We start from the raw sequence: 56319 nt of genomic DNA, 5'->3' as shown, positions 1-56319 counted from the left end.
TTCGAAAAATTCGCCACATCGCTCAGCGCGTCGACGGTCAGCTCTTCGTCGAGATGCTTGTCGATGTAATCCAGGACGCGGTTGATGCGTCGCGCATAGTCGGGTCGCTTTCGTCCTGTCCTGTTCTCCATTTTTGCATCGTATCGAGCGAGAGGACCGACTTCCTGACTGAAATTGCTCATTGAGCCGCTGAGCGCGCAATGACAAACCGTCCGCCCTCGCGCTATAGGAAGGCATGAGCCCCAAACCCCTTCGCCTTGGCGTCAATGTCGATCATGTCGCGACCGTCCGCAACGCGCGCGGCGGCCCGCGGCCGGACCCCGTTCGCGCCGCGTTGCTCGCGATCGAAGCGGGCGCCGACGGGATCACCGCGCATCTGCGCGAGGATCGCCGCCACATCACCGACGCCGATATGGCGCGCCTCAAGGCCGCGATCTCGAAACCCTTGAATTTCGAAATGGCGGCGACGGACCAGATGCTCGACGTCGCGCTCGCGACGGCGCCGCACGCCGTCTGCCTCGTGCCGGAAAAGCGCACCGAGCGCACGACCGAAGGCGGCCTCGACGTGGTCGGCGGGCATGATTACTTCATCCCCTTCGTCGACGAACTGAGCCGCGCCGGCGTTCGCGTCTCCCTCTTCATCGAGCCGAGCCTGGAAGCGATCGACGCCGCCGTCTCCATCAAGGCGCCGGTCGTCGAACTGCATACGGGCGCCTGGTGCCATGCGGTGGAAGTAGGCGACCATGACCGCGCCGAGCGCGAATTCGCCCGCGTCGTCGAGGCCGCCGCTTACGGCGCCGAGCGCGGCCTCGAAATCCACGCCGGCCACGGCCTCGACTATGACACGGCGCGCCGGGTCTCGGCGCTGCCCCAGATCGTCGAGCTCAACATCGGCCATTTCCTGATCGGCGAAGCGATTTTCGTCGGCCTCGAGGAGGCGATCTCCCGCATGCGCCGGGCGATGGAGGAGGGGCGGGCGCAGGCCCCATGATTCTCGGCTTCGGCAATGATCTCTGCGACATCCGGCGCATCGAGCGGACGCTGGAGCGCTATGGAGAGCGCTTCGTCCTGCGCCTCTTCACCGAGGTCGAGCGCGCGAAGTCGGACGGGCGGGCCGGCCGCGCCGCCTCTTACGCCAAGCGTTTCGCCGCCAAGGAGGCCTGCGCCAAGGCGCTGGGCACGGGGATTCGCGCCGGCGTCTTCTGGAAGGACATGGGCGTCGTCAATCTCGCCTCGGGGCGCCCGACCATGGCGCTGACCGGCGGGGCGGCCGCGCGCCTCGCCCAAATGACGCCGCCCGGCATGCGCGCGGTCATCCATTTGACGCTAACCGACGAATATCCTCTGGCCCAGGCGCAGGTTCTCATCGAGGCTTTGGCGTGGTAAGCGGAGCTGTGGGGCGGGCCAGAGGCCGCCCGACGCATGAGGAGTGAGCCGGCTTGAGCAGGAACGTCCCGGTGGCCGAAAAAAAAGGCGAAGAAGGCGGTTTTCTCGAAACGATCAAGGTGATCCTGCAGGCGCTGGCGATCGCCCTCGTCATTCGCACCCTGCTGTTCCAGCCCTTCAACATTCCTTCCGGCTCGATGATCCCGACGCTGCTCATCGGCGATTATGTCTTCGTCTCGAAATACGCTTACGGCTACTCAAATTACTCCATGCCCTTCGGCCCCGATATTTTCTCCGGCCGCATCCTCGCCTCGCCGCCTCAGCGCGGCGACGTGGTGGTCTTCAAGCTGCCGCGCGACAATGAGACCGACTATATCAAGCGCGTCATCGGCCTGCCGGGCGACCGCATTCAGGTGATCGACGGGCGCCTTTACATCAATGGCGTCATCGTGCCGCGCGAGCCGATCGAAAAGGCGCAGACCGAAGCGCGCGACGGCCGCGAGATCGCGGTCGCGACCTACAAGGAGACGCTGCCTTCCGACGGCGATCATCCGGGCGTCGAGCATACGATCATCGAGCTCGAGGGCGATCACGGCATCAACGACAGCACCGAGCTCTTCGTCGTGCCGCGCGATCATTATTTCATGATGGGCGACAATCGCGACAATTCGACCGATTCCCGCATCGGGCCGGAGCTCGGCGGCGTCGGCTATGTGCCCTTCGTCAATCTCGTCGGCCGCGCCGAGATCATCTTCTTCTCCGTCAAGAAGGACGAGTCGGCGCTCGCCTTCTGGCGCTGGCCTTGGTCGGTGCGTTGGGACCGGCTGTTTCGGCCCGTGCATTGACCTCTCGCGCAGCCTGAGATGACGCGCGGCCGGGAGGAGGGGCTCGGGGCGCTGCAAAAGCGCGTCGGGCACGGCTTCGCCGATCTTGCCTTGCTGCGTCAGGCGCTGACCCATGTGAGCGCCGCGCCGGCGCGCCGCGACTCATATGAAAGGCTCGAGTTCCTCGGCGACCGCGTGCTTGGCCTCGCCGTCGCTCATATGCTCTGCGAGGCTTTCCCCGACGAGAGCGAAGGGGAATTGTCCCGCCGCCTGGCGGCGCTGGTGCGCAAGGAAACCTGCGCGGAAGTCGCCGAGGAATGGGGCGTCGGTCCCCATATGCGGCTCGGCGAGGGCGAGGCGCAGACGGGCGGGCGCCAGAAGCGCGCGCTGCTGGGCGATATTTGCGAGGCGATCATCGGCGCGGTCTTCCTCGACGGCGGTGCGGTCGCCGCCGAGGAAGTCGTGCGGGGCGCCTTTCGCGCCCGCATGGCGGCGTCGGGGGGCGCGGATCTACGCGACGCCAAGACGCGGCTGCAGGAATGGGCGCAGGCGCGCGGCCTCGCGGCGCCGCGCTATCTAGTAATGGGGCGCAGCGGGCCGGATCATGCGCCCTCTTTCGAGGTCGCGGTCGAGGTCAAGGGGTTTGAGCCGGCGCCGGGCGCCGGGGCCTCGAAGCGCAGCGCCGAACAAGCCGCGGCGGCGGCGTTTCTGGCGCGGGAAGCGAAGGATCGGATATGAGCGAAGCGGCGCAATCTTTGCCGGAACAGACGCGCTGCGGCTTCGCGGCGCTTGTCGGCGCGCCCAACGCCGGCAAATCGACGCTGCTCAATCAGCTCGTCGGCGCGAAAGTCTCGATCGTCTCGCGCAAGGCGCAGACGACGCGCGCGCTCGTGCGCGGCATCGCCATCGAAGGCGCGGCGCAGATCATCCTCGTCGACACGCCCGGCATTTTCAAGCCGAAGCGCCGGCTCGATCGCGCCATGGTGGCGAGCGCGCTCTCGGGCGCTTCGGACGCCGACGTCATTGCGCTCCTCGTCGACGCGCGCAAGGGAATCGACGAAGAAGTCGAGGCCATCCTCGAGCGTCTTAAAGAGGCGAAGGCGCCAAAGCTTCTCGTCCTCAACAAGATCGACCTCATTGCGCGCGAAAGGCTGCTCGCGCTCGCGCAGACGCTCAACGCACGCGAGACCTTCGACGAGACCTTTATGATCTCGGCGCTCAACGGCGACGGCGTCGCCGATCTGCGCCAGGCCTTGGCGAAGCGCATGAAGCCTTCGCCCTGGCTCTATCCCGAAGATCAGCTTTCCGACGCGCCGTTGCGGCTCCTCGCCGCCGAGATCACCCGCGAGAAAATCTACGAGCGGCTGCACGACGAACTGCCCTATCAATCGACGGTCGAGACCGATTCCTGGACTAATCAGAAGGACGGCTCGGCGCGCATCGAACAGACGATCTTTGTCGCGCGCGACAGCCAGAAGAAGATCGTGATCGGCGAGGGCGGGCGCACCATCAAGGCCATCGGCCAAGCGGCGCGGCGCGACATCGCCGAGGCGGCGGAGCAGCCCGTCCATCTCTTCCTTTTCGTGAAAGTGCGCGAAAACTGGGCGGACGACCCGGAGCGCTATCGCGAAATGCGGCTGGAGTTTCCAAAAGGCGAGTAGTATCACGCGGAAAAGCGCGGGCTCTGCGCCGATTCTCCTCGATTGCTCTCGCCCGGCCCGCCGGAAGAGGGGCGCTTCACATGTCGAAGAACAAGAAACGCTTCACCGCCTATCGCTATCTCACCGGCCCGGACGACGCCGCCTTCTGCCATCGCGTCACCGAGGCTTTGAGCCGCGGCTGGACGCTCTATGGCTCGCCGACCCTGACCTTCGACACGACGGCCGGCCGCGTCATCTGCGGACAGGCGTTGACCAAGGAGGTCGAGGACGCCGAGTATAGCGCCGATGTGAAGCTCGCGGATTTATAGGGAGGCGGACCCAAGCGACGCATGGACTGGCGGGACGACGGCCTTGTCATCGGCGCGCGCCGGCATGGCGAAACATCCGTCATTCTGGAGCTGATGACGCGCGCCCACGGCCGCCACCTCGGCCTCGTGCGCGGCGGCCGCTCGCGGACGCTGCGTCCCATTCTGCAGCCCGGCAACCTCGTCGTCGCCCATTGGCGCGCGCGGCTCGAAGACCATCTCGGCGCTTATACGGTGGAGCCGCTCGCGGCGCGCGCGGCGCATTTTCTCGATCGCGCCGCGGCGCTTCACGGCGTCGGCGCGCTATGCGCGCTGCTGCGCCTGCTGCCCGAGCGCGATCCGCATGAGGAATTATATGAAATGGCCGACGCCGTCGTCGCGCGGCTCGGCGACCCGGGGGCCGCCGCGCCGCTGATGGCGCGATTCGAGCTGGCGCTTCTCGGCGCGCTCGGCTTCGGCCTTGATCTCGACTGCTGCGCCCTCACCGGCGCGCGCGACGACCTCGCCTATGTTTCGCCGAAGTCGGGCCGCGCGGTGAGCCGCGCCGCCGGCGCGCCCTGGCGCGAGAAGCTGCTGCCCTATCCGAATTTCCTTCAGGATGACGCGCTCGCGCCGCCTTGCGCCGACATTGTCGCCGCCTTCCGGCTCACGGGATATTTTCTGACGCGCGACGTCTTCGCGCCGCGCGGCGTCCCCTTGCCTGCCGCGCGCGACCTCTATATCGGCGCCTTTTCCCGCGCTGCTTGAAAGATTGAAGCGCTTTCCGTCGAAGCGGACGCCAGTTCGGCGTAGAAAACGCGTCAATTCAATGAGCTAAAGCATGTTCATGAACAGGCTTTAGCGAAGCTCTTCGCAAACGAATCGCGATTCGTGGCTGGTGACGCCGTAGCCCGGGTCGATATCCACAAGAACCTCGCGGCAGACCGCCTGCATGTCGGATTCGCCAGCGCCCTGCGCCTGCGGCGCCCGGTCTTTCACGGCGGGAGACGGGCCCGAGGCCGCGACTTTCGGTCCTTCCAGAGCCTGCGAGACGCCCGTGAGAAACAGCGCGGCGAGGAGAAGCGGAAGCAGTTTTTTCATGGACGCTATATCTCGGAAGCTCATGGAAAACCAAGGAAAAATCCCGGGAGGGCCCCTGCGCGAAGCTTTCCCCAAGGCGAAAGCGCGGCGGCGGCGCGGGTCTATCTGCCATAGTTTTTTGTAAAAAACTACCGGCGTCGGCTTTTTGCGCGCTTTCCCAGATTGGAAGGCTTCGCGACGCGCTTGCGCGCGCCACGCGCCGGCCATAGGACGAGTCGGGGCGTAACAGAATCAGGTCGGGCGAATGGCGCAAAAAGCGGGCGGTCCCTCGGGCGGAAAAGGCAAGGGCGCGAGCGTCGAGAGCATCGTCGCGCCGGTCGATCTGCGCGAGGCGCTCGAAGAACGCTATCTGCGCTATGCGCTCTCGACCATCACCGGCCGCGCGCTCCCCGACGCGCGCGACGGGCTCAAGCCCGTGCATCGGCGCATCCTTTACGGCATGCATATTCTGCGGCTCGATCCGGGCGCGCCCTTCAAGAAATGCGCGAAAATCGTTGGCGACGTGATGGGCTCCTTCCATCCGCACGGCGACCAGGCGATCTATGACGCGCTGGTGCGCCTCGCGCAGGATTTTTCCTCGCGCTATCCGCTCGTCGACGGGCAGGGCAATTTCGGCAATGTCGACGGCGATTCGGCCGCCGCCTATCGCTACACCGAAGCGCGCATGACGGCGGTCGCGCGGCTGCTGCTCGAGGGCATCGACGAAGACGCGATCGACTTCATCCCCAATTATTCCGGCGAAGAGAAGGAGCCCGTGGTGCTGCCCTCGGCGCTCCCCAATCTTCTCGCCAATGGCGCGCAGGGGATCGCGGTCGGCATGGCGACGTCGATCCCGCCGCACAATCTCGCCGAGCTGTGCGACGCCGCGCTCTATCTCATCTCGCATCGCAAGGCCACCGCCGAGCAATTGCTGACCTTCGTGCAGGGGCCGGATTTTCCGACGGGCGGCATTGTCGTCGACAAGCGCGAGGAGATCGTCGAGACCTATCGCACCGGGCGCGGCTCCTTTCGCCTGCGCGCGCGCTGGATCAAGGAGGAGCTGCCGCGCGGCGGCTGGGTCGCCGTCGTCACCGAAATTCCCTATGGCGTGCAGAAGTCGCGGCTCATCGAAAAGCTCGCGGAACTAATCTCCGAGCGCAAATTGCCGCTCGTCGCCGACGTGCGCGACGAATCGGCGGAGGACGTGCGCATCGTCTTCGAGCCGCGTGCGCGCACCGTCGATCCGGCGCTGATGATGGAGACGCTCTTCAAGCTCTCCGAACTCGAAACGCGCTTCACGATGAACATGAATGTGCTCGTCGATGGCGTGACGCCGCGCGTCGTCTCGCTCGACGAGGCGCTGCGGCAATGGCTCGACCATCGCCGCACCGTGCTGCTGCGCCGCTCGCGCCATCGCCTCGCTGCGATCCTGCGGCGCATCGAGCAATTGGAAGGCATGGTCGTCGTCTTCCTCAATCTCGACGAGGTGATCCGCATCATCCGCGAGGAGGACGACGCCAAGGCGGAGCTGAAAAAAGCCTTCAAGCTCACCGATCTGCAGGTCGACTATATTCTCGACACGCGGCTGCGCGCCCTGCGCAAGCTCGAAGAAATGGAGCTCAAGAAGGAGCTCAAGGAGCTTTCCGCCGAGCGCAAGGACATCGACGCGCTGCTCGCCGACGAAGCGCAGCAATGGAAGACCATCGCCGCGCAGGTGCGGGAACTGAAAAAAACTTACGGTCTCCAGACGCCGATCGGCAAAAGGCGCACGACATTCGAGGACGCGCCGGAGGCGGTCAATCTCGATCTCGCCGAGGCGATGATCGAACGCGAGCCGGTGACCGTCGTCGTCTCGCAGAAGGGCTGGATTCGCGCGCTCAAGGGCCATGTGCAGGACCTCTCGACGCTGCAGTTCAAGGGCGACGATGAACTCGGCGCCTCCTTCTTCGCGCAGACGACCTCAAAGGTGCTGGCGCTCGCCTCGAACGGCAAGGCCTATACGTTAGAGGCCGCGAAGCTTCCCGGCGGGCGCGGGCATGGCGAGCCGATCCGGCTCTTCGCCGATATCGACGAAGGCGCCGATGTCGTCGCCGTTCTCCCGCATGTCGCGGAGGCGTCATTGCTGCTCGTCGCGGGCGACGGGCGCGGTTTCGTCGTCGGCCAGGACGATCTTCTGTCGGCGACACGCAAGGGACGCGCCGCGCTCAATGTCGATCCGCCGGCGCGGTTGAAGATCGTCACGGAAGCGCAAGGCGATCATGTCGCCATCATCGGCGAGAACAGGAAACTCCTGGTGTTTCCGCTAAGCGAAGCGCCGCGCATGGCGCGCGGCAAGGGCGTGCGCATGCAGCGCTATCGCGAGGGCGGCGTCTCCGACGCGAAGGTTTTCGCATTGAAGGACGGGTTGACCTGGACGGACAGTTCCGGCCGTGTCTTCACGGTGGAAAGGACCGAGCTAAAAGACTGGATCGGCCATCGCGCTGAAGCGGGACGACTGCCGCCCAGGGGATTTCCGAGAAACAACAGATTTGGGTGAGAGATCGTTTGCTGGCCACAAGTTCATGGAAATGTGATCTATTTTAAAACTGGGCTGGTGGGAACACATGGATCAGTTCTATCGTCGCGCAATTCGGAACATTGTTCGCCATGGCGACACCGATATATTTCCGTTTCCCATAGAAAATCATGTGTTGCATGACAAGCTTGATGACGCAGTTGCGATCCTTGCAGCGCTCGACGCCGATGTTCCACGAAGTTTAGCGGAGCAGCCACCGGCAAACATTGGAGCGCTTGCACCCGTAGGCTACACGGGATTTCGGTGGGCGGTCCAAATCGATCCTCTTTGGAACGCACTTTATCTAAGCTGGGTGTTGTCAATCGCCGATAAAATTGAAGCTGCGCGAAATAGTGTGGATCCCGATAGGGTATATTCTTATAGATACCGCTGGGACGACACCACTGAAACTTGCTTCAATCGTGATATAAATTGGCGACATTTTATTGAGAAAGCACTTCAAAAAGCGGCTGAAAAAGCGTTTGTAGTGAGTTGTGATATATCCGAGTTCTATCTCAGGATAAATCATCATCGTATCGAAAACGCCATCCTTCATCTCCCAGAGAGTGGATATGTCTATCCGCGGATCAAAGCCTTCTTGTCAAACCTATCAAACACTTATTCTTTCGGCATTCCAATTGGAGGCCCTGCCTCTCGGCTCATTTCAGAGTTGGTTCTTACTCAGATTGACGGCTTGTTGCTGGCAAACGAAATTGATTTCGTCCGCTACGCGGACGACTATTTCCTATTTACAGAAACCCCTGACAAGAGTTTTCAGGCGCTGGTAATTTTGACAAGGCTTCTGATCGACAACCAAGGTCTACAGCTTCAGAAATCCAAGACGCGCATCATGACTTCTGCGGAGTTTTTTGCCAGTAACCCGCTGGTTCATGATGATGATGATATTGGGGCGCCTTTAGGAGCAGCGCGGCAGGCCCTTATGTCGATCAATATGCATTTCGATCCATACTCGGCGACAGCCGACGAGGACTACGAGCTACTGAGGGCAGAACTTGAAAAATATCCAGTGATGGAAATCATCCGCGCCGAGCTCAAGAAGTCTCGCGTGGATATAACTTTGGCGCGTAGGTTGATTTCTCTGACAAGCTATTTAGATGGTTCGTTACTGGACGACGCCATAAAGACTTTGATTGAGAATGAAGACATTTTGTATCCCGTTTACCATAACGTTCTCATATGCGCGAAGGAGGTGTTTGACCGTCTTTCTGAGCCAACCCAGCTCGCAATTAGCACACGAGTGCGCGGCCTAATTGTCGACCAATCAAGGGTAATGGTTTTGGACCTCATGCTGCAATATGCGATTCGCTTACTTTCGTTGCGGAAGGATGAAGAGACTCGCTACCTATTTTATAAAATTTTTCGATCTGAGCGGAATGAAGCGGTCAAGCGCGACATCATATTATGTCTCGCCAAGTGGGACGACTGGCATTGGCTCTCGGACCTTCAAAAGCGCTTCCGCACTTTGTCCCCTGTTGAGCGGAGGGCATTTCTAATTGCCAGCTTTGGTTTGGAAGATGAGGGGGAACATTGGCGCCGAAACATACGACGTGAATTTTCCGAGTCCGAAAAGCTAGTCAAAGGCTGGGCAGAACAGAAATTTTCGCAGCCTGGCTGGCAGATACCGCTGTGATCTCCGAAACGCGCTTCGCAAAACGGTATAATTCCTTGTGGCGGACTTTGACTCCAACAATGGAGCTATTCGTTCGCAAAGCGAACCTACGCTTATCCAATCGCAACTTCCCTGAGCTTCAAACGAGATCACTGCCCGGGTCAAGAGCGGACATTAATCGCATTTCCTTTCAGCTTTTGGCGAACGGCATTTCGAGTGGAGCAGGCCCTGCCAAATGCACTGAGTATCTTCGTTCAATGGAAGGCGTAGCTAAAGCAGCGGCTTCAATTGATAGCGCATCCATAAGAGAAGACGACTATAGGGAAATTTCAGACTTAAGTTTGCGGATGCACCAGCAGTTGTTCATTTTACAAAAATCACCCGTATTTCTTGATCCTAGTTATCCGGGTTGCGGCATCATTAATACATGTCATGGAGACGCGATTACCCAAGACCTGAAGTTAATTGAACTCAAGGATGGGGACCGGCCCTTTCGGGCGTACGAGTTTCGCCAGTTAGTAATTTATGCCGCTCTTCATATGAACAGCACTGGGACAGTCCCTTCCGCACTAGAAGTGATAAATTCTAGGCGCGGAACAAGCGTAACACTTTCCATGGAGGCATTTGCTAGGGAGGTCGCGGGCCAACCTGCGTACGACCTATTGGAAGAGGTGATTCGGATCATTTCCGAACTCACACTATCTGGTTAGTGCCACCGATATGTATGGTGGTTCGGCGCCCCTCAATCCGTCTTCGAAAAATCCGGAATCTTGAATCCAAGCTTGCCCTGGCGCCACAGCGCAAAGGTTGCGGCGCCGACCACGACGGCGAAAACCGCGAAGGCGATATAGAGATAGAGTTCCTCGTCGGTGACGAGGCCGACCGAAAAGGGATGGCGGCCCACAAAACTCTTGGCGCCGTCGTCGCTCGTCAGCTTCGCATAGAGCACATAGGCGCCGGGCTCTCTAAAATTCTGGTCGAAATTCACCATGCCGTTGCGAAATTTCTGAATGGGCAGGCGGCCGACGACATCGGCCTCTGGATCGGCGTCGCCATTCGGCCCCTTGCCGCGCAGAATGCGAATGTCCCAATTCATGTCGCGCAATTCATTGTCCGATGCGTCGAGCACGATGACGCTCGGGCCGATATCGGGCAGCGCGACGCATTCGCGGTCGATGTTTTTCTTCGGCTGCATGGCGACGAATTTCATCGTCTTTTCGCCAAGCGCGATCGGGCATTCGGGATCGTAATAATGCCAGCCGGCCGCTTGCGCCGCGCGCGGCGCGAAGAGAACGTCGGCCGCAAGAAGAACCCCCGCGGCCAGGAGAGGCGCGGTCTCAAACAGGAATTTGCGCATGTTACAGCCCCGAATCGAGCACGGCGAGAACCTGATCCATCGTCGTCGCCGGTTCGGCGCAGCCATTGTCGCCGACGATGCGGGCCGGCACGCCGGCGACCGTCTTGTTGGGCGGCACGGAGTCGAGCACGACCGAGCCGGCCGCGATCAAGGCGCAGGAGCCGATCTCTATATTGCCGAGAATTTTCGCGCCGGCGCCGATCAAGACGCCGCGCCTGACCTTCGGATGGCGGTCGCCCCGGGCCTTGCCGGTGCCCCCTAACGTCACGCCATGCAGCATCGACACCTGGTCTTCGACGACGCTCGTCGCGCCGACGACGACGCCGGTCGCATGGTCGATGAAGAGGCCCTTGCCGATGACGGCGGCGGGATGGATGTCGACCTGGAAAATCTGCGAGGAGAGGCTTTGCAGCGTCAGCGCGAAATCGCTGCGGCCGCTCTTCCACAGCCAATGCGCCAGCCGATAGGTCTGCAGCGCATGGAAGCCCTTGAAATAGAGGGCGGGCTCGATGAGCCGGGTGCAGGCGGGGTCGCGCTCCAGAACCGCCAGCAGATCGGCGCGGAAGGCGTCGACCGCCGCCGGCTCGCGCGCGAGCATTTGGTCGAAGGCCTGGCGAATGGCGGCGTAGGGCGCCTCCGGCCGGTCGAGCCGCTGGGCAACCCGATGGGCGACGACGCCGGCGACGCCGGTCTGGGCGAGGATCGCGGGATAGAGAAAGCCGCCGAGCTCCGGCTCGCGGCGCAGCGTCTCCTCGGCCTCGGCGCGCAGCCGGGCGAAAAATGGGTCGCTTTGCGCGAAATCGATGATTTTCGCGCCCTGTTCGCGCGTCTCGGCGCCCATCCGCCTCTCCTCTCGCATCAACGTCACAGCGGGTCGCGCGGGATCATAGCACGCCGCATGCCACCGGCTTAGGGCCGCGTATCGAGAAATTCCAGGGCCGCCTGTTTGAAGAGGCGATCGCCCACGGCGCGATTATGGTCGCGGCCGGGGATATCCACGACGCGCACGTCGCGAAACAGCGCGCCGAGCGGATGCGGATCGCCGGCGACATCGTCGCGCGTGCCGACGCAGATCAGCGTCGGGGCGCCGATCGTCGCGAGCAGGGCGGGGTCGATGGCTTTGCGCGCCCCGCGCACGCAGGCCGCGAGCGCGTTGAGATCGCTGCGCGTGGCTTCGGCGAAGCCGCGGAAAATCTTGAGCATGGAATCGTCGACATCCTCGATGCGCTCGGCCTCCATGGCTTCGGCGAGGCCGCCCGGCAGGCCTGAGCTTGCGATGAGATTTTCGCCGATGCCGCCAAGGATGAGCGAGCGGACGCGCTCGGGCGCAGCGATCGCCAGAACCGTGGCGATGCGCCCGCCGAGCGAATAGCCCATGATGTCGGCGCGGGGGATGGAGAGATGATCGAGCAGATGCACGACGTCTCCCGCCATCAGATCGAGACTGAAGAGCGCGGGATCGTAAAGCTTGGCGGACTGGCCATGGCCGCGATTGTCGAAGACGATCACCCGGCGGCCGTCCTCGGTCAGCGTCTTGACCCATTGCGTAAACAGCCAGTTCACGGCGTGGGTCGAGGCGAAGCCATGGACGAGCACGATAGGCTCGCCGCGATCTTGCGCTAAAGGCTCGAAATCCACATAGGCTATCTCGACGCCATCCGAGAGGAACGTTTCCATTACAAATCCTGTTTAGGTCCTTTTATCTAAATACTTGTGCGATGGGCGCAAGGCCGGGCGGGGCCGAAAGTAAGCGCTCTTGCTATTCGCGGCGCTTGCCGCTAAACGAGCGGGCGCGCCGCACTACGCCCGTCTCGAGCGCGGGGATTTGGCCGGCGCATGCGCCCGTAGCTCAGCTGGATAGAGCACCAGACTACGAATCTGGGGGTCAGAGGTTCGAATCCTTTCGGGCGCGCCACTTCGGTATAAAACTGCGAACGCCAACAGTCGCCGATTCTACGCTCGCAGCGGCGGCAAGTGTCCGTAGCAGTTCGGTTTTCGAGCCCATGATGCGAATTTCGCTCGGGTCGACGACTTCGACGCGTTGCGCTAGCGCACGCAAGTGGTCCCGCCGATAGGTTCCATCTTCGTTCCGTAGCTTGCGGCGAGCGGCGAGCGCGAACCGCCGCAAACTGTCCGACGTGATCGCGGGCCCGAGTCGCTCCACCGCTGAAGCCGCGCGCTCCGCGTCAGTCTGCGCCTGGTCGCGCACCGCGGTGAGTTCTGCAATGCGATCTTTCAACGACGGGTCGGCCATGTCGACTACGCCGTTCTCAATCGCTTCGTAAAGACGCTTCAACTTCGCTTCCGCTTCGGCGGCGCGCTTGCGCAGCTCTGCGATGTGTCCGCGACGGCGTTCATTCCATTCCTCACGCCGTTCAAGCAATTGATCCATCATTGTCGTCAAACGCGCCGGATCGAGCAGCCGCCACTCCAGATGATCGACGACGGCGCGGTCGAGCTTGTCCATCGGCACGGTCAGACCGCGACAACCACGCTCGCCCTGCCGCGCTTTCGTCGAGCAGGTGTAATAGCGATACATGCCGCCTGCGCTGCCCTTGCCGGTCCGCAGGGTCATCGCGCCGCCGCAGGACGCGCAGAAGCAGATTCCAGTTAGCAGGGTTGGACCGCTTACAGCGCGGGGCGGCATCCATTGTGGGCTACGCGCCTTCAGCGCCGCCTGGACCGCGTGATACTCCGCCTCGGTGATGATCGGTGGCACAGCCATGACCGCGTGTTCGGCGTCAGGCTTCGCCACGCGGGTCTTGTGGTCGCGCGTGTTGAACCGATGCTCGCCGATATAGGTCGTGCGCGTTAGGATCTGATGCACCGAGGCGATGCCCCAGCGGCCGCCGTCACGGGTGCGGATGTCGCGCTCGTTGAGATAGGTGGTGATCGACTTGATTCCCATCGGGCCGCTGTCGCCGTCACCATTGAGTGCCAGCTTGTAGATCAGGCGCACCGTGTCAGCGTGGATCGGATCGATCTCCAGCTTCTTCTTAATTTTCGCACCGCGTTGCTCGGCGGCCACGATGCGGTACCCGATTGGCGGCAACGCGCCGTTCCAGTAGCCCTGACGCGCATTTTCCTTCATAGCGCGCAGGGTGTGCTTGGCGTTCTCTTTCGACTGGTATTCGTCGAACAGCGTCATGATCTGGCGCATCATCACGCTCATCGGATCGTCGCCGAGGTCCTGCGTGATGGAAATCAAACGCACGCCATTCTTGGCCAGTTTGCGGACATAGAATTCGAACTGGAATTGATCGCGGAAGAAGCGCGAGAAAGAGTGCACGACGATAACGGTGAAAGTCGGCGGCTTCACAAGCGCAGCGTCGATCATCGCCTGGAATGCCGGCCGGCGATCATCAGTAGCGGTGTTACCTGGCTCAACGAATTCAGCCGCGACGTTCCAGCCCTTGGCGACACAATAGGCCGTAATCTGCCGGCGCTGATCGGGAATCGACAGATCGCTCTCCGCCTGCCGTCCGGTCGAGACGCGCAAATAGAGCGCCGCCTTGGCAACCCCAGGCGTAGCGTCAGGCGATGCAGGTGCTGGGTCGGTCATGGTTCCACCAGTCGCTGGATCGCGTGCATCGGCAGCACCAACCGAAGCGAATCGGGCAGGCGCACGAAACCGTTTCCCTCATAGAAGGCGGCGGCGCGCTCGCTGATGGCATCTACCACCAGCATTGAAGAACCGACCGTGGCCGCGCTCGCATAAGCGCGCCGCACAGCGTCGGCGAGAAGCATCGCGCCCAGGCGCTCGCCTTGCCGGGCCTCCGAGACCGCCAGACGTCCGACCAGCGTGGCGCTGACCAGAGGATAGCGCGGGATGTGCTTGCGGGCGGCGGCCGGCACGTCGCCCTGCGCCACGCCGGTCGCGCACAGCGTATAATAGCCCAGCACGACATCCGGCTTGTCAGGCTCGACTAGAATGAAGACCCCATTCGCCTTGCGCCGCACATCTTGGCTTGCCTGTGTCCGGAGATAACGGTCGAGGCTGTCGACGCCGCAGGCAAAGCCGTCCCGGTCGTGATGCGACGCGAGCGCCTCGATCTTCAAATCTGGCCGAGACGCCGCCATGCTCAGGAAGCAACCCGGCGCTTGTGCTCGGCCAGGGCGCGGACCAGCCGCTCGCTCGGCTCAGGCGGTTTGACCAGCGCGTCGAAGAATGCCGCGCGATCCCGATCGGACAGCACCAATGTCTCATGCTCGGCGATCGTCCGGCGTGCGGTGTCGGTGAGCGCGGTCACGCAGAAGTCGCTGACCTTGCGCCGCGAGAGGTGGGCGGCCCGCTCGATAAGATCCTTCGTCTCTTCGTCGAGCCGGAATCCGAGGCGCTCGACGCGGTTAGGCGTTTCCCGTTCGATCTTGGGCTGTTTGCGCGGCATTGGGTCACTCCTGACACTGGTCTACGTTTCCCCAACAATGTACGTCATATAGACTAACAATTCAAGGTTTTTTCTCACCCGCGCTCAGGCGCGGTCCGAAGATCGTGTCAAGCTCTTCGACGAAGTGGCCTTCCATTACCCGCAGCTCAGCCTCGGTGATCGGCACTATCTCAGGCCAGTCGTCCACCACCCTGATCGGTTTCTCCGAAGACACTCGCAACCTGCTCGCACGTGGGGCGGCGGGGCAGGCATAGTCGAAAAGATCTTCAGGGACGCCGGGTAGAGGCCGGCGCACGCATCGCTTCTGGGCCATATCTTACTGAAATCATCGACGGTAGCTCCGGCAACAAGAACTGTCGCGCGTCGTGCCATAGCGTATAAAGACAGGAACTTGGCGGGTTTTCCGACTTGGCCGGAACGAACGAGACCCCGGCAAGGCGCGGAAAGGACCGTCGTAATGATCGAGAACAAAAAAAGAACACTTGCCTGCCTCTCGCTGAGAGGCCATCAATTCCGGAAGCCGTGAGGGGGTGCGATGCCCGATTCGATTTACCTCGATAATCAAGCCACGACGCCCACCGATCCGCGGGTGCGTGATGCCATGTTGCCGCTCCTCGAAAGGAGCTTCGTTGGAAATCCGCACTCAGAACATTTCGTTGGACGGCGCGCTGCAATCGCGGTCGAAGACGCACGTGCGAAGGTCGCCGCGCTAATCGGCGCGCGCCCGCAAGATATTGTTTTCACGTCCGGGGCCACCGAAGCGAACAACCTCGCGCTTCAGGGCGTCGCTCGATCGCCGCATCGCCGCGGCAACCACATCATCACTTGCGCCACTGAGCATAAGTGCGTCCTAGAGACGGTGGGCTATTTGGCGCGCAACGGATTCCGTGTGGATGTCTTGCCCGTCGATGCGAACGGTCTCCTCGACCCCGCAACGGTGGAAGCCGCGATCACACAAGAGACCTGTCTAGTCTCGATTATGGCAGCGAACAACGAGATCGGTGTCCTGCAACCGATTGAGCAAATCGCAGCGTTCTGCCGGTCGCGTCACATTGTTTTCCATACTGACGCGGCGCAAGCGGTCGGAAAGATACCCGTGGACGTTAAGGCGAGCGGCGTCGACCTGATGAGCTTGTCTGGACACAAGATCTACGCGCCGATTGGCGTGGGAGCGCTCTACATCTCTGAGGAAAGCCCTGTTATTCTGGAGCCGCTCTTCTGGGGTGGCGGTCAAGAGCGCGGGTTTCGGTCCGGCACCATTTCTCCCGCCTTATGCGTCGCGTTCGGCGCGGCTAGCAATATCGCATGCGACGAACTTGAGCGAGATACGCGAGCCGCCGTCGCGCTCAGCAATCTCTTCCTCGAGATCGTTCTCGCGCACTGTCCCGATGCGCGCGTGAATGGTGACCGGAGCAGACGCCTTCCCGGCAATCTCAGTCTTACGTTTCCGGGGTGCGATGCTGATCGGGTTGTCGGAGCTCTGCAGCCGGACATCGCTTTGTCGACGAACGCCGCATGCAGCGCCGGGGTCTTGCAGCCGTCGCATGTCCTATTGGCCATCGGCCTAAGCGAATCCGATGCCGCGAGCACGTTGCGCATTGGGTTCGGCCGGTTCAACACCCGGGCGGAAATTGAAGTTGCGGCCGAACGCGTTGCGAGGGCGGTGAACCGTATCCGCGAGCACGAGGCGTCGGAAACCGCGGCAGCGTAGCCGAAGCGATTATCGAAAGTTGCATCCGCTCGGATTTCGTCTTGCTACTGGACGCTCCGTCCAGTAGCATAGCCGCATGCTACGGGGGCCGATCACACACAGCGAATTCAAGGGTCAGTTCTCGGGGCACGAGACCTTCCCGCTACGACACCTTTGGCTTCGCAAAGCCTTCGATGCAGTCGAATCCGGCGCACTACGAACCATCTTCAGCAGTCCCGATTCGATCGTCACGTTCGGCGTCGGGAAAAACATGGCGCTCGCGATTCGTCATTGGGCGCTTGCCTGCGGGATTATCGAAGAGAATGGGTCGCGAGTCGGAGCAACCGAACTCGGCCAAAGCCTGTTCGGCGGCGAGCGCCCGTGGGACCCCTACATGGAAAGACCGGCGACTGCTTGGCTTGTGCAGTGGCAGGTCGCCGGCGATCCGAAAATGACCACCACGTGGTATTGGGCCTTCAATCATTTGGCGGCGCAGACATTTGACCATGACGCCTTGAGCACGTCGATACTGCAATATGCCCGCGCGCGCCAATGGTCGCGCATTGCCGAGAAAACCGTGACGCGCGATGTTGAATGCTTCATTCGCAGCTATGTCCCACGTGCCGACAAGGCAGCCGGTGAAGACGCGTTGGAGCCCGTGTTGGCCGAGCTCGGCCTCATCCGGCCGATTGCAGGTCGCCTTTACGAGTTCCGGCGAGGCCCCAAGCCGAGTCTTCCCGATGGCGTCTTTGCCTACGCGCTAAACGCGTTTTGGAACCGGCACGCTCCAGCTGCGGCCACCCTGTCTGTGGAGGCCATCGCCTACGAACCGGGTTCGCCTGGGCGCGTCTTCAAACTCGACGAGAACTCCGTTGTCGAGCGACTCACCGCAATGGAGGACGTAACGCGCGGCCGAGTCGTTTGGTCGGACACAGCGGGCGTGCGTCAGGTCCTCCGTGTCAAACCGATCACCAACCCACTCGGGCTTTTGGCCAGCGCGTATCGCGCCGAGAACGATAAGCGGCGGGCCGCATGACACTCGCCGATCACGTCTCGATTGCCCGCCGCTTTCAACGGTCCATCCGGCTCGATAGCGATCTCGCGCGCGTGGACGCGCTACAGGGATTCGTCTGTCAGCGATCAGCAGCCGATGGACTTCTTAGTATGGCGAGCCAGATTGCGCAGACCGCCCAACGTGCATTCACATGGACAGGTCCCTACGGCGGCGGGAAATCGAGCTTGGCGGTGGGTCTGGCCGGTCTGCTCGGACCGAAAGGCACGATACGGACGGCCGCATCCGCGGCACTCGGTGCGTCCGTCACGCAAGAGCTGCTAGGCGCCTACCAGCCAAGCCGAGACGGCTGGCTCGTTGTGCCGGTTGTAGGCCGCCGCGCTGATCCAGTCGGCGACATCGCCTCCGCCCTGGAGCAAGCCCGCAGGCGAGACGGGGCGACGCGCGGACGTCCGCGAAACGACGTGAAGGGCCCGCGCGAACTCATCGACAGATTGGTGCAAGAAGCCGACGCGCGACCGCGTGACGGCGTTTTGCTCATTATCGACGAGATGGGGAAGTTTCTCGAGGGCGCTGCGGCAGACGGTAGCGACATCTATTTCTTCCAGGAGCTCGCCGAGGCCGCGTCGCGGGCACGCGGCCGCCTCGTCGTCGTCGGCATTCTGCACCAAGCCTTCGAGCAATATGCCAGCCGCCTTGGCCGGGAGGCGCGCGACGAATGGGCGAAGATCCAAGGGCGATTTGTGGATGTGCCGCTGATCGCTGGCGTTGATGAGGTCATCGACCTGTTGGGCCGCGCCATCGTGTCCGAACGGCGCCACGCCGAAACGGCCCAATCCGCCGAGGCGATCGCGCAATCGATCCGTTCGCGGCGCCCAGGCACGCCGGCCGATCTGGCGGCCCGTCTGGACAAATGCTGGCCGTTGCACCCGGTCACGGCCGTCGTGCTCGGTCCGATGTCCCGTCGACGGTTCGGTCAAAACGAGCGCAGCGTGTTTGGCTTTCTGGCCTCCGCTGAACCCGGCGGCTTTCGGGATTTTCTTCGCGAGATGCCTGCCACCGCACGCGAGCTTTTCGGTCCCGACCGCTTTTGGGATTACCTGCGCATAAATCTGGAGCCTGCGATCTTGGCGTCGAATGACAGTCATCGCTGGGCACAGGGCGCCGACGCGATCGAGCGCTGCGAGGCGCGCGGAACCGCGCTTCATGTCAGGCTCGCCAAAGCCATCGCTCTGATCGACATGTTTCGAAACGGCTCAGGCATGGCTGCCGATCGCGCGACGCTCACAGCCTGCATTCCAGACGCCGAACCGGACGTCATCGATGCCGCACTAGCCGAATTGGAGCGATGGTCGGTCGCCGTGTTCCGGAAGCATTTGGACGCATGGGCGATCTATGCCGGCAGCGACTTCGATATCGACGGGGCGGTTGCGTCCGCGGCTGCGCAAGCGTCCGGTCTCGACCTGGGACGTCTAGCGCGCGTCGTGGGTCTGCAACCCGTCCTTGCCAAACGCCATTACCATGAGACGGGCAGCCTGCGGTGGTTCCAGACCGAGCTTGTCCACCTCGCGGACCTTGGCCGGGTCGCCGATCGGGCCGGTGATGCCGCGGGTCATTTCATCCTGGCGATTCCGGCCAGCGAGGACCAGCGAAAGATAGCACTGGCGGATTGCCATGCGGCGTCGGAAAGGACTAGCGAACAACTGATCGCCGTTGGCCTGCCGCGCAATGCTTGGCGACTCCGCGACCTGGGAAGCGAACTCGTCGCGCTCGAAGCCGTGCGCACGAGTCGCCCCGAACTCGACGGCGACAGTGTTGCTCGGCGCGAGCTCGCTGCCCGGATAGCGGCGGTGTCCGCGGAGCTCGATGAAGAACTGCGTGCGGGATTCGCCAACGCCGATTGGCATGTCGCCGGCGGGCGCATCGACCTGCCCGCCGGCGCCAGTCTCTCGCGGCTTGCTTCCGACCTCGCTGACCGCCGGTTCAGCCAAGCACCGCGCGTCCACAGCGAGTTGGTCAATCGCGAGAGGCCGTCCAGCAACACCCAAGCAGGCGTTCGCGCCCTGATGCATGCGATGATTTCGGCGGCCGACAAGCCGGCCCTCGGAATCGAGGGCTTCCCGGTCGAGCGTGGGCTATACAGCACGGTGCTCGCTGCCGCAGGACTGCACCACAAATCCGGTGAATCCTACGGGTTCAGCAAGCCCACCAACAGCCGCATTGGCCAGACTTACAAACCTGCCTGGGAAGCAGCAGAGGCGCTGTTTGCTCGGGAACGCGGAACGGTCCCACTCGGGCATTTGTACCGCCTTTGGGCGGCGGCGCCCTTCGGGATCCGCCACGGGCTGATGCCCATTCTGGCGCTCGCCTTTATCATGGCCAACCGCCATCGTCTGGCGCTTTATGGCGAAGGCAAGTTCCAGGCGGAGATCGACGACTATCTCGTCGACATCCTTTTGCAGGATGAAGATCTTGTCGCGCTTCGCCGCGTGGACGTGGACGCGTTCCGCGGGGCGATCCTCGAGGGTGTGGCGCGCGCGGTGAGGAAGGCGACGGGCCACGCCTGTCCGCCCGATCCCCTGGAGGTGGCCCGCCGCTTGGTCCGCTTTGCGCGCGATCTCCCGCCCTGGAGCCAGAAGACGCTCAGCCTGTCGGCGGCGACAGCCGAAGTGCGCCGCGTCCTTCTGCGGGCAGACGATCCGCACAAGGCGCTCTTCGTCGACATCCCAACGATATTCGGCGACGACGACGCCCCGGCCACCGCGGCTGGCATCGAGACTGCGCTGCGCGAATTGAATGACGCTTATCCCAAGATGATGGCCGCGCTTTCGCAGAAAATGTTGAGCGCGTTGGGCCAAGCGCAGGAGGATTTTGCAGAGCTTCATGAGCGCGCCCGCGTTGTTGCGGACCTAACGGGCGATCTGCGCGTTGACGCATTCGCCGCCCGGCTTGCAACCTATTGCGGCGAGATTCCCGAGATCGAAGCGATCGCGAGCCTTGCGCTCAATCGGCCGCCGCGGGACTGGACAGACCGCGACCCCGATCAAGCCGCGCTGGCGTTGGCTGATTTTGCCCTCAAATTTCGTCGCGCTGAGACGCTTGCGCGCGTCAAGGGTCGCCGGCCGACCCGCGAGGCGATGGCGCTGATCATCGGCACAGGCGAAGCCGGGCAGGAGTTCGTCGAGGAATTCGAGATTGCGGAACGGGACCGACCGAAAGTGACGGCCCTAGCGCAAGCGCTTCACAAAATTCTCACCGAGTCCGGCGCGGATCGCAATGTCGCCTTAGCGGCATTGGCGGAGACGGGACTTGACACGTTGGCGCACCGCGACGCGCGCCTGAAGAAGGTGGGCTGACGGATGGAGCGGCACGTCCTGGGAATCTCTGGCGGGCGGGATAGCGCCGCACTTGCAGTGCTGATGCGGCAATCTCGGCCGGACTTGGCGCTCGAATATTTTTTCACCGATACCGGCAAGGAGTTGCCCGAGGTCTATGATTTCCTCGGCCGATTGGAAGGGTTCCTAGGGGCGCCGATCCAGCGCCTCAACCCCGACCGCGATTTCGACTTTTGGCTGCGGGAGTACAACAACTTCCTTCCCTCGCCGCGCACACGTTGGTGTACCCGTCAACTTAAATTGCGGCCCTTCGAGCGATGGATTCGCCCCGATCTGGACGCGGGCACGACGATCTTTAGTTATGTCGCAATCCGCTCAGACGAGCCCCATCGCGAAGGCCTCACCGCAACGCATCCGAACCTGCGCGTCGTGTTGCCATTGCGCGAGCGTGGCATCGACAAAAAGGGCGTCATCGACTTGCTTGACGCAGCCGGCGTCGGATTGCCGGATTACTATCGTTGGCGTTCCCGCAGCGGCTGCACGTTCTGCTTTTTTCAGCAGAAGATCGAATGGGTCAACCTGATGCGGGAACATCCGAAGGCGTTTGAAGAAGCCAAACGTTATGAAAAGACCGCCCTCGATCACGGTTCCCCGTTCACTTGGAGTGATCGGGAATCCCTCGATGAGCTGGCGGACCCAACGCGCGTCGAACAGATCGAGCGCGAGCATCGGGCACGGTTGGACCGCTTGAAGGCGCGACAGCGCCCCAATGCCCTAAGGCCGGCCGAACCCGTCGATGAAGTGCTGTTCGAAGAGGACGGGGGCGGCTGCCTGATTTGTCACAAATAATAAGACTCTGCCGAGGCGCCCATGACCGACATCACCCGAGCGGATATTTACAAGGAGCAATACGCCCATTTCCGCTCACTGAATGACATCCTTTACAAGATTCCCCCGCTGTTCACCGCCGTCCTGGGTGGTCTTTGGTATTTCGCCGTCCTCAATCTTGAGAAAGACAAGTGGATTGCCTGTGCCATCTTCATATTTGCGGCGATTGCGAGCGTGTGTTTCGTCAATGTGATGCAGCGTTTTCGTATGGCGTTCAATTCGTACATCGACAATCTCAACAAGATGGACGGCGACCTGAGGGTCTCCATTAAGCCCTCCCGTCTGCCATCGACGATCGTTACCGTCCAAGTCCTGCTCTGGGCGGCCGCTGTGGTCTCAGCACTTGGTGTCCTTTACGCTGCCGCCCGCTAGAGGCTTGCGGCCCAACGCTCACGACGAGCTTCGGTCCAGCGTCACGCGGCCGGCGCAGGCTCGCGCTCTCTCATTTCCCGGGCGGCATTCTCGTCGCCATAAATGATGGCCTGGACGGCCCGCTCTATGTCATCGTCCGATAGAAACGGGGCCTGCGCGAACACGATGCCGGGCTCTCCGTTGAGCCGGGCTGCCAAATGGCCAAGCCCCAACAGCGATTCCGCGCCTTTCACACCAAGAGCGATCTCGGAGGTTCCAACGCTGGCGACCTTCAGGATCAGGCGATTCCCTAAGTTGTCGCGCAGCTGCATCGGCATGACGTTCACATCGGGTCGCTGCGCCGCGAAGATGAGGTGAATGCCTGCCGCACGGGCCTTCACGCCCAGTCGCTGCACATTGACCGCCACGGCCTCCTTGTATTCCTCCGTCAGCATCCATTCCGCGAATTCGTCGTGCACCAGGAACAACATGGGCAAGCGCTCAGTCGGTGCCGCTGCGACATTGAAGGCTCGCAGATCGCGCACACCGTTCGCGCGGAAGAGCTCATAACGGCGCTCCATCTCGCCGACGAGACGTTCCAATTCCTCCGTCGCTCGCGTTTGATCGACAACGATGCCGCCGGGGATGTGGGGCAGACGCTCGACCGCGGCGTAATCCACCCCCATCTTGGGATCTATCAGAATGATCTTCGCCAGCGCGCTTGAGTTTGTCGCGGCAATATCGAGGATGAGTCCCTGGATCAGCACCGATTTGCCGCTCCCTGTCGCGCCGGCCACCAGCGTGTGCGGCTCATGCTGCTGCGCGCCACCGAAGGCCGAACCGAGATTGAGATAAAGAATCTCTCCATCGAGTTCGCGCAAGCCGACCACGAATGACGTGTTCAAGCCCGCGGCGTTGCGATTTAACTCGCGTCGAGCCCATACGTCCCACAAGGACACTGTTTGGCGCTGCGGTCGGGCCACCGCTACGACGATCTCGCCCGGCAAAGGTGAGATCGCGACAAGGCGAAGGCCATGGGTCGTCAGTAGCGCCGACTGCTTGCTCTCGATGTCCTCCACCCGAAGCCTGTCAGACCCCATGAACCGGATAAGAGCGGCGTTGGGGGTGAGGCGGGTGCCCAGAATCTTCGCTTGCAATCCGTATCCCAATAAAGCCGTTCGCAGCTTCTGTGCGGTGCTGTCGAGCCAGGCCTCGTCGGCCTTTGATACCGAGGACCGTTGCCGGGTTCGCGCCTCGATCAACGAGGCGATGTCTTGGCGCTGCTCCGGCTGTGAGGCATCGGCGGCTTGCGCCATCGGCTCAAGCGCCTCGACAGGCGCAGGCGCGCCTTCAACAGCATCAACCTCCGGCACGATCGGTTCTGCCGGCTTGGGCCTGTTCCGCGGAGCCAGCTTTTGCTTCGCGGTCGCGGCCGCGGCCGAAGTCCCTTCGGCTTCATGATGACTGGTCCAGTTCACTCTGGGCGCAGGACTGCGGAATTCAGTGTCTTCCCAGGGGTGCTCGTCGCCTAGTCCTCGCCGCACTCCCGCCAGAGCGGTGCGAGTCTCGTAGCCTTTGAGAAGACTACGCACGTCGTCTCGGGTGAAAACTTCCTGCAACCCGTGTGGCACGTCTGCGATCGGCTCCTGCTCACCCGAACCGGCCGGCTCAGCCAACCCGGAAACGAAAATGTGCGAATAGCCGCGGAGATCGATCGTGGTAACGCCTTGGCGAATGCCGTCGCGCACTGCTTCCAATGCATCTGACTGGCCTAATGCCGTCGTCCCGTCGAGCAGCAGGTCCGCGATCCGCGACAACCACAAATCGCGATCCAAACGTCCCGGGTCGCCAAATAGCGCTTCCTCGATACGCTGAACGGTGTGACGAAGCTGTTGTTTGGACGTCCGCCGCGCCTCCGCTGCGCCGTCGAGGCCGACATACTTGGCTTCGGTCACGACCGCACGCAGCGTCGTTAGTCCCCCGGCATCCCGACCGACGCTCAACGCTAGGATGTCGGCGATCCCCTGTTCGCGTTGACCGAGCCATTCTGCGTAATCATCTAGCAGGAACCAGGCGACCGTCGCCTGCGCCCCGAACTCCTCAGCAACCAAGGCGCGGCTCAACACCAGCCCGATGAGTTCGCCGGCCGATACACCGCGCTTGGCCGCGCGCAGCACGATATCGCCGGAAATGCTGCATGCATCGTCGATCATTCGTTGCGCCAGCGCGGCGAGCCGGTCATCGGGAAGTCCCAAGCTCAATTCGGCAAGCCGTCGCCGTACAAGGACTTGCAGGATGCGCAGCTCCGATGTCGACGAGACGATCATGTTACGACCGTGCGTCCGCTGGCGCCGATAGCGGATCACATTAATGCCCTGCGCGGCGAGCTGACGCTTGTCGAGCAGGTCGTCGTAGGTCGCGACCCACTCCGCCAACCCGTGCACCTCGTCAAACATTGCCTTCAGGCCCTGGTCCTGAAAGGATATTTGACGCGCGGGAAGGAGGTGCTCGCCTAGGCTGTGCGACTGTCGCCGAACCACGTCCGCGACCGCGTCGAGGTAAGCCCAACCTGCGGCTGGCTGCCTAGGGCAGGCCAGATAATTCGTCGCCTTGAGTTCGTCTTCCGCCGTCACGCGACGATAGGACCACCGCGGCGGGACGTGATCGAGCAAGTTCGGCATCGTCGCGGACGCCGGGACCGAGAACCAGGCCTCCTTCGCCTGCCGTGAGACCACGTCGTGCAGAAAGGCAACATCGACGCTGCGGTGGTCGACCGAAGGCATCGCCCCGCCGTCCAACATGACGCCGATCCGCAGCTTCGACATGAAATTGCGCGACGTCTCGCTAACGACGAGCGCATCCGGATCGGCTTCGGAGCCTTCCAGCAACTCCTTGTAGATACGATTGAGCTTAGGGCGGTCGCGGTGTCGCACGAGCACGTTGCAGTGCATCTCGTCTTCGTCATGCACCGAGCCGAGTGCGTTGACGGTAGCAAGGGGCAAGCCGGCTGCATCGCAATTGTAGAGCATGATACTGAGGTTTGAGCGTTCATGCGGCTGCAAATCGAGATAACGCTCCAATAGGACACGAATCTGGCCTGCCGCCTCCCGCGGATCTACGTCCGTTGCCGCTTCGGACGGATCACGCACCGGACGTTCCATAAGGCTGTAGTCGTTGACGGTGCTGGTCTCCGCCAGCAAGACCGGCTCGGCCCCGTGATAGCCGACTGCGATCTCAGGATAGAATGGATGGGCGAGCTCTGCGCGCAAATCCGCAAAGAACAGACGCGAATCGCCAAAATTGATCTGTTCGGCGGTGAGCAGATGCGCGGCCAGGCCAGCGACACTGCGCGCCTTTACTGCGCTCGCGGCCAACCGCAAGGGGTGCCACGGCGCGATGATTGCCGACGGAGCACCCCCGGTGATTGCGACGCATCCAAGCGACAGAACCGGCTCCCACAGTTCCTGTCGGTTAAGATCTCCGGGCGCGTGCTGCGCAAGCGTGCGCAGAAGCGCTCCATACTGTTCGGCCTGATTCAATAGCGCGGCATCTGCAAGACCGTGTTGGCGCCAGCCCTCAATCGCGGCGGCGTAATTCACCGCGAAGCTGTCCCACGCGGCGCCCACAGCGGCCGCGGCTTCCGGACTCAATCGACCGTTGGCCGCCGCCTTGAGCGCCTTTGGAAATTGCCGGCCGACATCGTAGGCGGGGTCCGATTTCGGGACCAGGGACCCGGAATCCTGCCGATAGGCCGGCTGAAGTGTTGCCACGTCGCTCAGGGAGACAGATTGCAGCGAGCCCTTTCGGCTAACCGGCTGCCGCGCAACGCTCGACCGAGTCAGCGGACGCTTGAGTAAGCGATCGAGATCGTCGCGAAGCTCCAGGCCGATTTCGTCGGGCCGCCCCATCCAGATAAGCTGCACGGTCGTCCGGTCAGCCAGAGCGCCATCGCCGACCTTCAGGGTGATGTCGAACTTGATTTGAAGGCTGGTGCGCGAGACCGAGACGTTGCGCTTGTACTTCTTGCGTCGCGACGCGGCTTCAAGGAGCGCCTCGTATTCAAAGAGGTGCGACGTGTCCCATTTGACTGCTCCGCCCATCAACACGGGCAATCCGCGGTAACGCACCGCAAACGCCGTCGCGACATCGGCGTTCAGCTCGAGCCATTGTGCCTTAGTCCGCCGTGTGGTCCTGATCTCAAGCGATCGGACGGCACCAAGAGCGCCGGCTTGACCGTAGAGCCGTTCAAGCGCGCGCAACACCCCTTCGAGAAGGTCGGTGCACTCGATCGGGCGACCGAAGATGAAGCGTTCCCATTTCGCTCGAAGTGCGCGATCTCGCCCAAGCTCTTCACGGTGGGCCTCGAAAAAGTCGCGGTCGTCGTCCCGGGGCTCCTTGTGGGATTTCGATTCCTTGAGCTGCCGCAAGTATTCTTTGTCGATGTCGGTAAGACGGTCCGGCAGCTCGAACTCGAAGAATTGGATCGTCTCTTCAGCCAGGCTGGTCTTCTTCTGCCGGAGGCCGGAAAAGACCTGAAGGACCCCGTCCGACTCCCATTCGAGCTCGGCGAGCGCGGCGGCTTCGTCCCGCCAACTAGGCGGCGCATTGATGAATGCCTCAATGGTAGCGTGCGCGGTCGGCGGAATGTCGTCGCGTACTGCCTCGAATTGGGTGCGCAGCTCCTCGGCTTCGATCACCTGTCGCGGCGGCCTCTGTTTGAGCAACAGCGGACGCCGATCTGTCACAAGCTTGTCGAACAGCTTCTTCCAACGCGCCGGCAGCGCCTGATCTTTCGCACGGATGGAAAGGAAATACCCCGAATCGCGGGGCAATTGCAGCGCCGAGAGCGCCCAACCCAATGCCTCGAGCAGCGGTTTCGATTCATCCGCGATCGCTCGTCGCGTGAGTTCGACGTAGTTTGAGACCTGATGCAGTGTCCAATCTTCGGCGGCAGCAAGGCCGCGAAGCGCCGCTTGCCAAATGTCCAGCTGGCTCTCGGGCAGACCGAGCCCAGCGGCAGCCGCCTCGACCCAGAGTCGGGGCTCTTCCGTGAGCTGCTTAGCGCCCAGGAGCGTCACGTCCTGGAGTGACGCGCCCTGATCATCATCGGTGTTGGCAAGGAGCAGGGCCGGACGATCGCACTCCGCGTGACGCAGCGCGACGGTGCGTTCATCGGTGATCACCGCCGCAGGCAAGTCGAATGCCGCCACGAGGTCACGCGGTACCGCGATTTTGACTTTCTTCGCAGTTTCGCCGTCGAGCAGGACGGCCTGCACTACAGCCGCGACCTGTTGACCAGTAAGCCGGTCGAGCATGAAACGCGCAAGTCCGTCGCCGTCCGAGGCATTTGCTAGATGTTCGCGCAGCGACGCCGCGCCGACGGTGCCCAACAGTTCCGAGGCATTCAAGACTGTGCGCTCCTCTGGAACGGGTTTTCGACATAGGCGCAGGAATCGGAAAGCCGCTTTAGTAAGCCAAGGCTCGCCAGCCGCTCTTCCAAACGTCGCGCATTGTCCGAAAAGTCCTCCTGATCGGCAGCGCCCGCATCGATGAAGCTCCGAGCTTGCTGGTCGCCAATCACCAATCCGTATCGATCATGAAGAAGAACAAGGAAATCCTTGAACTCCAACCGTCGGTCGACGCAGCACACGACCAGCGTCTTCAGAAGCCGATCGGTCGGGGCGTAGCGCACACGCCGGCTCGCCCGCCGTGACGACAGCCCGATCAGGCGCGCCCAGGTCGCGTGGACCTTCCCAACATGCTGCTTGTGGCGAACCACGGCGCGCCGAACAAGCTCTTCGAGCAATTCGCCTGGTTGTCCTTGCGCTTCATCGGCGTCATCGAGATCCGGCCAGTCGAAGGTCTTGAACAGAAGTTCGGCGGCATTCGGTCCCGGCTCATCAGATTGCAGCGCCGCAAGCCATTCGGGCGTCGCGACGATCTCTCGAATGAACCGTTCGAGCGCCTGTTGCGGCAAGGCATTGTTGCTCTGGAAGGAGTCCGCCGACAGGTCGCGCACCACAGAGCGTTTGGGCGAGACGATCTCGCAGACCATGGAGATAGGATTCGGTTGCGCCAAGACTTCAGCCGAACGCTGGAGCTGATAAAGGATGAGGTGAAGTCCCGTCATCGTGACGATATGCGGAATCGCGTCATAGGCCGGGATTTGCAAATCCAGGATCGCGATCCAATCCTCAGCCAACCTGTCAAAGGTGGGATGCGAGGCGCACGGCAAGTAGGCACCGGCCCGTTCCTGCCGCGCGAACTGAACGTCGCCTTGCAGCGCCCTTATCAGTCCGTCATACGGAGCATCGACCTTCAGTATGCGTCGATCCAGACGTTCGCGGAGGTCGGCCGCCCTGCGGCTCCGGCAAAGCATGAGATAGAGAATCTCGCCGGTGCGCGCGAAGAACCGACGGTCCGTGGCGACGCCGGTTGCTGTGACGCTGACGTCTTCATAGAGCGCGTTCGTCCCGAACGGAAACACGAACTTGGAACTCCAGCGCTTGTTGCTGCCCCCTTCGATCGCGGAGCTCTGGAGGAAGGAGACCACCGAAGCGAAATCCTGGAAGGTCTCGAAGCGATCGCGCAGATAGGCAAAGTCCGGCCTTTCGAGCCCGCCCGCGTTTTCGGCCATCAATGGCAGCCATGTCGCCCACATCGCTTCATCGGACTGGTCCGAGGCGAGCACGGTCGTCATGTGCGGGTTGTTGAAGAGGAGATTGCGCAGGCGAAGCTGGGTTTGCGGCTTGTAGGACAGTTCGTTCAGGCGCACTTCAGTCAGAGCACGGGTCTGGTCGTTCTCCGCGTGAAGAACGCACAGGAATTCAAGCAAAGTCAGCCAAGGCGATTGCTCGTCGTGGAGACGATGGCCCCAGATCGCCTCATCGATCCACATCTCCGGACCCGTGCGCTCTTCGTGCCCGAACGGCTTCGCCAAGATCTCCATCGGGGTTAGGTCCTCACCGTGACGCGCCGCGGCGACGCGCGGCCATCACTTCCGAGTTCGATGAATCGCAGAACCAACTCGCCGGCAGCGTACCGCTCATCCTCGTCGAGCACGCGCCGCCGTTCCGTCGCACTCAAAAGCTTGGCCTTGAATGCCAGGAGATCTTCGTGGCACTCGAGTGAAAAGCTGCTTGGCAGAGCGCCTTCCGCCACCCGCCCCAAAAACTCAAACCGCGTTGGCGTCAATGCTAATCCGATCGGACCCGGGTCGCCGCCGCGCGACAGACGCACACTCAAGGCGATGCCGCCTCGCGCGCTCGGCGCCAACACCGCTTCCTCGCCTCCTTGGCGTGGAACCGAAATCAGCTCATCAAGCAAAGGACTGGTCTTTGATTGGGAGTGGCTGCCCGATGTGGCAAGAACCAGCTCGTCTTGGTTCTGTACGAGCATCCCGGTGAAAACGCGATTGAGGCCGCGCATGATCATCGGCATGACCCGGCGCGGAAGCGCGGTGCCATTCGTCAGGCACGCGGCGACATCGAGATACAGTCCGCCATAGCGAAAGACTGTCAAATCCCAGAGGTCAAACTCGCTTTCCCGCTGTTCGGGGAGCACGAAGAACATCCGCTGGCGCTGCGCGCGCAGGCGCGGCAGGAACTCCTCCCGCGCACTGGCGTCGCTTCCCTCAAGATAAGAGTGCTGTGCTCGCGTATAGGCAACCGTGCCGCCATAGACAGGGTCGTTGAGGACGAGATCGCGATACGGCGCTTCTAGCGCCGGATCGTCTGCCCCGTAGACCAACAAATTGTCCACGCGATTGCTGGTCTCGCCGCCGATGCCGAAAGCATTGAGCTTGCGGAACAGATCGGACTTTTCGGCGCGCCGCGGCTTCAGGTTCTCGCCAAAGATATTGCGATAGACACTTGCTTGATCGAGCGATCCGCAGGCCAAGATGTCCGGGACATCCGCACATGACATCAAGCCGTCAGGCGCGTCCGGGTGTCCCAAGAGCGTATTCGCCACGAGCGCCAGCAGTTGGCGCACGGGGAAGTGTATGCCATTCTGTTCGCTCAGTTCGACCAGTGCCATCAGGCGCCGCTGAAGAAGTCCCGAATCCGCCTCGCCTTGGACGCGGGCGCGATTCTCCCAGATCGGACAGGTCTGCGCGGCCCGAATGGGACAAGCTTCGCATTGGTCCCAGCCGGGATGTCCCGTCATTGCCGCGATGATCGTGCGGATCATTTGGGACGCTGGCGCCTGGCTCAGGTCGCGCAGATTGAGACGGACCTCGGGATCGGGATTCTCACCCGTGACGAGGAGTTCCTCGACCGCTCGCACCATCGCTTGTAGCCCCGCCGTCTGCGGGGCTGCCTTCAGCTTCTCCAGGAGCTGGCCGTGATTGGCCGCGATCAGATAGATGCGGTCAGGGGCGGGACGCGTCACGTCTCGGACCATGTCGGCCAGCAGCGCAGCGCTTTCATCCGCGCGCAGCTCGCTTAGGTCCTTGACGACCACAAGCTCGCGGGGTCCGAGTTGGAGCCGCTGGATCTTGTCTCCGGTATTCCAAGTAGTCTCGGAGCCACCCAAACGAATCCAGGCTTCCCGGCAATGATAGGTTTTTCCGTCCCCCGCCGTGCCGGTCAGAATTTCCGAGCGGGGGGAATCCGAACGCAGGTTATCAAGGAGTTGGTCCAGAAATTGTGCTGGCAGTACAACGGGTTCGATCCGATGGCGCCGCAGCGCTCGCTGGATCGACTCGTCATACATGTTATCATTGGTCGGAATCGGACCGTAGTTCCGAAGGAACCTGACCCAACGACTTGCCCCGGACGCCCCCATTCTGCCTCCCGACACACATTATCCGGCGCTTGTAAGGAGGGTCCATCCTCGTCCTTGCACCACCACCGCTTGAGTCGATTGTGGCATGATAGCATCACATTGCGCCGGAATGCTGCCTGAATGTTTTAGTTCCGGCAGCCGCTTACCCCACATTGGGGCCCTCTAGAGGGAGAGGGCTGCGGCTGTCGCCGTGACGGGTTGAGGTCGAGAGAGAGGCTCCCGGCCGCCCGTCATGGAGATTCCGCCATGACCCAGATAAGCACCATCACCGGTCGGGACGCCTACGGTCCACCGCCGGTTTCGGCCGGATACAAAGTCGACATCTCGCGCGGCGAACGGATCGGGCGGGCGTCGTCCGAATGGTTCTCGCGGCCCGACGACGAGCGCTATCTGTCGCTCAGCGCCCTCTACGCCGCCGTTCGCGCACGCGCCGACCGCGCCACCGCCCGCACCGTCGAGACCCGGACCCTTCGTGTCGAAGCCGGTCGTGACAACGCCGAACGCCTGGCGCTGATCGTGCCCGGCCGCGAGGAGCCCATTGCTCCGACGCACTGGTCATTCGGTCAGATGTGCAGCCTGGTCGGCGCGCCTGCCGGCTATATGCGCCAGCTCCCCGCGCCACTTGCCGGCATCAACATGCAGCACGGGCTGCTCTTGCACCGTGCCGAGTTGGTGAAGACGCTGGAGGCGGACGACGGGAGGATCGAGCTGCGCGCCGTCACCGGCCCGGACTATGGCCGTATCTGGGACCATGAACTGGTCGCCGCCGTCATGAAGATCGCCGGCGACGGCACCGGCGACACGCGCTGGAAGGTGCCGGGCCTGCTCGACTGGTCGACCATGACGCACAACCCGTTCGTCGAAGTGACCAAGGACACCACCACCCTCTACGCCTCCGATCGCGACGTCTTCCTCTTCCTGGTCGACGACGCCCATCCGATCGAAGCCGGCCGCCTGCCCAACGGCGACCCCGATCTCTACTTCCGGGGCTTCTATTGCTGGAACAGCGAGGTGGGCTCCAAAACGCTCGGCATGGCGTCCTTCTATCTCCGCGCCGTCTGTATGAACCGCAACATCTGGGGCGCCGAGGGCTTCGAGGAGATCTCGATCCGCCACAGCAAGTTCGCCAGCCACCGCTTTGCGCATCAGGCGGCGCCGGCGCTGGAACGCTTCGCCACATCGTCGCCCGCGCCGTTTCTGGCGGGGATCAGGGCCGCTCGCGAACAGATCGTCGCCCGCAAGGATGAGGATCGCGAGAGCTTCTTGCGCAGGCGCGGCTTCTCGCGTCCCGAGACCGAGAAGATCATCGCTACCGTGCTGAAGGAAGAAGGCCGCCCGCCGGAGTCGATCTTCGATTTCGTCCAGGGAATCACGGCGCTCGCCCGCGCCAAGCCGCATCAGGATGCGCGGCTGGAGCTGGAGGGCAAGGCCGCGAAGCTTCTTTCCAGCGTTCGGTGATCACCGCGAGGCGTGGAGCCGGGTTTGCGGCTCCACGCCTTTACGCTTCTGCGCGGCCCCAGCCTCCTAGAGGAAGAGGGCTGCGCTGGCTTCGTGACGGGTTGGAGGCCGAGAGAGAGGCTTTCGGCCGCCCGTCGCGGAGTACATCCGATGGCTACTGCTGTTAAGAAGATCACCCTTTCCTCGTCGCGGGACATCCCGTTCAACAAGCTGGTGCTGAGCCAGTCCAACGTCCGACGCATCAAGGCCGGCGTCTCGATCGAGGAGCTGGCCGAGGACATCGCCCGGCGCACGCTCTTGCAGAGCATCACTGTGCGGCCGGTTTGCGACGCCGACGGCGCCGAGACCGGGATGTTCGAGGTCCCGGCCGGCGGCCGCCGCTTCCGCGCGCTCGAACTCCTGGTCAAGCAGAAGCGCCTGGCCAAGACCGCGCCCGTGCCCTGCGTCGTGCGAGAGGACGGCATCCCCGAGGAAGACAGTCTCGCCGAGAACGTCCAGCGCGCGCCGCTGCATCCGCTCGATCAGTTCCGGGCCTTTCTGGCGCTACGCGAGAAGGGCCAATCCGAGGAGGACATCGCCGCGGCCTTCTTCGTCGCCGTGTCGGTCGTCAAGCAGCGCCTGCGCCTCGCGTCGGTCTCGCCTAAGCTGCTCGACGTCTATGCCGACGACGGCATGACGCTGGACCAACTCATGGCGTTCACCGTCAATGGCGACCACGAGCGGCAGGAGCAGGTGTTCGAGCGCCTGAGCCAGTCCTACTCCAGGGAGCCGCATGTCATCCGCCGAATGCTCACCGAGGGCGCCGTGCGGGCCTCGGACAAGCGGGCGCAGTTCGTCGGGCTCGACGCCTATACCGAGGCGGGCGGCGTGATCCTGCGCGACCTGTTCCAGGGTGATGATGGCGGCTGGCTGCAGGATGTCGGTCTCCTCGACATGCTGGTGGCCGAGAAGCTGCGGGAGCAGTCCGAGGCGATCCGCGCCGAAGGCTGGAAGTGGATCGATGTCGCGCCCGACTTCGCCTACGGCCACACCTATGGCCTGCGGCAGTTGCGCGGCGAGCAGATTCCGCTCACCGACGACGAGCAGGCGACGCGCGATGCATTGCAAGCCGAGATGGACGGTCTGGAGGCGACTTACGCCGAAGCCGACGAACTGCCCGACGAGGTCGACAAGCGGCTCGGCGAAATCGAGACGGCGCTTGGCCAGCTCGATGATCGCCCCCAGGCCTTTGATCCCGAGGAGGTCGCGCGCGCTGGCGCCTTCGTCAGCATCGACGGTTCGGGCACCCTGCGCGTCGACCGCGGCTATGTCCGCCCCGAGGACGAACTTCCGATCGTCCCGGAGAACGACGCCGAGACCGATCCGGCCGACGAGCCGACGATCGCGGTGCGAACCGACCATGACGGTACGAGCGTGGCTGCGGGCACGGAACCTCCAGCCGATGAGCCCGAGGAAGACGATGGTATCAAGCCGATCCCCGACCGGCTGATGACCGAGCTGACGTCCCATAGGACCCTCGCGCTTCGCCACGCGCTAGGCGAGAATCCCGACATCGCCTTCGTCGCCGCGCTTCACGCCCTGTGCCTCAAGGTGTTCTACCGCTATGCGCAAGACACCTGTCTGGAGCTCGACCTGAAGAGCGCGGGATTCAGCGCTCAGGCGCCAGGCCTCGCGGACAGCACGCTCGCTGTCGCTTTCGACGCCCGGCATCAGGCTTGGCTCAACGCCCTGCCGAAGGAGCCGACCGAACTTTGGGACGGGCTTATGACGTTCGACGGTGACAGTCGTCAGGCGCTCTTCGCTCATTGCGTCTCGCTGTCGGTCAACGCGATCTATGAGGCCTACAATCGCAAGCCTCGCGCGCTGGCCCATGCCGACCGGATCGCCCAGGCCGTCGATCTCGACATGGTCGCAGCCGGTTGGACGCCAACGGTCGAAACCTATTTCGGCCGGGTGACCAAGGCCCGCATCCTCGCAGCCGTGCGGGAGGCGAAAGGTGCGCGGGCGGGTGACCGCATCGAGCACCTGAAGAAGGCCGAGATGGCGGAACAGGCTGAGACGCTGTTGGCCGCCACCGGATGGCTACCGGAGCCGCTGCGCACGCTTGGTCGCGACGTGACGAACGCCGTTGCGGCCGACGTTATCGCCCCCGCGGAAGCAGGCGCCGACGCGGCGGGCGAAGAAACGGCGGCAGACGGCGGCGAAACGGCCGTGGTGGAAGATGACGAAGTGATCGAGGATGAATCGGTCGCGCTCGAAGCCCACGCGACCGCGGCCGAATAACCAAGGAGCCAACCGCACTGCCAGGGGCCCGCCAGCGATGGCGGGCCCTTTTTCGTCGCGGAGGACACGATGTCGGACAATGCATCCGATCTGGCCCGTCGCATGGCCAGGCAGGCTGAGGCGGTCTGCCGTCACTATCTTTCCAACGGCCGGCGTGAAGGACGCTACTGGCTGGTCGGCGATGCCCGCAACACGCCGGGGCGCTCTATGTTCGTCCGGCTAAAGGGACCTGAATCCGGCAAGGGCGCCGCGGGCAAATGGACCGACGCCGCCACCGGCGAACACGGCGATTTGCTCGATGTCATCCGCGAGACGCGCGGTCTGGTGGATTTCAAGGACGTCGCCGAAGAGGCGCGAACCTTCCTCAGCCTTCCGCATCCCGAGCCTGAACGGCAACCGAGTCTGCGGCAGGCGCCAGCTCCGACCGGATCGCCGGAGGCCGCACGCCGGCTCTTCGCCATGTCGCGACCGATTTCGGGCACTCTCGTAGAGACGTATTTGCGCAGTCGCGGCATCACGACTTTGCACGGAGCCGGATCACTTGGATTCCATCCGCGATGCTATTACCGGCCGGACGACCACAGTCCGACCGAGAACTGGCCGGCGATGATCGCATCCATCACCGATCTCGGCGGCCGGATCACGGGCGCGCATCGCACCTGGCTCGCGCCCGACGGCAGCGGCAAGGCGCCGATCGACACGCCGCGGCGAGCGATGGGTGACCTTCTCGGCCACGCGGTCCGGTTTGGCGTGGCGCGTGACGTGATGGCGGCCGGCGAAGGGATCGAAACCATTCTGTCGCTGCGGATGGCGTCGCCCCGCATGCCGATGGTCGCCGCTCTTTCGGCCGCGCATCTCGCCGCCATCCTGTTCCCGGCAACACTACGCCGGCTCTACATCGTGCGTGACGACGATCCGGCCGGCGACGGCGCGCGCGACAGCCTGATCGAACGGGCGAACGCCGTCGGGATCGAGGCGATTGCACTGTCGCCGACCCTCGGGGATTTCAACGAGGATCTCAGGCTGATCGGCATCGTTGCGCTCCGGGCCAACGTTCGTGTCCAGCTCGCCCCGGAAGATGTCGCACGCTTCATGGCGGCAGAAGCGATGTAGTCGGGGGCGGGAGGGATGGCGGCAGCGCCGTCAGCGCGACCGCTCTGGCTGCTTCCCATCTCGTCGGAGAGACCGCGACCCGGCCTTCGAGAGGGCGATCGGCCGTCAAACGGTCCGGCCCCGCAATGGCTGCGCCCCGGTTCTTTTCCGCCGGCCCTTCGGGCCTTTGCATCGCGAAGCAAAACAACCGGGCTTCGCCATCCTCCGCTGACGCTTCGGCCCTGCGCTTCGCTCCGGGTGCAGGTCCGGCCCGCCCGACGGCTTTCGTCGCCAGAAGGCCGCGAGGGTCGCGGTCAGACCGACGAAGGAGCATCCCATGACGAGCGATCGCGACGACTTCGTGCCCCATCACACTTCATCTCCGACCGACCACCTTCTCACCGAACTTCAGCTTTACGGCTTCCGCCCCTTCCAGGACGAACTCGACCCGAGGCCGCTGCCCGAGGGGAACGCCGTCGCCGGCGCCATCGCCGACATCTTCGATGCGCTGATTGTCACCTTGCAGGACACTCGCCTCGAGCCCGACCTCGACGATCTGCTCTGGTCGACCGTCAATCTCTTCCACCGCGCCACCGACCGGATTGAACGCGAACTCGACGACAACGAGCACGCCCAACGGCGGAGCCAACGGGAACAGGACGGCTCCGAGGTGAAGTCCGTCGAACTGGAGCGCCTCACCGCCGAGGGCCAGACGCTGATCGAACGCCGTGACGCTTTCGAATTGATGCGCGACCAGGCCGCCGAGCACTTCGAGCGTCATACCGGATCATCCTGGCGACCGCGCAGCGGATCGATGGTCAACCACCGCACCATGACTTCGGCCATGATCGACAGCCGCGATTTTCTCGCCGCCAAGCGCCGTGCCGAAACCGAAGTGATGCTACCGGCGGGTCCGAAGATCGCACTCACTGGCGGTCTCGACTTCAACGATCACCGGCTGATCTGGGCCAAGCTCGATCAGGTGCACGCCAAGCATCCGGACATGGTGCTGCTGCATGGCGGATCGCCAAAGGGCGCCGAGCGCATCGCCGCCCGCTGGGCCGACCATCGCAAGGTTCCGCAGATCGCCTTTAAGCCCGACTGGACGAAACACGCCAAGGCAGCGCCGTTCAAGCGCAATGACCAATTGCTGCAAGTCCTACCGATCGGCGTCATGCACTTCCCAGGCACGGGCATTCAGGACAACCTCGCCGACAAGGCCAAGAAGCTCGGCATCTCGGTCTGGAAATTCGGCGGCGCGTGAGCGCCGCCCTCAACAGCTACGGCAGGGACTGGTGGATGGCAGCCCGGCAGCTTTCGGGCGGCGATCCGACGATTCGGTCCCATTGACCATAGCGATGATGTTAAGACGGCTTGAAAAATCAGCCGTCTCTGGCAAGTGGAAGTAACGGAAGTCATGCCGAGTCTGTGCAGGCGGACCTGGGTTCGCGGTTCGGCGTGTTCGGTTCGATCAACCGCGGCCTTGGGTGGGCCGTGACTTCTGGGGGCAGGGCCGTGCGGCGCCATTGTGTCTGCGATCATGTTTGGATGCGACCGGCCCCGGCCGCCGGCCAGCGATGATCGCGCGATGGGTCATCCTCCTTCTCGGCCTCATCGCCATCGCGATCCTGTTCACCTTGCTTTCGGGAGAAATCGGCGGCGAACGCCGGCGCTACCGGCTGACCGTCGAGCTGCTCACGCCGGCAGGGCCGCGGACGGGCGCGTCGGTGATCGAGGCGCGCAAGGCATGGCAGCTGCCGCTGATGGGAGCCTCGAACGTCCGCTACACGATCGACGGCGAAGCGGTACGGGTGGATCTCGGCGACGGTCGCGTACTCTACGCGCTGCTGATGAACGAGGCGACACAGTTCGAACTGCCCTGGTTCGGTGCAAGGCGCGGTTCGGTCGCGCCGGCCCTGCCGCGCAGCTATTCCCGCGAGGAGCAAGCGGCCCTGTGGGCAGAGCTGGTCCGCAGCGACGCGATGGTGACGCTCGATGCTCAGGACTATCCGCAACTGGTCACCTTGGCGAACAATTCCGATCCCTCGAGCCTAGCGATCGTTCCCACGGCGAATGTCGGGACGGCGCTGGGGCGGAGCCATCAGCTGGCGCGGATCACACTTCAGCCCACCGGCGATCCCGTCACCCACACGCTCCGCCAACGCCTGCCGTGGCTCGCCGAAGGTGCGAAGCCGCGCCTGCCCGGCGGAGTGCGCACCCGTGATTTCGTTCGAGAATAATTAGAACCGCGCTGCCGATAGTTTGGCGCAGACGCGTACAGCGAGTCATCTCATGGCGTATGAGCAGACGCTCAAGCACCGGCAGCGGAATGGCCTAAACGGGTCGACCGCTCGATCAGCCGGTCCGGTTGAATGGCATCTATCCCTTAGATGCTTTCCCCGAAGCTGCCAGACCGTTAACGGTCCAGACTAAGCCGAAGCTCGGGACATGAACCAAGTTCGGTTCTGGGAAGCGCCGAACCAAACCTGAACGTCCGGATGTGGGGCGCAAGCTGCCATGTCGAGTGGTCCAGCGTCCCGGATCAAGCTCCGATCTCGGAGCACCACCCCCGCTTATCTGCGCTGATCCTTGGTCCGGCCGAAGGCCTGACGCCATCAACCCGTAAAGGGTCGGCTATGCGAGCATGCCGCCGCTCCGGCTTCGCTTGCGCGGTGATTGCGGCCCTCGGCCGGACACATCGGGCGCCTGTCACGCGGGGGATGGTCCCCCGCCTCCAAGACAGGAGCCGGAACAATGTCCCTCAATCAAGCTCACGCCTTCGCCTTCAGCCTCGCCGCGACGCTCATGGTCGCCATCGTCATCTTCCAGGCCGGCGACGGTAGCCTCTCGGTCGTTCCCGCCAACGAATATGACGGCGACGCCAGCGCCATCGTCCATGAAATCGATCCCTTCGCCCTGTGACAGTGGTGAAGATCTTGCTCGCGGGAGCGGAAGTCCTATTGGATTTCCACTCCCGTTTTGGCTCGATTTCGGCTATACTCACGTCGCGCCGCGGTGGTGGTGGAAGGCGCGACCGTCAGACATTTCTTACGGGAGACCATCACCATGATCTTCATCGGCATCCTCACCAGCATCGTGGCTATCGGCACGCTCTGCTGGATATTGTTCACGCTTGCCGTCTTCGCGCTGCCGCTCTTTGCAGGCGTCGCCGCAGGCATGTTGGCTTATGACAGCGGCGCCGGTTGGCTCGGCGGCTTGGTCGTCGGAGCCGTTGCTGCCTGTTTGACCTACGGCATCGGGCAACTTCTCCTCGCCTTCGTGCGCCCGCTCTGGCTGCGGATCGCCATCGCGCTCGCCTTCGTCGCCCCCGCGGCGCTTGCCGGCTACCATGCCACCCACGGGATCGTGAAACACACGATGCCGTCCGAGACCTGGCAAATCCTCTTCTCGGTCATCGGCGCGGTCGCCGTCGGCGTCACGGCGTTATTGAAGATGACGACGATGGCCACGCCCGGGCCGTCCGGCGGGAGCGTCGCGCACGGCTGACGGCGGCTACAACCTTGGTTTCGGGCGGAACCGCTTCCCATCTGGCGGTGCGATGGGCTGATGTTGATCTGTGCTCATGTCGCGACCGACCTATGGACCCTCATGCGGCCCGTATGAGCTGCGTCAGTTCATCGGCGGAACTTGTCGAACAGCGGCCAAAGACAAAGTGTCAGCGGCGTTGTCGTCGTTGATCGCGGATTGGCAACTCGCGGCTGATCCGTATCGAGGCTGGACATCGAGCGCGTCATCGACGGTGTGAATCGTTGCTGGGATTTTGAAGGTTGCACCAAAGTCGCCACGTTCTTCGTTGCTTGGTCTCTGTCTGGTCGACCGCTTCCAACGGCCTCTTCAATGGGCTGATCTGGCCGAAGGTCGGCTACGCCTCGACCGCCTATGCGGCAATGGCGCCGATCGACTTTCTTCCCCTGCCGGCTGCGCCGTCATTCCTCGCGAAACAAGAAAGGCGCCGGGCTGCCATCCTCCGCTCCGCTTCGGCCTGCGAGCAGGTGCCGCGTCGATCGCCTCCGGCCCATCGATCGCCATCGAGGCCGCAATGGTGCGGGCTCGGAACAGAGTGCAAGGAGAACTATCATGGCGACCATCGGCACCTTCAAGAAGTCCGGCACGAACGAGTTCACCGGCCAGATCGTCACCCTCAGCGTGCAGGCCAAGAACGTCCGCATCGTCCCCGAAGCCAACCGCTCTGGCGAGAACGCCCCCAGCCACCGCGTCTTCGCCGGCCGCGTCGAGATCGGCGCCGCCTGGTCCAAGCGCAGCAACGAGGGCCGCGATTATCTGGGCCTCAAGCTCGACGATCCGAGCTTCACCGCCCCGATCTACGCCAACCTCTTCGATGACGAGGAGGGCGAGGGGTACAGCCTCATCTGGTCCCGCCCCAACGGCCGCCGCGCCGACTAACCGCCAGCGACGCCCCGCCCGATCCTCGGGCGGGGCAAGTCGTTTAAGATCCGCCGTTTCGGCTTCGTGCAATGTCGGCTTTACGCCTCGGCGGTTTATCGGCTTTGCGCCTTTCCGCCGATCAGAAGTGCGACTCGGGGAGACTCACTTCTCACCCTTCTTTACCGTCTCGTCGAGCAGATCGACCGGCCTGACATCCAACGCTTCCGCCAAATGCCACATCGTCAACAGCGTGACATTTTGCTGGCCCCGCTCCATGCCGCTCACATAGGCGCGGTCCACACCCATTTTCACGGCGACGGCCTCCTGGCTCAGACCGGCCGCGATGCGATACCTCCTGACGTTGGCTCCAAAGATTCTGCGAATGTCCATCCGCAGGATAGGAGACAATAGTGCATTATATCGCTACGTGTTATAATACACGGCCACGGCGGCTGAGCGTGATGCCGCCAGCGGACTGCCGTGATGCGTGAAAAGCATCGGGAAATTTCAGTTATCGGTCTGGTTTGCGTTGGCGATGCGGATACGATCGGTTAACCAAAGAATGATGAGCGCGTCGATGACTGTCATTACCTTCCAGGATCGTCCGCCCGATGGCGACCGCCTGACAGGCTACGACGAAAGCCATCTTGCTCTCTATATTCGCCTCCTCGACGCAGCCGCCGAAGGTGCTGATTGGCGCGAGGCGGTGCAGATTCTCTTCGGGCTCAATCCCGACCACGACCCCGCCCGCGCCCGAATGGTCCATGACAGCCATCTCGCCCGCGCGCGTTGGATGACCACCACGGGCTATCGCGAGCTCCTCCGTCCCCGCGTGTCGTAACGAGGGACACTCCTCCCGATTGTAAGGGCATCACGCCGCGCAGTTTTAGGGACTTCCGCCGCGCCTCGTCGGCGGCAAGGCTTCGCGTGCAGGGGGTCATTCAGAGCGCGGACGAGGAGACGCGTATGGCCGAGCCGCCCGATTGGCGATTGCAGACAACCGAACGCGCGCTGAACCGGCTGGAGCGGCAAGGGTTCGCATGGGAGTTCCTGCGCCGGAATCCCGACTATCGCCGCGACTACGACCGCCTACGCGGCGCTTCATCGCCCGATGGGAGCCCCGCCCCGCATTGGGGGGTACGATTTCCTGATCGATCCCGACCGCTCTGCTCATGAGACCGCGATTTTTTGGCGACCCGAGCTTGTCGCCAGCGTATTGCTGCTTGAAGCTGCGCCAGCCGTGTTTCGGACGGCACGGCGCTTCGAACATCTCGACCTGGCCCACGCGACGCTGCACGCGCAAGACGCCATGGTGCTGGCCGATGCCGACGGTGAACATCACTTAGTCGTCGGCGCCATCAACCCGACTCAACCGCTCGCCGTGCTGCTGCCGCTCGACGCCAGCTTCCACATCCGTGCCGAAGCGGCGCTCCGATTCCAACGCCGTCTGTTCGGACGCGCCGCCGGTCCGTTACCGCGCGCGCTCATGCTCACGCCGCGTCACCGCCTGCGGCTGGTGCGCATGGTGCGCGCGCTGGACGGCAGATCCTCCGGCGCCACTTATCGCGAAATCGCCAGCATCCTGTTCGATACGCCCGGCCAGTCCGCCACCGAATGGAAAACGTCGCCCATCCGCGCGCAGACGATCCGCTTGGTCAAGGATGCCGAGACGATGGTGCGCGGCGGCTATCTTCGCTTGCTGGCAGGCCGCTGACCTGCGCCGCGGTCCCCATCAAACAACTGTCACAAGGGGGTACGCGCACAGAGGGGTCTCACTCCGTCATCCACCGTGACGCCGGTGGTTCGCCATCGTGGTCGCCGCTTCGCCACTGCACGCCGGCGGGGAAGCCGATGCACCGGAGGCCCCAATGTCAGCAGCGCGACTCGACTCCCCGCCACGCTATCTCCGCACCCCCGAGGCGGCGCGCTTCCTCGGCCTGTCTGGTCGCACGCTGGAGAAGCACCGCACCTACGGCACGGGACCCATCTATCGCAAGCTGGGTGGCCGCATTGTCTATGCCCTCGACGATCTACAAGCTTGGGCCGATCGCGGCACCCGCCAGTCGACGTCGGATCCGGGCCACGGTGTTGTCCACCCCGCGAAGCGACAGGCGACGCCCGCCGGGGGAATGCCCGTGCGACGCGGCGGCGCATCATGATCGTCGCGCTCCTCAATCAGAAGGGCGGTGTCGGCAAGACGACGCTCGCGCTGCATCTCGCCGGTGAATGGGCTAGACGGGGGAAGCGCGTCGTACTCATCGACGCTGACCCCCAAGGCTCGGCGCTCGACTGGTCGCAGCAGCGAGCGCGCGAAGGCCAGGCACGGCTGTTTGGCGTCGTTGGTCTGGCTCGAGATACGCTTCATAGCGAGGCGCCAGAGTTGGCGCGAAGTGCCGACTATGTGGTGATCGATGGGCCACCGCGGGTCGCCAGCCTGATGCGGTCCGCGCTGCTTGCCTCCGACCTGGTGCTGATCCCTGTGCAGCCATCGCCTTTCGATGGTTGGGCGTCCGCAGAGATGCTCTCACTGCTCGGCGAGGCGCGGATTTATCGTCCCCAACTCGCCGCCCGCTTCGTGCTGAATCGGTGTGGAGCGCGCACGGTCATTGCCCGCGAGACGGCCGAGACGCTCGCCGATCACGATCCACCGGTGCTCACTAGCACCATCGGCCAGCGCGTTACTTTCGCCGACGCGGCGCGCTCCGGCCGCCTGGTCTCCGAAATCAACGAACGCAGCCCCGCTGCGCGCGAGATCACCGCACTCTGCGCTGAGGTCGGGAGGATCGCACCATGACGGAGCGATCCCACAAACGTGCCTTCACTGCACGTCCAGCCGATCCCGAGAGCTGGGTGAAGGCCCCCGATCCGCGCCCTGCGCGCGGCGGCGACGCCGCAAATTTCACCGCACGCCTCACCATCGACGTCACGCCCGACATGCGCGGCCAGATCAAGATCACCGCGTTCCAGCGTGGCGTCACTGTCGCCGACATGCTGCGCGAACTGCTCGCCCGCGAATTTCCGCCAAACGAAGGAGGTACGCCATGAACGGCGCTCCTGACTTGCGTCTCGTTGCGACACCGACCGTGGTTGGTCTGACTCACGTCGAGCTGACATGGATTGAGAAGAAGATCGAATACTGGGTCAGGTTCGGCCAGGACGTCCACGAACAGATTCTCGACCGCCGTCGGCGCGTCCTCAGCTTCCCGCCTCATAGCGTCTTCGCCTTTGTCCGTTGGGCGGCCAACGACTTCGGGACGATCATCTCACGCATCGACATCGTGCGCGCGATCTCGCCGGGCGAATCCTATCAGACGCTGCCCTTCGTGCGGCCAGGCGGCGACATTCTGCTGAAGGCCGAAAGCTGGCCGAAAGTCGAGCGCGTCCTCCAGATCATCGACGCAATCGAGTCGGCCGGCATCAATCCCGCCGAGGTCTCGCCGCATCATTGGCGACACGTTCACAATCGTCTCGCTGCCGGCCAAGAGCCGCGCAGCTACACGGCCGAGCAGCATCGCGCCATCCTTCTGCGCCGAAGGGTCGAGCCATGACCCGCTTCGGCTACGTCATGACGACGTACTTCTCCGTGATGCTGATCGGTGGCCTGTCCTTCATCCACATCACGCCCCGGCTGATCTGGAACGCGTCCGCCAGCACGCCGATCGGACTCTATTCGCTCGAGCAGTCGCCACGCCTTGAAGTGACGGACCTCGTCGCCGTCGAAGCCCCGGAGCCGCTCGCATCGTTCCTCGCCGAGCGTGGTTACGTGCCGCGCGGCGTCCCCCTCATGAAACGCGTCGCCGCTCTTTCCGGGCAGCAGGTCTGCCGCACCCGCGCACACGTCACCGTCGACGGCGTCGCGATGGGCGAAGCGCTGACGCGCGATCGTCTCGGCCGCGATCTGCCCGTCTGGCAGGGCTGCCAGCGCATCGCCGACGGCGAAATCTTCCTCATGAACTGGTCCGTCGAGGACAGCCTCGACGGTCGCTACTTCGGTCCGATTTCCACCCGCTCGATCATCGGCCGCGCAACGCCCGTGTGGACCGATGAAGATGGCAGCGGCCGCTTCCAATGGCGCGCCGCGACGCGGTGAACGAAGCGCCTATCCGACCCCACCGCACAGCAAAGGAGTCTTCCCATGCCGCAGATCGGCGAATTCACGCGCACGAAGAACGGCTACGCCGGCCACATCCGCACGCTCTCGCTCGACGCCGAGATCGTGCTCGTCCCCGCCGAGCACACCGACGCCGAGAATGCGCCGGACTATCGTATTCACCACGGCAACGATGACGGACCCGAGATCGGCGCCGGATGGAAACGCACCGGCGAAAAGGCCGGCGACTACGTCTCCTTGCAGATCGACGATCCAACCCTGGCCCAGCCGATCCGCGCGAACCTGTTCCAATCGACCGAGGACAAATCCGCCTGGAACCTGCACTGGAATCGCCCGCCCAAGCGCGGCGAGCGGGACTAAACGATGTCCGGCCCGCGCCATCATACTGTCGTCGGGCGGCCAAACGCCGTCCGACTGACAGCCTTCCTTCTCCTTTCCGGCCTGCTCCTCGGTGCGCCGTTCAACGTCACGGCGAACGCTCAGAATGCACCGGCCACGCGCACGGCGCCGACCCATCCGTTCGCCGCCCACATTGAAGAGGCCGCACAGCGCTTCCGCATCCCGGCGGCGTGGATTCGCGCCGTCATGCACGCGGAAAGCGCCGGCGATGTGCGTGCGATCTCCTCTGCCGGCGCGATGGGCCTGATGCAGATCATGCCGGATACCTGGGCGGAGCTGCGCGTCCGCCATAGGCTCGGGCGCAATCCCTACGATCCGCGCGACAACATTCTGGCCGGCGCAGCGTACTTGCGCGAGATGTATGATCGCTACGGTTCGCCGGGCTTTCTTGCGGCGTATAACGCGGGACCGGGACGCTACGAAGAGTATCTCGCGGGCCGCCCGTTGCCGGCCGAGACCCGCGCGTATGTGGCCGCACTGGTCCCTTCCTTCGGCGGCGGTGACCTGCCCGGTGCAATCACCGTCGCCGCGGCTGATCCTCGCGCCTGGACTCGCGCGCCCTTGTTCATCACGCGCGCTGACGGCATCACCGCTGTCGATCCAGCACAGACGGAAAGTCCTCCGGACGACACTCCGGTAGCAGCTCCGGCGCGCGAGACTTCCGCGATCGTCCCGCAATCCTCGGGCCTGTTCATCCCGCGCTCGGATGGTGGAGGCCCGCGATGACGGCGCTTCGCCCGGATCGCGGTCTGGCGGGCTCCAGCGCATCATGGAGCGCGTGGAGGGGGAAGCAGGGCAACACAACCGCACGATGGCAGGATAAAGGGGCGCGATGTGCGCCTCGGTTCGGTTGTTCTTTTTCAATGACTTACGTAGCGAATTCGCGAGGCGCGCCTGACCAGCGCAGCCCGCGGCTTCCGCAATTCTCCAAGATTATCCGCGCGATGGCGCGATGTGCGACCACGCAGCCATGAGCAACGAGGATGATTTCCGCATCAGGCCAGGCCGCATCCGCTCGACGGGTGCGCAACGCGCCCGACCGTTCATCGCGCAGGCGCTCGCTGCCGCGCAGCGCGCCGGCGGCTCTGTCTCGCGCAAGGGCACGATTGGACCCGGCCACCGCTCTCGGTTCGGCCGCGGTCAGCACGCATCAGTGCAGGCCAACAGGCTCATCACGTCCCGCTCGCGCGGCGCTGTGGTCAAGGCGCGTGTGGTCCGCCACGGCGGACGCAACGCGCCGCTCGCAACCCACCTGAACTATCTGCGCCGCGAGGGCGTCACCCAGGACGGAGAGAAGGCCCGGCTGTTCGGGCCCGGCGCCGATGACGCCGACCCGAAGGCGTTCGCGGAGCGGTGCGAGAATGACCGGCATCATTTCCGGTTCATCGTATCGCCCGACGACGCCGCGGAGATGGCGGACCTCAAGACCTTTACGCATGATCTCGTCGGGCAAATGGAGAAAGATCTCGGCACCAAGCTCGATTGGGTCGCAGTCGACCATTGGAACACCGAGCATCCCCATGTCCACCTGATCGTCCGCGGCATGTGCGACGATGGCGAGAACCTCGTCATCTCCCGCGACTACATTAAGGAAGGGATGCGGGATCGGGCGCGAGACCTGATCACCCAAGAACTCGGACCGCGCACCGATCATGAAATCCGCCGCACGCTTGAGCGCCAGATCGACACGGAGCGCTGGACCAATCTTGATCGGCAACTCGCACGCGACAGCTATCGCACGGGCGTCGTCGACCTCGCCCCTCGGCGCGACCGCCAGCCCGACGATTTTCATGCGCTCAAGGTCGGACGCCTGCGCAAGCTCGAGTCCCTCGGCCTTGCCGATCAGATCGGTCCCGGCCAGTGGGCGATCTCGGAGAAAGCCGAAACGACGCTGCGCCAGCTCGGTGAACGCGGCGACATCATCAAGCGCATCCATCGCGGCCTAACCGAACACGGCATCGAGCGTGGCGCGTCCAATTACGTGCTCGCCGGGGAAAGCCTGGACGATCCTGTGGTCGGCCGGCTGGTCGCGCGCGGTCTCGACGATGAGCTAAAGGGCACGGCCTATGCCGTGGTCGACGGAACGGACGGCCGCACCCATCACATCAAGCTGCCCGACCTCGACGCCGCCGGCGACAGCGCGTCCGGCTCGATCGTCGAGCTCCGCAGGTTCGACGACGCGAAGGGGCAGCGCCGCGTCGCGCTGGCCGTCCGGTCAGATCTCACCATCGAGCAGCAGATCACCGCGACAGGCGCCACCTGGCTTGATCGGCAGGCGATCGCCCGCGAATCAGTTGCGCTCGGTGGCGGGGGCTTCGGCGCAGAAGTGCGCGAAGCCCTGGACCGGCGCGCCCAACACCTGATTGGGCAAGGTCTGGCCGAACGCCAGAACCGTGGCGTCAGCTTCAGCCGCAACCTGATCGAGACGCTGCGCCGGCGCGAATTAGACGCCGTCGGTGCCAAGCTCGCCACTGAGATCGGCCGCCCATTCAATAAGTCTGGGACTGGTGAGTATGTCGCTGGCGCCTACCAGCGGCGCATCGCGCTCGCCTCCGGCCGCTTCGCGATCATCGACGACGGCCTTGGCTTCCAGCTCGTGCCCTGGTCTCCCTCGCTCGAAAAGCAGCTCGGCCGTCATGTCTCCGGCCTCGCCCGAGGCGACGGCGGCATCGATTGGAGCTTCGGCCGCAAGCGGGGGCTTGGCCTGTGAACCGCGGCCTCATCAAGAAAGGACTCCGCTATGTCGGCCACCAAAATCCTCTGGGGCCAAATCCTTGTCGTCTCCCTGATTGTGCTCGCGACCACCTGGGCCGCGACGCAGTGGACGGCATGGCAGCTCGGCTTCCAGCCGCAGCTCGGCCGGCCATGGTTCGAACTCTTCGGCTGGCCGATCTACCATCCGCCGGCCTTCTTCTGGTGGTGGTACTTCTACGATGCCTATGCACCGCACGTTTTCGTCAAGGGCGCCTATATCGCGGCCTCCGGCGGCTTTATCGCCATCGCGGTCGCCGTCGGCATGTCGGTCTGGCGCGCGCGCGAGGCCAAGAATGTCGAGACTTATGGCTCGGCGCGGTGGGCGCGCGCCGATGAGGTGCGAGCCGCCGGTCTCCTTGGACCCGACGGTGTGGTGCTCGGCAAATTCGACGGTGCCTATCTTCGGCACAATGGACCGGAGCATGTACTGTGTTTCGCACCGACGCGATCCGGCAAGGGCGTTGGCCTGGTGGTGCCGTCGCTGCTGACCTGGCCCGGCTCCGCGATCGTCCACGACATCAAGGGTGAAAACTGGCAGCTCACCGCCGGCTTTCGGGCGCGACATGGCCGGGTGCTGCTGTTCGACCCGACCAATGCCAGCTCATCCGCCTATAACCCGCTTCTCGAGGTCCGCCGTGGCGAATGGGAAGTGCGAGACGTTCAGAACATCGCCGACATCCTCGTTGATCCGGAAGGGAGCCTGGAAAGGCGGAACCATTGGGAAAAGACCAGCCACGCGCTGCTGGTCGGCGCCATCCTCCACGTCCTCTACGCGGAGGCAGACAAGACGCTAGCAGGTGTCGCCGCATTCTTGTCCGATCCGAAGCGGCCGATCGAGTCGACGCTCGCGGCCATGATGAAGACCGCACATCTTGGCGAGGCGGGCCCGCATCCCGTGATCGCCTCGGCCGCGCGCGAGCTGCTGAACAAATCCGACAATGAGCGCTCGGGCGTCTTGTCGACCGCGATGTCGTTTCTCGGGCTCTATCGCGATCCGGTGGTCGCCGAAGTGACGCGCCGCTGTGATTGGCGCATCACCGACATTGCCGGCGGAACGCGACCCTCGACCCTCTATCTGGTTGTCCCCCCGTCCGACATCGCGCGCACCAAGCCGCTGATCCGTCTGATCCTCAATCAGATCGGACGCCGATTGACAGAAGATCTCAACGCTAAAGGCAGGCAGCATAGGCTGCTGCTCATGCTCGATGAGTTTCCCGCGCTCGGGCGCCTCGACTTCTTCGAGAGCGCCTTGGCGTTCATGGCAGGCTATGGGCTGAAGAGCTTCCTGATCGCGCAGTCGCTCAATCAGATCGAGAAGGCGTATGGGCCGAACAATTCGATCCTCGACAACTGCCATGTCCGAGTCAGCTTCGCCACCAACGACGAACGGACAGCCAAGCGGGTGTCCGACGCGCTGGGGACTGCGACCGAGATGCGCGCGATGCGCAACTATGCCGGACACCGGCTCAGCCCGTGGCTCGGCCATTTGATGGTGTCGCGATCGGAGACCGCGCGTCCGCTGTTGACGCCGGGCGAGGTGATGCAGCTTCCGCCCGCCGACGAGATTGTCATGGTCGCCGGCACGCCGCCGATCCGCGCGAAGAAGGCGCGCTACTTCGAGGATCGCCGCTTTCAGGAGCGCGTCCTTCCGCCGCTGGCGCTTGCGAAGCCAGCCGCGGGGAAGCCGGACGATTGGAGCGCCCTGCCGTTGCCATCGCGGCCGCAACCCGATGCAGCCGCGCAGCAGGATGGTACCGGCGACGAGGACTCGACTGGCTCCGAACGGCGTCAGCAACCGGAGCTGACTGCGGTGAAGCCTGTCGAGAGGAAGGCGCCGATCGACAACGAGTTCGACCTCGATGGTCCCGACGACGCCGATGACGACGCTGCGCGCGCAGGTCGGCTGAACCAGGTCATGCAGGGCGTCGCGCGGCAGGTCTCGCTCGATCCCAATGACGGGATGGACCTCTGAGCGAGGCGGTCATGAAGATTCCGAAGAAGCAGCGCCTCTCGGTCTATCTCGATCCGGACATCATGAAGGCGCTCGCCGTTTATGCTGCGCGTCGCGATCAATCGCGATCCCTGGTCGCGGAAGCGGCGATCGCATCCTTCCTGTCGCCCGACGCCGCCGAGCGCCAGGAAGCCGCGACCACCAAGCGATTGGACCAGCTTGACCGGCGCATGACGCGCATGGAACGCGACCTCGGCATTTCCGTGGAAATGCTGGCGGTTTTCGTCCGCCACTGGCTCACCACCAATCCGCCGTTACCGGAGCCAGCCCAGGCAGCCGCACGCGCACAGGCGGGCGAGCGGTACGACGCCTTCGTCGCAGCACTCGGGCGGCGACTCGCGAAGGGACCGAAAGTGCGTGAGGAGATTTCCGAAGACATCGCAGGTGTCCCGGGCGCGGAATAATCGTCGCTCCGCATCGCAAGAGTTTGTCAGTTCCGCCGTCGCCCTGTCTTTGTACGCCAGAGCACTACGACCCCATCCTGCTTGTTGTCATGACCTGATTTCTGCCTCTTCTACTGATCCCCGATCCAGGGCCGCGTGTTTGCGGTCCCGCGCAGAACGGGGACGACATGGCGGTTTCTCACCAGCAATCAGAGGCGATCCTTCGAGGCGCGCGCATGTTGCGCACGGCCCTCGGCCCCGCCATCGCCGGATTCCTGGAAGACCCATCGATCGTCGAGGTGATGCTCAATCCCGACGGGCGGCTCTGGATCGACCGGCTGTCCGAGGGACTTTCCGATACCGGAGCGCGCCTGTCGCCCGCGGACGGCGAGCGCATCGTCCGCCTCGTGGCGCATCATGTCGGCGCAGAAGTTCATTCCGGTTCACCGCGTGTGTCGGCGGAGCTTCCCGAGACGGGGGAGCGGTTCGAGGGCTTGCTGCCTCCGGTCGTGGCGGCCCCGGCGTTCGCAATCCGCAAGCCTGCCGTCGCCGTCTTCACACTCGCTGACTACGTCGCCGCCGAGATCATGTCGGTCGAACAGGCGGAGGTGCTCCGCCAAGCCGTCGCGGACCGGCGCAACATCCTCGTCGCCGGGGGCACCTCCACCGGCAAAACCACGCTCACCAACGCCTTGCTCGCCGAAGTGTCAAAGACCTGCGACCGCGTCGTGCTGATCGAGGACACGCGCGAGCTGCAATGCGCCGCGCCCAACCTGGTCGCCATGCGGACGAAGGATGGCGTCGCATCGCTCTCCGATCTCGTCCGCTCCTCGCTTCGGTTGCGCCCCGATCGCATTCCGATCGGAGAGGTGCGCGGCGCCGAGGCGCTGGATTTGCTCAAGGCCTGGGGGACGGGCCACCCGGGCGGCATCGGCACGATCCACGCCGGCACCGCGCTCGGCGCGCTGCGCCGCCTCGAGCAGCTCATTCAGGAAGCCGTCATCACCGTCCCGCGCGCGCTGATCGCCGAGACCATCGATCTCGTCGCCGTGCTCAGCGGCCGCGGCTCGACCCGTCGCCTCGCCGAACTCGCCCGCGTCAAGGGCCTCCAGTCTGACGGCGACTACCGCGTCATCCCCGCAACCCAACCTGCTTCAGGAGATTCCGCATGATCCTCTATGCCTTACGTATTCGCCGTCAAATCGTGACCGCCGCGTCCGTCGCCGTCGTCAGCATGATGCTGGCCCCAGCAGCCCATGCCTCCGGCTCTTCGATGCCGTGGGAAGCGCCGCTGCAGTCCATTCTCGAATCCATCGAGGGACCTGTGGCCAAGATCATCGCCGTGATGATCATCATCATCACAGGTCTGACACTTGCCTTCGGCGACACATCAGGCGGCGCGCGGAAGCTGATCCAGATCGTCTTCGGCCTGTCGATCGCCTTCGCCGCGTCGAGCTTCTTCCTGTCGTTCTTTTCTTTCGGCGGCGGAGCGCTCGTTTGATGGCGAGCTTGATCGACAGCACGGGCGACGTGCCGGGCTACGCTGTCCCGGTCCATCGGGCACTCACCGAGCACATCCTGCTCGGCGGCGCGCCGCGCTCCATCGCGATTCTCAACGGCACGCTAGCGGCGGCGCTCGGCCTCGGCCTCCGCCTCTGGCTGGTCGGTCTCGGACTCTGGGCGATCGGGCATTTCGCGGCTGTGTGGGCGGCCAAACGCGATCCGCAATTCGTCGATGTGGTGCGCCGTCACCTGCGCATCCCCGGCCACCTGAGCGCGTGATATCCCAATGATGAACCTCGCCGAATATCGCCGGACCTCAACCCGTCTCGCGGACTTCCTGCCCTGGGCCGCGCTCGCGGGCGAGGGCATCGTTCTCAACAAGGACGGCAGCTTCCAGCGCACCGCTCGGTTTCGCGGTCCCGACCTCGACTCCGCGGTGCCGGCCGAACTCGTCGCCGTGGCTGGCCGGCTCAACAACGCTTTCCGCCGGCTCGGCTCGGGATGGGCGATTTTCGTCGAGGCCCAGCGCCATGGCGCCGGCGCCTATCCGGCGAGCCGCTTTCCCGAGGCCGCGTCGGCTCTGGTCGACGCCGAGCGCAAGGCCGATTTCGAGGAAGACGCCTCGCACTTCGAGTCCAGCTACTTCCTGACCTTCGTATACCTGCCGCCGGCCGAAGACGCCGCCCGCGCCGAGAGCTGGCTCTATGAAGGCAAGGCCGAGAACGGCATCGACCCGCATGAGGCATTGCGCGGCTTCGCAGATCGCACCGATCGCGTGCTTCAGCTCATCGAGAACTTCATGCCGGAATGCGCATGGCTCGATGACGGCGAGACGCTGACCTATCTGCATTCGACTGTCTCTACCAAGCGCCACCGCGTGCGCGTGCCCGAGACGCCGATGTATCTCGATGCGCTGCTGGCCGATCAGCCGCTCACCGGCGGGCTGGAGCCGCGCCTCGGCGACGCGCACTTGCGCATCCTGACGATCGTCGGATTCCCGACCGCGACTACCCCTGGGCTGCTCGACGACCTCAACCGGCTGGCCTTTCCGTATCGCTGGTCGACGCGCGCCGTCCTTCTCGACAAGACCGACGCCACCAAGCTGCTCACCAAGATCCGGCGGCAGTGGTTCGCCAAGCGCAAGAGCATCATGGCGATCCTCAAGGAGGTGATGACCAACGAGGCTTCGGTGCTCGTCGACACCGACGCGGCGAACAAGGCCGCCGATGCCGACCTCGCGCTGCAGGAGCTCGGCGCCGACTATGCCGGTCAGGCCTATGTCACCGCGACGGTCGCCGTCTGGGACGCCGATCCACGCATCGCCGCCGAGAAGCTGCGCCTGGTGGAGAAGATCGTTCAGGGCCGTGACTTCACCGCGATGGCTGAGACGATCAACGCCGTCGACGCCTGGCTTGGGTCACTGCCGGGCCATGTCTACGCGAACGTCCGGCAACCGCCGATCTCGACGCTCAATCTCGCCCATATGATTCCGTTGTCGGCGGTGTGGGCGGGGCCGGAACGGGACGAGCATTTCGGGCAACCCCCCTTGCTTTACGGCAGGACCGAAGGCTCGACCCCGTTCCGGTTTTCCCTTCATGTCGGCGATGTCGGTCACACGCTTGTCGTCGGGCCGACCGGCGCCGGCAAATCCGTGCTCCTGGCGCTGATGGCGTTCCAGTTTCGGCGCTACCCCAACTCACAGGTCTTCGCCTTCGACTTCGGCGGAAGCATCCGAGCCGCGGCGCTCGCGATGGGGGGTGACTGGCACGATCTCGGCGGCGGCCTGACAGAAGGCGCCGCCGACAGCGTCTCGCTGCAGCCGCTCGCCGGCATCCACCACGTGCCGGAACGCGCGTGGGCCGCGGATTGGATCGTCGCGATCCTGCAGCGCGAGGGCGTGACGATCGCGCCGGAGGTGAAGGAATACATCTGGACGGCGCTGACCTCGCTGGCGAGCGCGCCCGTCGGCGAGCGCACCCTGACCGGACTCGCCGTCCTCCTTCAATCGAACGATCTCAAACAGGCGCTGCGGCCCTATTGCGTCGGGGGCGCCTATGGCCGGCTGCTCGACGCTGAGAGCGAGCATCTTGGCGAAGCCGTTGTGCAGGCGTTCGAGACCGAGGGCCTGATCGGCACCGCCGCCGCACCGGCCGTGCTCGCCTATCTCTTCCACCGCATCGAGGACCGCCTCGACGGCAGCCCAACGCTGCTCATCGTCGACGAAGGCTGGCTGGCGCTCGATGACGATGATTTCGCCGGCCAGCTCCGCGAGTGGCTGAAGACGCTCCGCAAGAAGAACGCGTCCGTCGTCTTCGCCACCCAATCGCTCTCCGACATCGACAGTTCCGCTATTGCGCCGGCCATTGTCGAGAGCTGCCAGACGCGGCTGCTGTTACCGAACGAGCGCGCGATCGAACCGCAGATCACCGCGATCTACCGCCGCTTCGGGCTCAACGATCGCCAGATCGAGATCCTCGCCCGCGCGATGCCGAAGCGCGACTACTACTGCCAATCCCGCCGGGGCAACCGACTCTTCGAACTCGGTCTGTCCGACGTGGCGTTGGCGCTCTGCGCCGCCTCCTCAAAAGCCGATCAGGCCGCGATCGAGCGCGTCATCGCAGAGCACGGCCGCGAAGGTTTCCTGCCGGCCTGGCTGCGTCTGCGCGGCGTCGCCTGGGCCGCCGAACTCATCCCCAACCTCAATAACCTGGAGACCCAGCCATGATCTTCCGTCGCTCACGCGCGGCGCTTCTTGCCGCGTCGATCCTTTCCGTCCCCGTGGCGATGTCGCCCCTGATGGTCCAGCCCGCGTCCGCGCAATGGATCGTCTACGACCCGACGAACTACGTGCAGAATGTTCTCTCCGCCGCTCGTGCCCTGGAGCAGATCAACAACCAGATCACCTCGCTTCAGAATGAAGCAACGATGCTGATCAACCAGGCGCGAAACCTCGCGAGCCTGCCTTACTCTTCGCTTCAACGGTTGCAGCAGTCCGTGCAACGGACGCAGCAACTCCTCGGCCAGGCGCAGCGCATCGCCTACGACGTCCAGCAGATCGACCAGGCCTTCACCTCCACCTACGGCAATGCGTCGATGTCCGCGTCCGACCAGCAACTCGTAGCGCAAGCGCGCGAGCGTTGGCAGAACACCGTCGGCGGCCTGCAGGACGCCATGCGGGTGCAGGCCGGTGTCGTCGGCAACATCGACACCAACCGCGCCGAGATGTCGGCGCTCATCGGCCAAAGCCAGGGCGCGACCGGCGCCTTGCAGGCGGCGCAGGCCGGCAATCAGCTCCTCGCGCTTCAGGCCCAGCAGCTCGCCGATCTCACCGCCGTCGTCGCCGCGAACGGACGGGCTCAAGCGCTAACCGAAGCGGAGCGTGCTGCGGCGGCTGAGCAGGGGCGCGAGCAGCGCCGGCGCTTCCTGACCCCCGGCAGCGGCTATCAGCCCGGCAACGCCCGCATGTTCCCGAATGGCAACTAAGGCCCCTCACGAGGATCGTGTCATGGACGGCAAGCTCTTCGCGCGCCTCGGCGCCATCGTCTTCGTCGCTGTCGCCATCACCGCGACGGCGATCGAGATGACCCGGAAAGAGGAAGAGCCGCCCGTCCAGGCATTGCAGCCAAGCGAAGACACGCCGGCCGATCCGCTGCGCCAGGCGCAGCGGCGCTGCCAACTGCTGGGCGAGGCCGCCGCGCGCGATACCGAATGCCTGCGCACTTGGGCCGAAACCCGCGACCACTTCCTTGGTGTTGCGCCTGTCCCGGCGCCGCCTCAGCCGAACGACGGGCGGTGATCCATGGGTGGCACAGGCGTCATCGACCAATTCCTCGAGGTCTTCACCCGCTACATCGATAGCGGCTTCGGCCTGCTCGGCGGCGAAGTCGCGTTCATCGCCACCACGCTGATCGTCATCGACGTGACGTTGGCCGCGCTGTTCTGGAGCTGGGGCGCCGATGACGACATCATGGCGCGCCTGGTCAAGAAGACCCTGTTCGTCGGCGTCTTCGCCTACATCATCGGTAACTGGAACAACCTCGCACGCATCGTCTTCGAGAGCTTCGCGGGACTGGGCCTGAAGGCGTCAGGAACCGGGTTCACCGTCGACGATCTCATGCGCCCCGGCCGCGTTGCGCAGACTGGCCTCGACGCCGGCCGGCCGCTGCTCGATTCCATCTCCAACCTGATGGGCTGGATCGCCTTCTTCGAGAACTTCATCCAGATCGCCTGCTTGCTGTTCGCCTGGGCCCTGGTGCTGCTCGCCTTCTTTATTCTCGCCGTCCAGCTCTTCGTCACCTTGATCGAGTTCAAGCTGACGACGCTCGCCGGCTTCGTGCTCATCCCCTTTGGCCTGTTCGGCAAGTCCGCGTTCATGGCCGAACGCGTGCTCGGCAACGTCATCTCCAGCGGCATCAAGGTGCTGGTCCTTGCCGTCATCATCGGCATCGGCTCGACGTTGTTCTCCCAGTTCACCGCCGGCTTCGGCACTCAGGCGCCGACGATCGATCAGGCGATGGCGATCGTGCTCGCCGCGCTCTCGCTGCTCGGACTCGGGATCTTCGGCCCCGGCATCGCCAACGGCCTCGTCTCCGGCGGTCCGCAGCTCGGCGCCGGCGCGGCGGTCGGAACCGGGCTCGCCGCGGGCGGGGCTCTGATCGCGGCCGGCGCGGCTGGTGGAATGGCCCTGCGCG

The 56319-nt window shown here is 63.8% G+C and carries 54 protein-coding genes and 1 tRNA gene (1 of these 55 only partly in view); 43 read left to right on the top strand and 12 right to left on the bottom strand.

Annotated elements, in window-relative coordinates:
* Positions 1–131, bottom strand: the start of a protein-coding gene (locus V3H18_RS03925; RefSeq protein ID WP_332080602.1) for an AraC family transcriptional regulator. The gene continues 751 nt to the left of window position 1, outside the view; 131 of the gene's 882 nt are visible here — the first part of the coding sequence; the start codon lies at positions 129–131; its stop codon lies off the left edge, out of view.
* A 104-nt stretch (positions 132–235) separates the two neighbouring features.
* Here V3H18_RS03925 and V3H18_RS03920 point away from each other — a divergent pair, with 104 nt between their 5' ends.
* From V3H18_RS03920 to recO, 7 genes are all read left to right on the top strand, one after another.
* Positions 236–991: a pyridoxine 5'-phosphate synthase gene (locus tag V3H18_RS03920; RefSeq protein ID WP_332080601.1), complete on the top strand. Its 756-nt coding sequence runs from the start codon at positions 236–238 to the stop codon at positions 989–991.
* Positions 988–1386, top strand: a complete 399-nt coding sequence (gene acpS, locus V3H18_RS03915) for a holo-ACP synthase (RefSeq protein WP_332080600.1) — start codon at positions 988–990, stop codon at positions 1384–1386. The genes V3H18_RS03920 and acpS overlap by 4 nt, the downstream gene beginning before the upstream one ends.
* A gap of 71 nt (positions 1387–1457) precedes the next feature.
* Positions 1458–2231: a signal peptidase I gene (lepB, locus tag V3H18_RS03910; RefSeq protein WP_332080599.1), complete on the top strand. Its 774-nt coding sequence runs from the start codon at positions 1458–1460 to the stop codon at positions 2229–2231.
* Positions 2232–2249: 18 nt separating this feature from the next.
* Entirely contained in the window at positions 2250–2948 is a 699-nt protein-coding gene (gene rnc, locus V3H18_RS03905) for a ribonuclease III (RefSeq protein ID WP_332080598.1), read from the top strand.
* Complete coding sequence (gene era, locus V3H18_RS03900; protein WP_332080597.1) at positions 2945–3871, top strand: GTPase Era; 927 nt, start codon at positions 2945–2947, stop codon at positions 3869–3871. Before rnc ends, era begins: the two co-directional genes overlap by 4 nt.
* A gap of 80 nt (positions 3872–3951) precedes the next feature.
* On the top strand, positions 3952–4179 hold the full coding sequence (locus V3H18_RS03895) for a DUF1737 domain-containing protein (protein ID WP_332080596.1): 228 nt from the start codon (positions 3952–3954) through the stop codon (positions 4177–4179).
* Between the two features lie 21 nt (positions 4180–4200).
* Positions 4201–4923, top strand: a complete 723-nt coding sequence (gene recO, locus V3H18_RS03890) for a DNA repair protein RecO (RefSeq protein WP_332080595.1) — start codon at positions 4201–4203, stop codon at positions 4921–4923.
* Positions 4924–5013: 90 nt separating this feature from the next.
* On the opposite strand, the gene V3H18_RS03885 is transcribed toward recO, so the two are convergent.
* Positions 5014–5256 (bottom strand): hypothetical protein, encoded by a 243-nt coding sequence (locus tag V3H18_RS03885; protein ID WP_332080594.1) that lies wholly within the window; start codon positions 5254–5256, stop codon positions 5014–5016.
* A 244-nt stretch (positions 5257–5500) separates the two neighbouring features.
* Here V3H18_RS03885 and parC point away from each other — a divergent pair, with 244 nt between their 5' ends.
* Together parC and V3H18_RS03875 are read left to right on the top strand one after the other, a co-directional pair.
* Complete coding sequence (gene parC / locus V3H18_RS03880; protein ID WP_332080593.1) at positions 5501–7771, top strand: DNA topoisomerase IV subunit A; 2271 nt, start codon at positions 5501–5503, stop codon at positions 7769–7771.
* 67 nt (positions 7772–7838) lie between these two features.
* Entirely contained in the window at positions 7839–9440 is a 1602-nt protein-coding gene (locus tag V3H18_RS03875) for an RNA-directed DNA polymerase (protein ID WP_332080592.1), read from the top strand.
* A gap of 721 nt (positions 9441–10161) precedes the next feature.
* On the opposite strand, the gene V3H18_RS03870 is transcribed toward V3H18_RS03875, so the two are convergent.
* The 3 genes from V3H18_RS03870 to V3H18_RS03860 all read right to left on the bottom strand — a co-directional run bounded on the left by V3H18_RS03870 (position 10162) and on the right by V3H18_RS03860 (position 12453).
* On the bottom strand, positions 10162–10776 hold the full coding sequence (locus tag V3H18_RS03870; RefSeq protein WP_332080591.1) for a hypothetical protein: 615 nt from the start codon (positions 10774–10776) through the stop codon (positions 10162–10164).
* A 1-nt stretch (position 10777) separates the two neighbouring features.
* Complete coding sequence (gene cysE / locus V3H18_RS03865) at positions 10778–11617, bottom strand: serine O-acetyltransferase (RefSeq protein WP_332080589.1); 840 nt, start codon at positions 11615–11617, stop codon at positions 10778–10780.
* 68 nt (positions 11618–11685) lie between these two features.
* Positions 11686–12453, bottom strand: a complete 768-nt coding sequence (locus tag V3H18_RS03860) for an alpha/beta fold hydrolase (protein WP_332080588.1) — start codon at positions 12451–12453, stop codon at positions 11686–11688.
* Between the two features lie 161 nt (positions 12454–12614).
* Between V3H18_RS03860 and V3H18_RS03855 the strand changes: the two genes are divergently transcribed.
* Positions 12615–12691 (top strand) — tRNA-Arg (locus V3H18_RS03855).
* On the opposite strand, the gene V3H18_RS03850 is transcribed toward V3H18_RS03855, so the two are convergent.
* From V3H18_RS03850 to V3H18_RS03840, 3 genes are read right to left on the bottom strand one after another with little or no spacing between them, the layout of a single operon-like run.
* Positions 12662–14338 (bottom strand): recombinase family protein, encoded by a 1677-nt coding sequence (locus V3H18_RS03850; RefSeq protein WP_332080587.1) that lies wholly within the window; start codon positions 14336–14338, stop codon positions 12662–12664. The genes V3H18_RS03855 and V3H18_RS03850 overlap by 30 nt on opposite strands.
* Complete coding sequence (locus V3H18_RS03845; protein WP_332080586.1) at positions 14335–14835, bottom strand: GNAT family N-acetyltransferase; 501 nt, start codon at positions 14833–14835, stop codon at positions 14335–14337. Before V3H18_RS03845 ends, V3H18_RS03850 begins: the two co-directional genes overlap by 4 nt.
* Positions 14836–14858: 23 nt before the next feature.
* Positions 14859–15164: a type II toxin-antitoxin system TacA family antitoxin gene (locus V3H18_RS03840; protein WP_332080584.1), complete on the bottom strand. Its 306-nt coding sequence runs from the start codon at positions 15162–15164 to the stop codon at positions 14859–14861.
* A 535-nt stretch (positions 15165–15699) separates the two neighbouring features.
* Here V3H18_RS03840 and V3H18_RS03835 point away from each other — a divergent pair.
* The 5 genes from V3H18_RS03835 (at position 15700) to V3H18_RS03815 (ending at position 22461) form a co-directional block, all read left to right on the top strand.
* Positions 15700–16875 carry a cysteine desulfurase family protein gene (locus V3H18_RS03835; protein ID WP_332080583.1) on the top strand — a complete coding sequence of 392 codons (1176 nt, stop codon included), beginning with the start codon at positions 15700–15702 and terminating at the stop codon, positions 16873–16875.
* Between the two features lie 76 nt (positions 16876–16951).
* Positions 16952–17890, top strand: coding sequence for a DUF4007 family protein (locus V3H18_RS03830; protein ID WP_332080582.1), 939 nt, complete (start codon positions 16952–16954; stop codon positions 17888–17890).
* On the top strand, positions 17887–21222 hold the full coding sequence (locus V3H18_RS03825) for an ATP-binding protein (protein WP_332080581.1): 3336 nt from the start codon (positions 17887–17889) through the stop codon (positions 21220–21222). The genes V3H18_RS03830 and V3H18_RS03825 overlap by 4 nt, the downstream gene beginning before the upstream one ends.
* Positions 21223–21225: 3 nt before the next feature.
* Positions 21226–22050, top strand: a complete 825-nt coding sequence (locus tag V3H18_RS03820) for a phosphoadenosine phosphosulfate reductase family protein (protein ID WP_332080580.1) — start codon at positions 21226–21228, stop codon at positions 22048–22050.
* Between the two features lie 21 nt (positions 22051–22071).
* Entirely contained in the window at positions 22072–22461 is a 390-nt protein-coding gene (locus V3H18_RS03815; protein ID WP_332080579.1) for a hypothetical protein, read from the top strand.
* Between the two features lie 41 nt (positions 22462–22502).
* Here the strand turns inward: V3H18_RS03815 and V3H18_RS03810 are convergent, their stop codons facing one another.
* The 3 genes from V3H18_RS03810 to V3H18_RS03800 are packed head-to-tail and all read right to left on the bottom strand — an operon-like array spanning position 22503 to position 31155.
* Entirely contained in the window at positions 22503–27848 is a 5346-nt protein-coding gene (locus V3H18_RS03810; RefSeq protein WP_332080578.1) for an FtsK/SpoIIIE domain-containing protein, read from the bottom strand.
* Entirely contained in the window at positions 27845–29389 is a 1545-nt protein-coding gene (locus V3H18_RS03805; RefSeq protein ID WP_332080577.1) for a hypothetical protein, read from the bottom strand. Before V3H18_RS03805 ends, V3H18_RS03810 begins: the two co-directional genes overlap by 4 nt.
* Before the next feature lie 5 nt (positions 29390–29394).
* Positions 29395–31155, bottom strand: a complete 1761-nt coding sequence (locus tag V3H18_RS03800) for a hypothetical protein (RefSeq protein ID WP_332080575.1) — start codon at positions 31153–31155, stop codon at positions 29395–29397.
* A 318-nt stretch (positions 31156–31473) separates the two neighbouring features.
* Here V3H18_RS03800 and V3H18_RS03795 point away from each other — a divergent pair, with 318 nt between their 5' ends.
* The 8 genes from V3H18_RS03795 to V3H18_RS03760 all read left to right on the top strand — a co-directional run bounded on the left by V3H18_RS03795 (position 31474) and on the right by V3H18_RS03760 (position 40485).
* Positions 31474–32685 carry a DUF932 domain-containing protein gene (locus V3H18_RS03795; protein WP_332080574.1) on the top strand — a complete coding sequence of 404 codons (1212 nt, stop codon included), beginning with the start codon at positions 31474–31476 and terminating at the stop codon, positions 32683–32685.
* 150 nt (positions 32686–32835) lie between these two features.
* Positions 32836–34968 carry a ParB/RepB/Spo0J family partition protein gene (locus tag V3H18_RS03790; RefSeq protein WP_332080573.1) on the top strand — a complete coding sequence of 711 codons (2133 nt, stop codon included), beginning with the start codon at positions 32836–32838 and terminating at the stop codon, positions 34966–34968.
* 69 nt (positions 34969–35037) lie between these two features.
* Positions 35038–36081: a DUF7146 domain-containing protein gene (locus V3H18_RS03785; RefSeq protein ID WP_332080572.1), complete on the top strand. Its 1044-nt coding sequence runs from the start codon at positions 35038–35040 to the stop codon at positions 36079–36081.
* Positions 36082–36397: 316 nt separating this feature from the next.
* Positions 36398–37324 carry a DUF2493 domain-containing protein gene (locus tag V3H18_RS03780; protein ID WP_332080571.1) on the top strand — a complete coding sequence of 309 codons (927 nt, stop codon included), beginning with the start codon at positions 36398–36400 and terminating at the stop codon, positions 37322–37324.
* Between the two features lie 280 nt (positions 37325–37604).
* Positions 37605–38300, top strand: coding sequence for a hypothetical protein (locus tag V3H18_RS03775; RefSeq protein WP_332080570.1), 696 nt, complete (start codon positions 37605–37607; stop codon positions 38298–38300).
* Between the two features lie 514 nt (positions 38301–38814).
* Positions 38815–38982: a hypothetical protein gene (locus V3H18_RS03770; protein WP_332080569.1), complete on the top strand. Its 168-nt coding sequence runs from the start codon at positions 38815–38817 to the stop codon at positions 38980–38982.
* A 144-nt stretch (positions 38983–39126) separates the two neighbouring features.
* Positions 39127–39567, top strand: coding sequence for a hypothetical protein (locus V3H18_RS03765; RefSeq protein ID WP_332080567.1), 441 nt, complete (start codon positions 39127–39129; stop codon positions 39565–39567).
* Between the two features lie 591 nt (positions 39568–40158).
* On the top strand, positions 40159–40485 hold the full coding sequence (locus V3H18_RS03760; RefSeq protein ID WP_142823678.1) for a DUF736 domain-containing protein: 327 nt from the start codon (positions 40159–40161) through the stop codon (positions 40483–40485).
* 144 nt (positions 40486–40629) lie between these two features.
* Here the strand turns inward: V3H18_RS03760 and V3H18_RS03755 are convergent, their stop codons facing one another.
* Positions 40630–40857: a helix-turn-helix domain-containing protein gene (locus V3H18_RS03755; protein WP_109922169.1), complete on the bottom strand. Its 228-nt coding sequence runs from the start codon at positions 40855–40857 to the stop codon at positions 40630–40632.
* A 187-nt stretch (positions 40858–41044) separates the two neighbouring features.
* On the opposite strand from V3H18_RS03755, the gene V3H18_RS03750 reads away from it, so the two are divergent.
* The 20 genes from V3H18_RS03750 to trbL all read left to right on the top strand — a co-directional run.
* On the top strand, positions 41045–41308 hold the full coding sequence (locus tag V3H18_RS03750) for a DNA -binding domain-containing protein (RefSeq protein WP_332080562.1): 264 nt from the start codon (positions 41045–41047) through the stop codon (positions 41306–41308).
* Positions 41309–41433: 125 nt separating this feature from the next.
* Positions 41434–41643 (top strand): transcriptional regulator domain-containing protein, encoded by a 210-nt coding sequence (locus tag V3H18_RS03745; protein ID WP_332080560.1) that lies wholly within the window; start codon positions 41434–41436, stop codon positions 41641–41643.
* Positions 41579–42181, top strand: coding sequence for a DUF2285 domain-containing protein (locus V3H18_RS03740; protein WP_332080559.1), 603 nt, complete (start codon positions 41579–41581; stop codon positions 42179–42181). Before V3H18_RS03745 ends, V3H18_RS03740 begins: the two co-directional genes overlap by 65 nt.
* Before the next feature lie 154 nt (positions 42182–42335).
* Positions 42336–42626, top strand: a complete 291-nt coding sequence (locus V3H18_RS03735; RefSeq protein WP_332080558.1) for a helix-turn-helix transcriptional regulator — start codon at positions 42336–42338, stop codon at positions 42624–42626.
* Positions 42623–43261, top strand: a complete 639-nt coding sequence (gene parA / locus V3H18_RS03730; RefSeq protein ID WP_332080556.1) for a ParA family partition ATPase — start codon at positions 42623–42625, stop codon at positions 43259–43261. Before V3H18_RS03735 ends, parA begins: the two co-directional genes overlap by 4 nt.
* Positions 43258–43512 (top strand): hypothetical protein, encoded by a 255-nt coding sequence (locus tag V3H18_RS03725; RefSeq protein WP_332080555.1) that lies wholly within the window; start codon positions 43258–43260, stop codon positions 43510–43512. Before parA ends, V3H18_RS03725 begins: the two co-directional genes overlap by 4 nt.
* Positions 43509–44015 carry a DUF2840 domain-containing protein gene (locus V3H18_RS03720; RefSeq protein WP_332080554.1) on the top strand — a complete coding sequence of 169 codons (507 nt, stop codon included), beginning with the start codon at positions 43509–43511 and terminating at the stop codon, positions 44013–44015. Before V3H18_RS03725 ends, V3H18_RS03720 begins: the two co-directional genes overlap by 4 nt.
* Positions 44012–44557, top strand: a complete 546-nt coding sequence (locus V3H18_RS03715) for a S26 family signal peptidase (protein WP_332080553.1) — start codon at positions 44012–44014, stop codon at positions 44555–44557. Before V3H18_RS03720 ends, V3H18_RS03715 begins: the two co-directional genes overlap by 4 nt.
* Positions 44558–44602: 45 nt before the next feature.
* Positions 44603–44938 carry a DUF736 domain-containing protein gene (locus V3H18_RS03710; RefSeq protein WP_332080552.1) on the top strand — a complete coding sequence of 112 codons (336 nt, stop codon included), beginning with the start codon at positions 44603–44605 and terminating at the stop codon, positions 44936–44938.
* 3 nt (positions 44939–44941) lie between these two features.
* Entirely contained in the window at positions 44942–45703 is a 762-nt protein-coding gene (locus tag V3H18_RS03705) for a lytic transglycosylase domain-containing protein (RefSeq protein WP_332080551.1), read from the top strand.
* A 244-nt stretch (positions 45704–45947) separates the two neighbouring features.
* Complete coding sequence (locus V3H18_RS03700) at positions 45948–47687, top strand: relaxase/mobilization nuclease domain-containing protein (RefSeq protein ID WP_332080550.1); 1740 nt, start codon at positions 45948–45950, stop codon at positions 47685–47687.
* 30 nt (positions 47688–47717) lie between these two features.
* Positions 47718–49703 carry a conjugal transfer protein TraG gene (locus V3H18_RS03695; RefSeq protein WP_332080549.1) on the top strand — a complete coding sequence of 662 codons (1986 nt, stop codon included), beginning with the start codon at positions 47718–47720 and terminating at the stop codon, positions 49701–49703.
* Positions 49704–49714: 11 nt separating this feature from the next.
* Positions 49715–50146 (top strand): ribbon-helix-helix protein, CopG family, encoded by a 432-nt coding sequence (locus V3H18_RS03690; RefSeq protein ID WP_332080548.1) that lies wholly within the window; start codon positions 49715–49717, stop codon positions 50144–50146.
* A 167-nt stretch (positions 50147–50313) separates the two neighbouring features.
* Entirely contained in the window at positions 50314–51297 is a 984-nt protein-coding gene (gene trbB / locus V3H18_RS03685) for a P-type conjugative transfer ATPase TrbB (protein WP_332080547.1), read from the top strand.
* Complete coding sequence (locus V3H18_RS03680) at positions 51294–51626, top strand: TrbC/VirB2 family protein (RefSeq protein ID WP_332080546.1); 333 nt, start codon at positions 51294–51296, stop codon at positions 51624–51626. The genes trbB and V3H18_RS03680 overlap by 4 nt, the downstream gene beginning before the upstream one ends.
* Positions 51626–51907 (top strand): VirB3 family type IV secretion system protein, encoded by a 282-nt coding sequence (locus V3H18_RS03675; RefSeq protein WP_046193814.1) that lies wholly within the window; start codon positions 51626–51628, stop codon positions 51905–51907. The genes V3H18_RS03680 and V3H18_RS03675 overlap by 1 nt, the downstream gene beginning before the upstream one ends.
* 7 nt (positions 51908–51914) lie before the next feature.
* Positions 51915–54353, top strand: coding sequence for a conjugal transfer protein TrbE (trbE, locus tag V3H18_RS03670; protein WP_332080545.1), 2439 nt, complete (start codon positions 51915–51917; stop codon positions 54351–54353).
* Complete coding sequence (gene trbJ / locus V3H18_RS03665; RefSeq protein ID WP_332080544.1) at positions 54350–55111, top strand: P-type conjugative transfer protein TrbJ; 762 nt, start codon at positions 54350–54352, stop codon at positions 55109–55111. The genes trbE and trbJ overlap by 4 nt, the downstream gene beginning before the upstream one ends.
* 22 nt (positions 55112–55133) lie before the next feature.
* Positions 55134–55424 (top strand): putative entry exclusion protein TrbK-alt, encoded by a 291-nt coding sequence (trbK-alt, locus tag V3H18_RS03660; RefSeq protein ID WP_332080543.1) that lies wholly within the window; start codon positions 55134–55136, stop codon positions 55422–55424.
* A 3-nt stretch (positions 55425–55427) separates the two neighbouring features.
* Positions 55428–56319 (top strand): P-type conjugative transfer protein TrbL (trbL, locus tag V3H18_RS03655; RefSeq protein WP_332080542.1); only part of this gene is annotated, 892 nt, incomplete at its 3' end.

Origin of the sequence: Methylocystis borbori, assembly GCF_036576025.1 — a bacterium.
In the GTDB taxonomy this organism is placed as follows: domain Bacteria; phylum Pseudomonadota; class Alphaproteobacteria; order Rhizobiales; family Beijerinckiaceae; genus Methylocystis; species Methylocystis borbori.
The sequence above is the reverse complement of the archived record's forward strand: the minus strand, read 5'-3'. Positions and strand labels throughout refer to the sequence as shown.

Bases quoted from the DNA above. Each gene is read 5' to 3' on its own strand.
- V3H18_RS03920 (WP_332080601.1), top strand. From the start codon at position 236: ATGAGCCCCAAACCCCTTCGCCTTGGCGTCAATGTCGATCATGTCGCG.
- acpS (WP_332080600.1), top strand. From the start codon at position 988: ATGATTCTCGGCTTCGGCAATGATCTCTGCGACATCCGGCGCATCGAG.
- rnc (WP_332080598.1), top strand. From the start codon at position 2,250: ATGACGCGCGGCCGGGAGGAGGGGCTCGGGGCGCTGCAAAAGCGCGTC.
- era (WP_332080597.1), top strand. From the start codon at position 2,945: ATGAGCGAAGCGGCGCAATCTTTGCCGGAACAGACGCGCTGCGGCTTC.
- V3H18_RS03895 (WP_332080596.1), top strand. From the start codon at position 3,952: ATGTCGAAGAACAAGAAACGCTTCACCGCCTATCGCTATCTCACCGGC.
- recO (WP_332080595.1), top strand. From the start codon at position 4,201: ATGGACTGGCGGGACGACGGCCTTGTCATCGGCGCGCGCCGGCATGGC.
- V3H18_RS03885 (WP_332080594.1), bottom strand. From the start codon at position 5,256: ATGAAAAAACTGCTTCCGCTTCTCCTCGCCGCGCTGTTTCTCACGGGC.
- parC (WP_332080593.1), top strand. From the start codon at position 5,501: ATGGCGCAAAAAGCGGGCGGTCCCTCGGGCGGAAAAGGCAAGGGCGCG.
- V3H18_RS03875 (WP_332080592.1), top strand. From the start codon at position 7,839: ATGGATCAGTTCTATCGTCGCGCAATTCGGAACATTGTTCGCCATGGC.
- V3H18_RS03870 (WP_332080591.1), bottom strand. From the start codon at position 10,776: ATGCGCAAATTCCTGTTTGAGACCGCGCCTCTCCTGGCCGCGGGGGTT.
- cysE (WP_332080589.1), bottom strand. From the start codon at position 11,617: ATGGGCGCCGAGACGCGCGAACAGGGCGCGAAAATCATCGATTTCGCG.
- V3H18_RS03860 (WP_332080588.1), bottom strand. From the start codon at position 12,453: ATGGAAACGTTCCTCTCGGATGGCGTCGAGATAGCCTATGTGGATTTC.
- V3H18_RS03850 (WP_332080587.1), bottom strand. From the start codon at position 14,338: ATGACCGACCCAGCACCTGCATCGCCTGACGCTACGCCTGGGGTTGCC.
- V3H18_RS03840 (WP_332080584.1), bottom strand. From the start codon at position 15,164: ATGCCGCGCAAACAGCCCAAGATCGAACGGGAAACGCCTAACCGCGTC.
- V3H18_RS03835 (WP_332080583.1), top strand. From the start codon at position 15,700: ATGCCCGATTCGATTTACCTCGATAATCAAGCCACGACGCCCACCGAT.
- V3H18_RS03830 (WP_332080582.1), top strand. From the start codon at position 16,952: ATGCTACGGGGGCCGATCACACACAGCGAATTCAAGGGTCAGTTCTCG.
- V3H18_RS03825 (WP_332080581.1), top strand. From the start codon at position 17,887: ATGACACTCGCCGATCACGTCTCGATTGCCCGCCGCTTTCAACGGTCC.
- V3H18_RS03820 (WP_332080580.1), top strand. From the start codon at position 21,226: ATGGAGCGGCACGTCCTGGGAATCTCTGGCGGGCGGGATAGCGCCGCA.
- V3H18_RS03815 (WP_332080579.1), top strand. From the start codon at position 22,072: ATGACCGACATCACCCGAGCGGATATTTACAAGGAGCAATACGCCCAT.
- V3H18_RS03805 (WP_332080577.1), bottom strand. From the start codon at position 29,389: ATGGAGATCTTGGCGAAGCCGTTCGGGCACGAAGAGCGCACGGGTCCG.
- V3H18_RS03800 (WP_332080575.1), bottom strand. From the start codon at position 31,155: ATGTATGACGAGTCGATCCAGCGAGCGCTGCGGCGCCATCGGATCGAA.
- V3H18_RS03795 (WP_332080574.1), top strand. From the start codon at position 31,474: ATGACCCAGATAAGCACCATCACCGGTCGGGACGCCTACGGTCCACCG.
- V3H18_RS03790 (WP_332080573.1), top strand. From the start codon at position 32,836: ATGGCTACTGCTGTTAAGAAGATCACCCTTTCCTCGTCGCGGGACATC.
- V3H18_RS03785 (WP_332080572.1), top strand. From the start codon at position 35,038: ATGTCGGACAATGCATCCGATCTGGCCCGTCGCATGGCCAGGCAGGCT.
- V3H18_RS03780 (WP_332080571.1), top strand. From the start codon at position 36,398: ATGACGAGCGATCGCGACGACTTCGTGCCCCATCACACTTCATCTCCG.
- V3H18_RS03770 (WP_332080569.1), top strand. From the start codon at position 38,815: ATGTCCCTCAATCAAGCTCACGCCTTCGCCTTCAGCCTCGCCGCGACG.
- V3H18_RS03765 (WP_332080567.1), top strand. From the start codon at position 39,127: ATGATCTTCATCGGCATCCTCACCAGCATCGTGGCTATCGGCACGCTC.
- V3H18_RS03760 (WP_142823678.1), top strand. From the start codon at position 40,159: ATGGCGACCATCGGCACCTTCAAGAAGTCCGGCACGAACGAGTTCACC.
- V3H18_RS03755 (WP_109922169.1), bottom strand. From the start codon at position 40,857: ATGGACATTCGCAGAATCTTTGGAGCCAACGTCAGGAGGTATCGCATC.
- V3H18_RS03750 (WP_332080562.1), top strand. From the start codon at position 41,045: ATGACTGTCATTACCTTCCAGGATCGTCCGCCCGATGGCGACCGCCTG.
- V3H18_RS03745 (WP_332080560.1), top strand. From the start codon at position 41,434: ATGGCCGAGCCGCCCGATTGGCGATTGCAGACAACCGAACGCGCGCTG.
- V3H18_RS03740 (WP_332080559.1), top strand. From the start codon at position 41,579: ATGGGAGCCCCGCCCCGCATTGGGGGGTACGATTTCCTGATCGATCCC.
- V3H18_RS03735 (WP_332080558.1), top strand. From the start codon at position 42,336: ATGTCAGCAGCGCGACTCGACTCCCCGCCACGCTATCTCCGCACCCCC.
- parA (WP_332080556.1), top strand. From the start codon at position 42,623: ATGATCGTCGCGCTCCTCAATCAGAAGGGCGGTGTCGGCAAGACGACG.
- V3H18_RS03725 (WP_332080555.1), top strand. From the start codon at position 43,258: ATGACGGAGCGATCCCACAAACGTGCCTTCACTGCACGTCCAGCCGAT.
- V3H18_RS03720 (WP_332080554.1), top strand. From the start codon at position 43,509: ATGAACGGCGCTCCTGACTTGCGTCTCGTTGCGACACCGACCGTGGTT.
- V3H18_RS03715 (WP_332080553.1), top strand. From the start codon at position 44,012: ATGACCCGCTTCGGCTACGTCATGACGACGTACTTCTCCGTGATGCTG.
- V3H18_RS03710 (WP_332080552.1), top strand. From the start codon at position 44,603: ATGCCGCAGATCGGCGAATTCACGCGCACGAAGAACGGCTACGCCGGC.
- V3H18_RS03705 (WP_332080551.1), top strand. From the start codon at position 44,942: ATGTCCGGCCCGCGCCATCATACTGTCGTCGGGCGGCCAAACGCCGTC.
- V3H18_RS03700 (WP_332080550.1), top strand. From the start codon at position 45,948: ATGAGCAACGAGGATGATTTCCGCATCAGGCCAGGCCGCATCCGCTCG.
- V3H18_RS03695 (WP_332080549.1), top strand. From the start codon at position 47,718: ATGTCGGCCACCAAAATCCTCTGGGGCCAAATCCTTGTCGTCTCCCTG.
- V3H18_RS03690 (WP_332080548.1), top strand. From the start codon at position 49,715: ATGAAGATTCCGAAGAAGCAGCGCCTCTCGGTCTATCTCGATCCGGAC.
- trbB (WP_332080547.1), top strand. From the start codon at position 50,314: ATGGCGGTTTCTCACCAGCAATCAGAGGCGATCCTTCGAGGCGCGCGC.
- V3H18_RS03680 (WP_332080546.1), top strand. From the start codon at position 51,294: ATGATCCTCTATGCCTTACGTATTCGCCGTCAAATCGTGACCGCCGCG.
- V3H18_RS03675 (WP_046193814.1), top strand. From the start codon at position 51,626: ATGGCGAGCTTGATCGACAGCACGGGCGACGTGCCGGGCTACGCTGTC.
- trbE (WP_332080545.1), top strand. From the start codon at position 51,915: ATGATGAACCTCGCCGAATATCGCCGGACCTCAACCCGTCTCGCGGAC.
- trbJ (WP_332080544.1), top strand. From the start codon at position 54,350: ATGATCTTCCGTCGCTCACGCGCGGCGCTTCTTGCCGCGTCGATCCTT.
- trbK-alt (WP_332080543.1), top strand. From the start codon at position 55,134: ATGGACGGCAAGCTCTTCGCGCGCCTCGGCGCCATCGTCTTCGTCGCT.